The organism is Mycolicibacterium sp. TUM20985, from assembly GCF_030295745.1.
Taxonomy (GTDB): Bacteria; Actinomycetota; Actinomycetes; order Mycobacteriales; family Mycobacteriaceae; genus Mycobacterium.
Map to the genome: position 1 here is coordinate 4831697 of NZ_AP027291.1, position 57671 is coordinate 4889367.

At 66.1% G+C, this 57671-nt stretch carries 46 protein-coding genes (2 of these 46 running past the window's edge); 27 read left to right on the plus strand and 19 right to left on the minus strand.

Going from position 1 to position 57671, the window contains the following annotated elements; genetic code table 11:
• From QUE68_RS23710 to rplJ, 8 genes are all read right to left on the minus strand, one after another.
• Nucleotides 1-721, minus strand: the 5' portion of a protein-coding gene (locus tag QUE68_RS23710) for a type IV toxin-antitoxin system AbiEi family antitoxin domain-containing protein (protein ID WP_284228725.1). Its footprint begins 143 nt before the window's first position; the window shows 721 of its 864 coding nt (coding positions 1-721); its start codon is at nt 719-721; its stop codon lies beyond the left edge, outside the window.
• Between the two features lie 140 nt (nt 722-861).
• Nucleotides 862-4812 (minus strand): DNA-directed RNA polymerase subunit beta', encoded by a 3951-nt coding sequence (locus QUE68_RS23715; RefSeq protein WP_284228726.1) that lies wholly within the window; start codon nt 4810-4812, stop codon nt 862-864.
• Nucleotides 4813-4885: 73 nt separating this feature from the next.
• Nucleotides 4886-8404, minus strand: a complete 3519-nt coding sequence (rpoB, locus tag QUE68_RS23720) for a DNA-directed RNA polymerase subunit beta (RefSeq protein ID WP_284228727.1) — start codon at nt 8402-8404, stop codon at nt 4886-4888.
• Between the two features lie 370 nt (nt 8405-8774).
• Nucleotides 8775-10862: an alpha/beta fold hydrolase gene (locus tag QUE68_RS23725; protein WP_284228728.1), complete on the minus strand. Its 2088-nt coding sequence runs from the start codon at nt 10860-10862 to the stop codon at nt 8775-8777.
• 67 nt (nt 10863-10929) lie between these two features.
• Nucleotides 10930-11679, minus strand: a complete 750-nt coding sequence (locus QUE68_RS23730; RefSeq protein WP_284228729.1) for a methyltransferase domain-containing protein — start codon at nt 11677-11679, stop codon at nt 10930-10932.
• Nucleotides 11676-12773 (minus strand): ABC transporter ATP-binding protein, encoded by a 1098-nt coding sequence (locus tag QUE68_RS23735; RefSeq protein WP_284228730.1) that lies wholly within the window; start codon nt 12771-12773, stop codon nt 11676-11678. The genes QUE68_RS23730 and QUE68_RS23735 overlap by 4 nt, the downstream gene beginning before the upstream one ends.
• Before the next feature lie 206 nt (nt 12774-12979).
• Nucleotides 12980-13366, minus strand: a complete 387-nt coding sequence (gene rplL / locus QUE68_RS23740; protein ID WP_284228731.1) for a 50S ribosomal protein L7/L12 — start codon at nt 13364-13366, stop codon at nt 12980-12982.
• 46 nt (nt 13367-13412) lie between these two features.
• On the minus strand, nt 13413-14027 hold the full coding sequence (gene rplJ, locus QUE68_RS23745; protein ID WP_284228732.1) for a 50S ribosomal protein L10: 615 nt from the start codon (nt 14025-14027) through the stop codon (nt 13413-13415).
• A 469-nt stretch (nt 14028-14496) separates the two neighbouring features.
• Here rplJ and QUE68_RS23750 point away from each other — a divergent pair, with 469 nt between their 5' ends.
• Nucleotides 14497-14907: a hypothetical protein gene (locus QUE68_RS23750; RefSeq protein WP_284228733.1), complete on the plus strand. Its 411-nt coding sequence runs from the start codon at nt 14497-14499 to the stop codon at nt 14905-14907.
• On the opposite strand, the gene QUE68_RS23755 is transcribed toward QUE68_RS23750, so the two are convergent.
• Nucleotides 14904-16547, minus strand: coding sequence for a glycoside hydrolase family 13 protein (locus tag QUE68_RS23755; RefSeq protein ID WP_284228734.1), 1644 nt, complete (start codon nt 16545-16547; stop codon nt 14904-14906). The two genes, QUE68_RS23750 and QUE68_RS23755, sit on opposite strands and share 4 nt — an antisense overlap.
• Before the next feature lie 297 nt (nt 16548-16844).
• Here QUE68_RS23755 and QUE68_RS23760 point away from each other — a divergent pair, with 297 nt between their 5' ends.
• The 5 genes from QUE68_RS23760 to QUE68_RS23780 are packed head-to-tail and all read left to right on the plus strand — an operon-like array spanning nt 16845 to nt 22380.
• Entirely contained in the window at nt 16845-18155 is a 1311-nt protein-coding gene (locus QUE68_RS23760) for an extracellular solute-binding protein (protein ID WP_284228735.1), read from the plus strand.
• Complete coding sequence (locus tag QUE68_RS23765) at nt 18152-19084, plus strand: carbohydrate ABC transporter permease (RefSeq protein WP_284228736.1); 933 nt, start codon at nt 18152-18154, stop codon at nt 19082-19084. The genes QUE68_RS23760 and QUE68_RS23765 overlap by 4 nt, the downstream gene beginning before the upstream one ends.
• A complete protein-coding gene (locus QUE68_RS23770) occupies nt 19081-19914 on the plus strand; it encodes a carbohydrate ABC transporter permease (RefSeq protein ID WP_284228737.1) in 834 nt (277 codons plus the stop codon). The genes QUE68_RS23765 and QUE68_RS23770 overlap by 4 nt, the downstream gene beginning before the upstream one ends.
• A gap of 2 nt (nt 19915-19916) precedes the next feature.
• On the plus strand, nt 19917-21119 hold the full coding sequence (locus QUE68_RS23775; RefSeq protein ID WP_284228738.1) for an ABC transporter ATP-binding protein: 1203 nt from the start codon (nt 19917-19919) through the stop codon (nt 21117-21119).
• Between the two features lie 16 nt (nt 21120-21135).
• Complete coding sequence (locus QUE68_RS23780) at nt 21136-22380, plus strand: DUF4032 domain-containing protein (RefSeq protein ID WP_284228740.1); 1245 nt, start codon at nt 21136-21138, stop codon at nt 22378-22380.
• Between the two features lie 20 nt (nt 22381-22400).
• Here QUE68_RS23780 and QUE68_RS23785 read toward each other — a convergent pair whose 3' ends face one another.
• From QUE68_RS23785 to QUE68_RS23805, 5 genes are all read right to left on the minus strand, one after another.
• Nucleotides 22401-23336 carry an ROK family protein gene (locus tag QUE68_RS23785; RefSeq protein ID WP_284228741.1) on the minus strand — a complete coding sequence of 312 codons (936 nt, stop codon included), beginning with the start codon at nt 23334-23336 and terminating at the stop codon, nt 22401-22403.
• Nucleotides 23336-23947 (minus strand): DUF7158 domain-containing protein, encoded by a 612-nt coding sequence (locus QUE68_RS23790; protein ID WP_284228742.1) that lies wholly within the window; start codon nt 23945-23947, stop codon nt 23336-23338. Before QUE68_RS23790 ends, QUE68_RS23785 begins: the two co-directional genes overlap by 1 nt.
• Nucleotides 23944-28071 carry a glycoside hydrolase family 38 N-terminal domain-containing protein gene (locus QUE68_RS23795; RefSeq protein WP_284228743.1) on the minus strand — a complete coding sequence of 1376 codons (4128 nt, stop codon included), beginning with the start codon at nt 28069-28071 and terminating at the stop codon, nt 23944-23946. Before QUE68_RS23795 ends, QUE68_RS23790 begins: the two co-directional genes overlap by 4 nt.
• A 108-nt stretch (nt 28072-28179) precedes the next feature.
• Nucleotides 28180-29169, minus strand: a complete 990-nt coding sequence (locus QUE68_RS23800; protein ID WP_284228744.1) for a helix-turn-helix transcriptional regulator — start codon at nt 29167-29169, stop codon at nt 28180-28182.
• A 193-nt stretch (nt 29170-29362) separates the two neighbouring features.
• Entirely contained in the window at nt 29363-30634 is a 1272-nt protein-coding gene (locus QUE68_RS23805) for a sensor domain-containing diguanylate cyclase (protein ID WP_286274548.1), read from the minus strand.
• Between the two features lie 193 nt (nt 30635-30827).
• On the opposite strand from QUE68_RS23805, the gene QUE68_RS23810 reads away from it, so the two are divergent.
• Nucleotides 30828-32360, plus strand: a complete 1533-nt coding sequence (locus QUE68_RS23810; protein WP_284228746.1) for a sugar transferase — start codon at nt 30828-30830, stop codon at nt 32358-32360.
• 190 nt (nt 32361-32550) lie between these two features.
• Nucleotides 32551-32736 carry a hypothetical protein gene (locus QUE68_RS23815; protein WP_286274549.1) on the plus strand — a complete coding sequence of 62 codons (186 nt, stop codon included), beginning with the start codon at nt 32551-32553 and terminating at the stop codon, nt 32734-32736.
• A gap of 498 nt (nt 32737-33234) precedes the next feature.
• Here QUE68_RS23815 and QUE68_RS23820 read toward each other — a convergent pair whose 3' ends face one another.
• The gene (locus tag QUE68_RS23820) at nt 33235-33675 is read right to left on the minus strand and encodes a pyridoxamine 5'-phosphate oxidase family protein (protein ID WP_284228747.1); all 441 of its coding nucleotides are present in this window, start codon (nt 33673-33675) and stop codon (nt 33235-33237) included.
• A 125-nt stretch (nt 33676-33800) separates the two neighbouring features.
• Here QUE68_RS23820 and QUE68_RS23825 point away from each other — a divergent pair, with 125 nt between their 5' ends.
• The 5 genes from QUE68_RS23825 to QUE68_RS23845 all read left to right on the plus strand — a co-directional run bounded on the left by QUE68_RS23825 (nt 33801) and on the right by QUE68_RS23845 (nt 36892).
• Nucleotides 33801-34325, plus strand: a complete 525-nt coding sequence (locus QUE68_RS23825) for a DinB family protein (RefSeq protein WP_286274550.1) — start codon at nt 33801-33803, stop codon at nt 34323-34325.
• Between the two features lie 2 nt (nt 34326-34327).
• Complete coding sequence (locus QUE68_RS23830) at nt 34328-34945, plus strand: DinB family protein (protein WP_286274551.1); 618 nt, start codon at nt 34328-34330, stop codon at nt 34943-34945.
• 82 nt (nt 34946-35027) lie between these two features.
• The gene (locus tag QUE68_RS23835) at nt 35028-35477 is read left to right on the plus strand and encodes a hypothetical protein (protein ID WP_284228750.1); all 450 of its coding nucleotides are present in this window, start codon (nt 35028-35030) and stop codon (nt 35475-35477) included.
• Between the two features lie 87 nt (nt 35478-35564).
• Nucleotides 35565-36497: an alpha/beta fold hydrolase gene (locus tag QUE68_RS23840; protein WP_284228751.1), complete on the plus strand. Its 933-nt coding sequence runs from the start codon at nt 35565-35567 to the stop codon at nt 36495-36497.
• 20 nt (nt 36498-36517) lie between these two features.
• Complete coding sequence (locus tag QUE68_RS23845) at nt 36518-36892, plus strand: hypothetical protein (RefSeq protein ID WP_286274552.1); 375 nt, start codon at nt 36518-36520, stop codon at nt 36890-36892.
• 26 nt (nt 36893-36918) lie between these two features.
• Here the strand turns inward: QUE68_RS23845 and QUE68_RS23850 are convergent, their stop codons facing one another.
• Nucleotides 36919-37512, minus strand: coding sequence for a TetR/AcrR family transcriptional regulator (locus QUE68_RS23850; RefSeq protein WP_284228753.1), 594 nt, complete (start codon nt 37510-37512; stop codon nt 36919-36921).
• 91 nt (nt 37513-37603) lie between these two features.
• On the opposite strand from QUE68_RS23850, the gene QUE68_RS23855 reads away from it, so the two are divergent.
• The 8 genes from QUE68_RS23855 (at nt 37604) to QUE68_RS23890 (ending at nt 46872) form a co-directional block, all read left to right on the plus strand.
• On the plus strand, nt 37604-38593 hold the full coding sequence (locus QUE68_RS23855) for an oxygenase MpaB family protein (protein WP_286274553.1): 990 nt from the start codon (nt 37604-37606) through the stop codon (nt 38591-38593).
• A gap of 71 nt (nt 38594-38664) precedes the next feature.
• Nucleotides 38665-40011: an ABC1 kinase family protein gene (locus QUE68_RS23860; RefSeq protein WP_286274554.1), complete on the plus strand. Its 1347-nt coding sequence runs from the start codon at nt 38665-38667 to the stop codon at nt 40009-40011.
• Entirely contained in the window at nt 40011-40913 is a 903-nt protein-coding gene (locus QUE68_RS23865) for an alpha/beta hydrolase (RefSeq protein ID WP_286274555.1), read from the plus strand. Before QUE68_RS23860 ends, QUE68_RS23865 begins: the two co-directional genes overlap by 1 nt.
• Before the next feature lie 147 nt (nt 40914-41060).
• A complete protein-coding gene (locus tag QUE68_RS23870) occupies nt 41061-41939 on the plus strand; it encodes a cyclopropane mycolic acid synthase family methyltransferase (RefSeq protein WP_284228757.1) in 879 nt (292 codons plus the stop codon).
• Nucleotides 41940-41980: 41 nt separating this feature from the next.
• Nucleotides 41981-42883, plus strand: a complete 903-nt coding sequence (locus tag QUE68_RS23875) for a cyclopropane mycolic acid synthase family methyltransferase (RefSeq protein WP_284228758.1) — start codon at nt 41981-41983, stop codon at nt 42881-42883.
• 113 nt (nt 42884-42996) lie between these two features.
• Entirely contained in the window at nt 42997-43896 is a 900-nt protein-coding gene (locus QUE68_RS23880; RefSeq protein WP_284228759.1) for a cyclopropane mycolic acid synthase family methyltransferase, read from the plus strand.
• Between the two features lie 534 nt (nt 43897-44430).
• A complete protein-coding gene (locus QUE68_RS23885; RefSeq protein WP_284228760.1) occupies nt 44431-44913 on the plus strand; it encodes a hypothetical protein in 483 nt (160 codons plus the stop codon).
• Nucleotides 44914-45039: 126 nt separating this feature from the next.
• Nucleotides 45040-46872 carry a DUF4012 domain-containing protein gene (locus QUE68_RS23890; RefSeq protein WP_454786305.1) on the plus strand — a complete coding sequence of 611 codons (1833 nt, stop codon included), beginning with the start codon at nt 45040-45042 and terminating at the stop codon, nt 46870-46872.
• Between the two features lie 30 nt (nt 46873-46902).
• On the opposite strand, the gene QUE68_RS23895 is transcribed toward QUE68_RS23890, so the two are convergent.
• On the minus strand, nt 46903-48261 hold the full coding sequence (locus tag QUE68_RS23895) for a UDP-glucose dehydrogenase family protein (RefSeq protein ID WP_284231319.1): 1359 nt from the start codon (nt 48259-48261) through the stop codon (nt 46903-46905).
• Nucleotides 48262-48776: 515 nt separating this feature from the next.
• Between QUE68_RS23895 and QUE68_RS23900 the strand changes: the two genes are divergently transcribed.
• Entirely contained in the window at nt 48777-49976 is a 1200-nt protein-coding gene (locus QUE68_RS23900; RefSeq protein WP_454786388.1) for an IS30 family transposase, read from the plus strand.
• Between the two features lie 64 nt (nt 49977-50040).
• Here QUE68_RS23900 and QUE68_RS23905 read toward each other — a convergent pair whose 3' ends face one another.
• The gene (locus QUE68_RS23905) at nt 50041-51729 is read right to left on the minus strand and encodes a PE-PPE domain-containing protein (protein WP_284235071.1); all 1689 of its coding nucleotides are present in this window, start codon (nt 51727-51729) and stop codon (nt 50041-50043) included.
• Between the two features lie 183 nt (nt 51730-51912).
• Here QUE68_RS23905 and QUE68_RS23910 point away from each other — a divergent pair, with 183 nt between their 5' ends.
• Together QUE68_RS23910 and QUE68_RS23915 are read left to right on the plus strand one after the other, a co-directional pair.
• Nucleotides 51913-52614 (plus strand): YciI family protein, encoded by a 702-nt coding sequence (locus QUE68_RS23910; protein ID WP_284228762.1) that lies wholly within the window; start codon nt 51913-51915, stop codon nt 52612-52614.
• Nucleotides 52615-52624: 10 nt separating this feature from the next.
• Nucleotides 52625-53839 (plus strand): RNA polymerase sigma factor, encoded by a 1215-nt coding sequence (locus QUE68_RS23915; protein WP_284228763.1) that lies wholly within the window; start codon nt 52625-52627, stop codon nt 53837-53839.
• An 11-nt stretch (nt 53840-53850) separates the two neighbouring features.
• Here the strand turns inward: QUE68_RS23915 and QUE68_RS23920 are convergent, their stop codons facing one another.
• A complete protein-coding gene (locus QUE68_RS23920; RefSeq protein ID WP_284228764.1) occupies nt 53851-54111 on the minus strand; it encodes a hypothetical protein in 261 nt (86 codons plus the stop codon).
• A 700-nt stretch (nt 54112-54811) separates the two neighbouring features.
• Here QUE68_RS23920 and QUE68_RS23925 point away from each other — a divergent pair.
• From QUE68_RS23925 to QUE68_RS23935, 3 genes are all read left to right on the plus strand, one after another.
• Entirely contained in the window at nt 54812-56227 is a 1416-nt protein-coding gene (locus tag QUE68_RS23925) for a tyrosine-protein kinase domain-containing protein (RefSeq protein WP_284228765.1), read from the plus strand.
• Between the two features lie 359 nt (nt 56228-56586).
• A complete protein-coding gene (locus tag QUE68_RS23930) occupies nt 56587-57519 on the plus strand; it encodes a glycosyltransferase family 2 protein (protein ID WP_284228766.1) in 933 nt (310 codons plus the stop codon).
• A gap of 20 nt (nt 57520-57539) precedes the next feature.
• Nucleotides 57540-57671: the start of an acylneuraminate cytidylyltransferase family protein gene (locus tag QUE68_RS23935; protein WP_284228767.1), read on the plus strand. It continues 543 nt past the right edge of the window; 132 of the gene's 675 nt are visible here — the first part of the coding sequence; it begins with the start codon at nt 57540-57542; its stop codon lies beyond the right edge, outside the window.

Here is a 57671-nt window from a genome sequence, read left to right on the forward strand (position 1 = left end):
CATGCCATTCCATGCTGTCGTACTCCGCCACCACCATGCGGTCGGGCCAAGCGAAGTCCACGCGCCACAGATCGCCGCAAAGGTCGACGATCTCGTACTGAAGTTCCGGCTGCGGTAAGCCGTAATCGAGGAACACGAGACGCGCTTCGCTCTCCATCGGCGACTCCGCTCGACCGTCGGCGTGCGGCAACAACTCTCGTACGTGCACGATCCCGCGGCGGCCCGTCTGCTCTCGCGCGGCCGTCTCGAGTTCGGGCATCGTGCACGCACCCACGTGCAGTGCGGCGTCGAGGGTCGCCAACGCCCGAGGGCGTCGCAACGAACATGCGACCTCGACGGCAGTCCAAGCCGGTGCGGTCGTCATGCGTCCGTTCACTCTGCGCAATGGCGCTCCGACCCGTTGATGCACCATGACCCCGCCGGTGGGCCGGACCCGAACACCAGGGTCGAGTACGTGCACCCGCGGACCACGTTCGGTGTCGAAGCCGTGCAGGAGCGCGGCGGTTCCCAGACACGCGACCATTGGCCGTCCGACCATCAGGTCCAGCGCGCGCAGTGTGTCGAGGACGTCGGGCGGCGAGAGCGCGTACACGCCGTGGCACACCCGCACCAGGTCACCGGACCGCACGTGTGTCCTCAGCATCTTCCGCGACATCACGGCCTGTATCTGCTCAGCCGTGATCAAACCGTCCGTGCCGGTGACCAGATCGTGGATGTACACGGCATCGAGGCTGCCGCCCTCGCGAGCGCGCCACCAGACCCCTACGTCGATCTGTGGATAACTCCCCTCGTCACCAGACGCAAAAGGCCCTCAATCCACAGGATTGAGGGCCCTTTGCGTCTGCTCGCGCAGAGGGGTGGCTACCGGTAGTCGCTGAATCCGTAATCGTCCAGCGGCACTGCCTGGCCTGCACCCTGACCGAAGTCCGGGCTGTAGTACTGATCCTCGTAGGACGGGATCGTGTACGCGGCGGCCCGAGCTTCCTCGGTCGGCTGCACCGTGATGTTGCGGTAGCGGCTGATGCCGGTACCGGCCGGGATCAGCTTGCCGATGATCACGTTCTCCTTCAGACCGTTGAGCCGGTCGCTGCGGCAGTTGATCGCCGCATCGGTCAGGACTCGCGTGGTCTCCTGGAACGACGCCGCCGACAACCACGAATCCGTGGCCAGCGATGCCTTCGTGATACCCATCAGCACCGGACGTCCGGCCGCGGGCTCGCCACCCTCGGACACGACGCGACGGTTCGCGGACTCGAACTCAGCACGCTCGGTGAGCGAGCCGGGCAGGAATTCCGTCGAGCCCGAATCGATGATCGTCACGCGACGCAGCATCTGCCGGACGATGACCTCGATGTGCTTGTCGTGGATCGACACACCCTGGGCGCGGTAGACCTCCTGGACCTCCTTGACGAGGTGGATCTGCACCTCGCGGGGACCCTGGACGCGCAGCACCTCGTGCGGGTTGGCCGAGCCCTCCATCAGCTGCTGGCCGACCACGACGTGGTCACCGTCGGTCAGCAGACGCTCGGAGCCGTCCTCGTGCTTGAACACCTTCAGGCGCTGACGACGGGTGAGCTTGTCGTAGACGACTTCCTCGCCACCGTCGTCCGGGACGATCGTCATCTTGTAGAACTTCTCGCCCACTTCGATGTTGACCCGACCGGTGACGTCCGCGATGGGAGCGGTGTTGCGGGGCACGCGGGCCTCGAACAGCTCCTGCACGCGAGGAAGACCACCGGTGATGTCCTCACCGACGCCGCCCTCCTGCTTGAACGTACGCATGGTCAGCTGCGTGCCGGGCTCGCCGATGGACTGCGCGGCGACGATGCCGACCGCCTCACCGATGTCGACCAGCTTGCCGGTGGCCATCGAACGGCCGTAGCACGTGGCGCAGACGCCGGTGCCTGTCATGCAGGTCAGCACGGAGCGGACCTTCACCTCGGTGATGCCCGCGGCGAGCAGCGCATCGATCGCCGGATCACCCAGGTCGTGCCCACGCTCGACGATCACGTTGCCCTTGGCGTCGACCGCGTCCACGGCCAGCGTCCGCGCATACGTCGAGGTCTCGACGTGTGCGTCGCGGGTCAGGGAGCCATCGGCCTCCGGCGCCGCAATCGTGGTCATGATGCCGCGCTCGGTCTGGCAGTCGTGCTCACGAACGATGACGTCCTGAGACACGTCGACCAGACGACGGGTCAGGTAACCCGAGTCCGCCGTACGAAGTGCGGTGTCCGCCAGACCCTTTCGGGCGCTGTGCGTGTTGATGAAGTACTCCAACACGGTCAGGCCCTCACGGAAGGACGACTTGATGGGGCGCGGGATGAACTCACCCTTCGGGTTCGTCACCAGGCCCTTCATGCCGGCCAGCGTGCGCGTCTGGTTGAACGTACCGGTGGCACCTGAGTCGATCAGCTGGATGATCGAGTTCGACGCCGGGTAATGGTCGCGGAGGGCATTGCCCACCTCTTCGGTGGCTTCCTTCCAGATCTTCACCAACGCGTCGGTCCGCTCGATCTTCTCGAGCAGGCCGCGCTGGTACTTCTTCTCGATGGCATCCGCCTGCTGCTCGTAGCCGTCGAGGATCTGTGCCTTGTTCGGCGGCACCAGCACGTCGGCCATGGACACGGTGACACCCGAGCGGGTGGCCCAGTGGAAGCCGGCGTCCTTGAGCTTGTCGACGGTCTGCGCCACGACGATCATCGGGTAGCGCTCGGCGAGATCGTTGATGATCGCCGCCTGGACCTTCTTGTGCATCTGCTTGTTGACGAACGGGTAGCCCCGCGGCAGAAGCTCGTTGAACAGCACGCGGCCCAGCGTGGTCTCCGCCAACCAGGCGTTGCCCATCTTCCAGCCCTCGGGGAACAACGACGCCTCGACGTCGGCCGGCGGACGCTGCGTGGTCAGCCGAACCTTGATCTTCGACCGCACGCTCAGCACGCCGCGATCGACGGCCATCTGCGCCTCGGCCGGCGAACCGTACACACCGGACTCCGGCTGATCCTTGGCGGGAGCCGTGTATTCGCCCGTGTCGCCTTCGATCTCGGTGGTCAGGAAGAACAGGCCCGTCACCATGTCCAGACGCGGCATGGCCAACGGGCGGCCCGACGCGGGAGACAGGATGTTGTTCGACGACAGCATCAGGATGCGCGCCTCGGCCTGCGCCTCGGCGGACAGCGGCAGGTGGACTGCCATCTGGTCACCGTCGAAGTCGGCGTTGAACGCCTCACAGACCAGCGGGTGCAGCTGAATCGCCTTGCCCTCGACCAGCATCGGCTCGAAGGCCTGGATGCCCAACCGGTGCAGCGTTGGTGCACGGTTCAGCAGCACGGGGTGCTCGGAGATGACCTCTTCGAGGACGTCCCACACCTGCGGGCGCTGACGTTCGACCATCCGCTTGGCGCTCTTGATGTTCTGCGCGTGGTTCAGGTCGACCAGACGCTTCATCACGAACGGCTTGAACAGCTCGAGGGCCATCAGCTTCGGCAGACCGCACTGGTGCAGCTTGAGCTGCGGGCCGACGACGATGACCGAACGGCCCGAGTAGTCCACGCGCTTGCCGAGCAGGTTCTGACGGAACCGACCCTGCTTGCCCTTGAGCAGATCGGACAGCGACTTCAGCGGCCGGTTGCCCGGTCCGGTGACGGGGCGGCCACGACGACCGTTGTCGAACAGCGCGTCAACGGACTCCTGAAGCATGCGCTTCTCGTTGTTGACGATGATCTCGGGCGCGCCGAGGTCGATCAGTCGCTTCAACCGGTTGTTGCGGTTGATGACGCGTCGGTACAGATCGTTCAAGTCGGAGGTGGCGAAGCGGCCACCGTCGAGCTGAACCATCGGGCGCAGTTCCGGCGGGATCACCGGAACGGCGTCGAGCACCATGCCCATCGGGGAGTTGCGGTTCATCTGGAACGCCGCGACGACCTTCAGTCGCTTGAGGGCCCGAAGCTTCTTCTGGCCCTTGCCGTTCTTGATGGTGTCGCGCAGGCTCTCGGCCTCGGCGTCGATGTCGAAGTTCTCGATCAGCTTCTTGATCGACTCCGCGCCCATGGCGCCGTTGAAGTACTCGCCGTAGCGGTCGATTAGCTCGCGGTAGAGCACCTCGTCGACGATCAGCTGCTTGGGAGCCAGCTTGACGAACGTCGTCCACACCTCGTCGAGGCGGTCCAGCTCGCGCTGGGCCCGGTCGCGAAGCTGACGCATCTCGCGCTCGCCGCCGTCACGGACCTTGCGACGGACGTCGGACTTGGCGCCGTCCTTCTCGAGCTCGGCCATGTCGGCCTCGAGCTTCTGGCTACGCTCCGCCAGATCGAGATCGCGCTGATCCTCGACCGCCTTCTTCTCGACGACCATCTCGGCCTCGAGCGTGGACTGGTCGTTGTGCCGCTGTTCGGTGTCGACGGCGGTGATCACGTAGGCCGCAAAGTAGATGATCTTCTCGAGATCCTTCGGGGCCAGGTCCAGCAGGTAGCCCAAACGCGAGGGCACGCCCTTGAAGTACCAGATGTGCGTGACGGGTGCGGCCAGTTCGATGTGGCCCATCCGCTCACGACGCACCTTGGCGCGAGTCACCTCGACGCCGCAGCGCTCACAGACGATGCCCTTGAAGCGCACGCGCTTGTACTTGCCGCAGTAGCACTCCCAGTCGCGAGTCGGTCCGAAGATCTTCTCGCAGAACAGGCCGTCCTTCTCTGGCTTGAGCGTGCGGTAGTTGATGGTCTCCGGCTTCTTGACTTCGCCGTAGGACCAATTGCGGATGTCATCCGCAGTGGCGAGGCCAATGCGGAGTTCATCGAAGAAGTTGACGTCGAGCACGTAACTCCCTTTCCCCTTGCGGGACTAGATGACTATCAATCAAAAGCGCGGACCGCGGGGGTCCCCAAAACAGTTAGGCGAGATCCTCGACCGAAGGAGACTCGTTGCGAGACAGGTTGATTCCGAGGTTGGCCGCAGCGCGTTCCAAGTCCTCGTCGTCGCTGTCGCGCATCTCGATGGCGTGGCCCTCAGAGGACAGCACCTCGACGTTCAGGCAGAGCGACTGCAGCTCCTTGAGCAACACCTTGAACGACTCCGGGATACCGGGCTCGGGGATGTTCTCGCCCTTGACGATCGCCTCGTAGACCTTGACCCGGCCGACGGTGTCGTCGGACTTGATGGTCAAGAGCTCCTGCAGCGTGTACGCCGCGCCGTAGGCCTGCATGGCCCAGCACTCCATCTCGCCGAACCGCTGGCCACCGAACTGCGCCTTACCACCGAGCGGCTGCTGGGTGATCATCGAGTACGGGCCGGTGGAACGGGCGTGAATCTTGTCGTCCACCAAGTGGTGCAGCTTCAGGATGTACATGTAGCCGACCGTCACCGGGTACGGGAACGGTTCGCCACTGCGTCCGTCGAACAACTGCGACTTGCCGTCGGCGTTGACCATCACGTCACCGTCGCGGTTGGGCAGCGTCACACCGAGCAGACCCTGCAGCTCGTTCTCGCGCGCGCCGTCGAAGACGGGCGTGGAGACGATGCTGTTGGGCTCCGACGACAGCAGCTCGTCGGGCAGGTTCTCCGCCCAATCCGGCAGTGCGTCGGTGCCGTCGGCGACCTGGATGTTCCAGCCGGCCTTGGCCACCCAGCCCAGGTGCGTCTCGAGGATCTGGCCGATGTTCATCCGTCGCGGCACACCGTGCGTGTTCAGGATGATGTCCACCGGCGTGCCGTCCGGCATGAACGGCATGTCCTCGATCGGCAGGATCTTGCCGATGACGCCCTTGTTGCCGTGGCGTCCGGCGAGCTTGTCACCGTCGGAGATCTTGCGCTTCTGGGCCACGTAGACGCGGACCAACTCGTTGACGCCGGCGGGCAGCTCGTCGTCCTCCTCGCGGGAGAACATCCGAACGCCGATGACCTTGCCGGACTCGCCGTGCGGCACCTTGAGCGACGTGTCGCGGACCTCGCGGGCCTTCTCACCGAAGATGGCACGCAGCAGGCGCTCCTCCGGGGTCAGCTCGGTCTCGCCCTTCGGCGTGACCTTGCCGACCAGGATGTCGCCGTCGCGGACCTCGGCGCCGATGCGGACGATGCCACGCTCGTCGAGATCGGCCAGCACCTCGTCGGAGACGTTCGGGATGTCCCGGGTGATCTCCTCGGCGCCCAGCTTGGTGTCGCGGGCGTCGATTTCGTGCTCTTCGATGTGAATCGAGGTGAGCACGTCCTCTTCGACCAGACGCTGGGACAGGATGATCGCGTCCTCGTAGTTGTGACCCTCCCACGGCATGATCGCGACGAGCAGGTTCTTGCCCAGCGCCATCTCACCGTTCTCGGTGCACGGACCGTCGGCGATGACCTGACCGGCCTCCACCCGCTGGCCGCTGTCCACGATCGGACGCTGGTTGGCGCACGTGCCGTGGTTGGAGCGGGCGAACTTGCGCATCCGGTAGGTGTGCCGGGTGCCGTCGTCGGCCATCACGGTGATGTAGTCGGCGGACACCTCTTCGATGACGCCTGCCTTGCTCGCGATGACGACGTCACCGGCGTCGATCGCGGCACGGAGTTCCATGCCGGTACCGACCAGGGGGGCCTCGCTACGCACCAGCGGAACCGCCTGGCGCTGCATGTTGGCACCCATGAGGGCACGGTTGGCGTCGTCGTGCTCGAGGAACGGGATCATGGCCGTGGCCACCGACACCATCTGGCGCGGCGAGACGTCCATGTAGTCCACGTCCATCGGGGAGACGTTCTCGACCTCGCCACCCTTACGGCGGACGAGGATCTTCTCCTCGGTGAATCGGCTGTTCGCGTCGATCGGCGAGTTGGCCTGCGCCACGACGTGGCGGTCCTCCTCGTCGGCGGTGAGGTGGTGGATCTCGTCGGTGACGACACCCTCGACGACCTTGCGGTACGGCGTCTCGATGAAGCCGAACGGGTTGACCCGCGCGTACACCGACAGCGAGCCGATCAGGCCGATATTCGGGCCTTCCGGGGTCTCGATCGGGCACATGCGGCCGTAGTGGCTGGAGTGGACGTCACGGACTTCGAGGCCGGCGCGCTCACGGGACAGACCGCCGGGGCCCAGCGCCGACAGGCGACGCTTGTGGGTCAGACCCGAGAGCGGGTTGTTCTGGTCCATGAACTGCGACAGCTGGCTGGTGCCGAAGAACTCCTTGATCGCCGCCACGACGGGACGGATGTTGATCAGGGTCTGCGGCGTGATCGCCTCGACGTCCTGGGTGGTCATGCGCTCACGCACGACGCGCTCCATACGCGAGAGGCCGACGCGGATCTGGTTCTGAATCAACTCGCCGACGGTACGCAGACGACGGTTGCCGAAGTGGTCGATGTCGTCGACCTCGACGGGGACCTCGACGCCTCCGGGAGCCGTCATGACCGTCTGGCCCTCGTGCAAACGCACCAGGTACTCGATGGTCGCGACGATGTCCTCTTCGTTCAGCGTCGAGGACGTGATCGGCTGGCCCACGTTCAGGCCGAGCTTCTTGTTGACCTTGTAGCGGCCCACGCGAGCCAGGTCGTAGCGCTTCTCCTTGAAGAACAGGTTCTCCAGCAGGGTCTGCGCGGACTCCTTGGTGGGGGGCTCGCCCGGGCGCAGCTTCCGGTAGATGTCGAGCAGTGCCTCGTCGGGACCGGCGGTGCTGTCCTTCTCGAGGGTGGACATCATGATCTCGGAGAAGCCGAAGCGCTCGGTGATCTTCTCGCTGGTCCAGCCGAGGGCCTTCAGCAGCACGGTGACCGGCTGACGGCGCTTGCGGTCGATGCGCACGCCGACGGTGGCGCGCTTGTCGACGTCGAACTCCAACCAGGCGCCGCGACCGGGGATGACCTTGACGCTCGTCAGGTCGTTCTCGGTGGCCTTGTCCTTGGACTTGTCGAAGTAGACGCCCGGCGAGCGGACGAGCTGGGACACGACGACACGCTCGGTGCCGTTGATGATGAAGGTGCCCTTCTCGGTCATCATGGGGAAGTCGCCCATGAAGACGGTCTGGCTCTTGATCTCGCCGGTGGTGTTGTTGATGAACTCCGCGGTGACGAACAGCGGCGCCGCGTAGGTCTGGTCCTTCTCCTTGCAGTCGTCGACGGGTGCCTTGACCTCGTCGAAGCGCGGATCGGAGAAGCTCAGCGACAGCGTGCCGGCGAAGTCCTCGATCGGCGACAACTCCGTGAGCACCTCTTCGAGGCCACCGACGGGGCTGGGCTCACCGCGTTCGAGAGCCTTCTCGCGCCAGCCGTCGGAACCGATCAGCCACTCGAAGGAATCTGTCTGCACGTCGAGCAGACCGGGAACTTCGAGGGGTTCGCGCAGTTTGGCGAACGAGACTCGGTTAGGTGCTCCAGGAACGGAATTGTTGGGGTTTTCTACTGACTTGCTCTGGCGAGAGACTGCCAAGATGCATCCTTCCAGCACCGGATGCGACGATCGGGAACCGGCCGGAACCGGACCCTTTGCCGCGTTATCTGCATTAGGTTCGGCTGGCGTTCTCAAGCCTGATCTCGGCCCCCACGGCACACGCCTAGTTCACTGAGCAGAGCTCAGGCTAGGACCACGGTGTCAAGGACGGGCGAGGGGTGGGCAGGATGCAGCCAGCGCAACGTCCAACAATAGCGCAGACCGGCGCATTCCTCAACCACGGCATGCGGCGGCGGAGCGCTCACGAGATCGGCGCTGGCTGGCGTCCTCTACCCGTGCACACATGCTGCCCAACAGATTGGCCCGTTTTCGCGTTTCCGTCAAGACTTCACACGCGGTTTGGGGAAGGAAAACTGGCCGGTAACCGCTAGACGGTGACCAGGTTGGACGCCGCGGCGGGTTGGCGGGTCGGGAAGATCCAGCGCTTGACGCCCTTCACCGACGCCCGGCCCAGCAGCTCTTGGTACAGCGCGTCGGGGACCGTACGAGTGCGGCTGAGCAGGAACCCCGTGAGCCCGTTCGCATCGCTGACCACGGCCCAGCTGTAGTCGGGGGCCAGATCGACGATCCAGTAGTTGCCGGGCTCGCTGGCCGACGGCGGCCCGAAGAACGTCACGTTCAACCTGTTGTTGTCGGCGTTCAGCGGCACCGCCGTACCGAAGATGCGGGACTCCGGCCCGTTGTTGAAGAAGTAGTTGCCGGAGTTCTCGACGCCGATCGTTCCGTCGCCGTTGTCGGTGTACACGGCGGTGGTGTTCACCAGCCCGATCGAGAAGAACTGTCGCACGCTGCCCACCTCGTACCAGGTGCCCAGGTACTTCTCGACGTCGACGACCGGTGGCGGTCCGAGCACGACCCCGGCGGCCTGCCCGAAGACGATGTAGTCGTCCGGATCGCCGTAGGTCCCGTAGACACCGTCGGTCGGCCCGAGGCCGGCATACATGTCGTTGATCCAGCCGTTGGCCAGCGTGTACACGGCCTCCGTGTTGCCCGGAGGGGACCGCTTGATCACCAGCTGGCTGACGAAGTCGATGATCGCCGATCCGCCGATCAGCGAATCGACGTGCGAGCCGTCGACCAGAACGTCGCCGACGAACTGATTCGGCCGCAGCGCCACCAGGTCAGTCGTGGTCTGGCCGTTGGCATTCCATGCCTGCGGCGGCGCGGCGATCTGATACACCGGGATCTCCAGTGCGTCCAAGCTGGCCAACGCGCTCGCGAAGGTGCCGTTCGACGAGACGCCGTCATACATGACGACCCCGAGGAGATCGTTGGTCGCGGCCGAGACGGCGTCGACGTAGAACCCACCCGCAGCCGTGGCCAGCCCGCCGCCCGCCGAGTGCCCGGTCAGAACGAACTTGTCCGGCAGCACGCCGTGGTAGCCGGCGGCCAAGGCGCTGGCGGTCAACGACGTCCGACTCGGATCGATGAACAATGCGGCCACGCCCTGCTGCATCGGGACTGCGCTGAGAGTGCAACCGGCGCAGGTGAAGAAGCCGAAGGACGGGATGTTGGGCACCACCACGACGCTGTTGGTGCGCTGTGCCAGGTCCGCCGCGAGGGCCGAGTACCAGAAGTTGGACCCGAGGAAGCCGTGCTGCAGCAGCACCACACCCTGCGCCCGCACCGTGCCGTCGGCCTGGGTCGGGAAGTACCAGTCGGCCGCGCCGGTATAGGTGGACGTGCCGACCGGGATCGCCAGGCTCGAACTGCCGACCTTGACGCCGGTCACCCCGTTGATCAACGACGTGCCGGGCACCGGATCAGCCGGCACACCCACCACGTTGGCCGGCACCGGCGGGAGGGGCGGCAACAAGCCGAACGGCGACAGCAGGCTGATCAAGATGGTGGCGATCGGGCCCGGGGTGGGGCGCACGATTCCCGGCGCGGTGAAGGTGTTGGCCGTGGGGGCCAGGCTGCTGGCCGCGGCGAACGGGATGGCCTCGACGACGGGCTCGGGCGCTACCGCGACCGCGGCCTGCGGCTCGACGATCGGAGCAGCCTCGGCTGGCGGCGTGGATGCCTTGGGCGTGGGGTCGACGGTCTTCTCGACCTCTTGGGCGGCCACCGGTTCGGTCGCGACGGCCTCCGTCTGCGCCGCCGGCTCCGAGTGCTTGGTCGACGTCACCGCGGCCGGCTGGACCTGCTCGACGGGTTCGGCCGTCTCGGTCTCGTCCCGGCGGACCGTCACGGTGGAGGCGCTCACGGTGCTGGTCGGCTTGTCGACGCTCGTCGCGCCGGCACCCGAATCATGGTTGTTGTCAACGTCTTTGGTGCCAACTGGGGCGTCGTCGGTGGCAGTCTGCGAAGTCTGGGACGACTCGGTCGTCGACGGCCCCGGTCCGGCGTCGGGGGTGTCCGACTCGGCGGCGGCGAGCCCGCTCCCGGCCCCGAGCGCGATGCCTGCTCCCGCGACCATGATCCACAACGCGCGCAGCATCTTCTTCGACGTCACCGCCGGACTGTAACCGGCCGCACCGACGAGGCGGCACATTACTGTCGCCAACGTCAGAAATACGACATCAAGTCTTGGCGACCTTGCGTCCGGCGACGGTCTGCGACGCCGCCGATACGTTCCTGGTCACGTCGATCAGACCGGCCGCCCGCATCGCGTCGGTGATCTCGTCGACGTCGAACAGCCGAAGCGGCGCCAGTCGCGACGCCGCCAACTCGGCCCGGCGTAGCGGCGCGGGCCCGCGGGCGCACGTCGTGAGGACGGCGATCCGGCCGCCGGGCTTCAACACGCGGACCATCTCGCGCAGCGATCCGAACGGATCGGCCATGAGATACAGCGCCCCGTAACAACTGATCGCGTCGAACGTGGCGTCGGCGAACGGTAGGTCGACGGCGTCCCCGCGGACGTATCCAACGGGGCTGCCGGGCGTGGTCTCGCGCACGGCCTGCGCCAGCATGGTCGGCGAACTGTCCACCCCGACCGTGAGGCCGTCCGGCCCGACTTGTTCGACGAGCGTGCGGGTGGTGTTCCCCGGACCGCAGGCGACGTCGAGCACGGTGTCCCCTGGACCAACGTCGAGCAACCGCAGCCTGCGTTGGTCCTCCTGGGCCGTGTTGCGCGCCGTGAAACCCCAGAACAGCACGGGGCGCCAGACCCGTTCGTAGATCTTCGGTAGCACGGTCGAACCCATGACTCGCTGACCGGTGGTCTGCGGGACGCGGGCGTCACCCATGACGTCGAAGTACCCGTCCACGACCGTGGCAGGACGGTTGAGCAGAGCGCGCGTTCGCCGGTCGGCTGGACCGGGCAGCGTCACTCCTTGACGAGCGGGATGGACGCCGTCGGGGCTTCTTCTTCGGCAGCATTGCGATGCCGTGCGGTGGCGTCGTCATTGCCGTTGGTGTTGGCCATGCTGGACGTCTTGTGCTGGTTGTGGCCGTCGAGGTCCTTGCGGATGGCGTCCTGCGCGGCCGGCGGCAGGGTGTGCATGATCTCGCGGACCCTGGCCTGGCGACGCTCCACGGCCTTGCGTTCCGGCATCCCGGGGGTCGCGTTGACCTGCGGCGGAACACCTTCGATCTCCTCGGTGCCACCGTCGTGGTGGCCGGCGTCGATCAACGCCTGCTCCTCGGCCATCGTCGACTCGTCCTTTTCCTCGGACATGCCGATGGGGCCGATGCGGCGACCATTGAGGAACTGCTTGACCACCGGCTCGTCAGAGGTCAGGAGCACCTCGCGCGGACCGAACATCACCAGGTGCTTGCGGAACAGCATGCCCATGTTGTCGGGCACCGTGCGGGCGATGTTGATGTTGTGCGTGACGATGAGGATGGTGCAGTCGATCTGGGCGTTGATGTCGATCAGCAGCTGCGAGAGGTACGCCGTACGGACGGGGTCAAGACCGGAGTCGGGCTCGTCGCAGAGGATGATCTGCGGGTCCAGCACCAGCGAGCGGGCCAGCCCGGCGCGCTTGCGCATACCGCCGGAGATCTCGCCGGGGAACTTGGTCTCGTCACCGGTCAGGCCGACCAAATCGAGCTTCTCCATCACGATCTGACGGATCTCGGATTCCTTCTTCTTCGTGTGCTCACGAAGCGGGAACGCCGTGTTGTCGTACAGGCTCATCGACCCGAAGAGCGCGCCGTCCTGGAACATCACGCCGAACAGGGTGCGGATCTCGTAGAGCTCCTTGGCCGAGCACTCGATGATGTTGGTGCCGTCGACGATGATCTTGCCGCGCTCGGGACGCAGGAGACCGATCAGCGATTTCAGGAACACCGACTTACCGGTACCCGACGGGCCCAGCAGCACGCTCACCTCACCGTGTGGGATGTCGAATGTGACGTCTTCCCAAATTCGCTGGGGCCCGAAGGACTTCGTCAGTCCCTCAACCTGAATGCCAATGCCCACGCGCGATCCTTCCGCCAGTGCTTTTGCACGCCAAACAAGCAGACCCGCCTGTGGCTTGAGTCACTGTAGCGCACTAGATATGGGCCCTCTTCTCTTTGGGGCATGTGCGTGCGCAATAAACCTGTTTGCTCGACTCGCCCTTGGGCGCTCGGTCCAGATACGAAAGAGCCCCCGGGAGATCCCGGGGGCTCTTCGCGTGCGAACTCTTACTTGACGGTGACCTTGGCGCCGGCGGCCTCGAGCTTGGCCTTGGCATCCTCGGCGGCGTCCTTGTTGACCTTCTCGAGCAGCGGCTTGGGGGCGCTGTCGACGAGATCCTTGGCCTCCTTGAGGCCCAGGCCCGAGACGATCTCACGGACGACCTTGATGACGCCGATCTTCTTCTCGCCGGCACCTTCGAGGATGACGTCGAATTCCGACTGCTCCTCGGCGGCCTCGGCGGGAGCAGCGGCACCCGGAGCGGCGGCCGCGGCGACCGGGGCTGCCGCGGTGACGTCGAAGGTCTCCTCGAACGCCTTGACGAACTCCGAGAGCTCCAACAGGGTCAGTTCCTTGAACGCGTCGAGCAGGTCTTCAGTGCTCAGCTTGGCCATGATGTGGTCCTTCCTTACTTCTTGCTTGGGTCTTTGGTGGTGGTGATCAGGCGTCGGCCGGGGCCTCGGCCACGGCGTCCGTCGGTGCTTCTACTTCTGGTTCTGCATCTGCGGCGTCGGCTGCCGGAGCGGCGGGAGCGCCTTCGGCGGCCTCCCGCTTCTCCTGCAGTGCGAAGACGAGGCGGGCGACCTGCGCTGCCGGGGCGGCGAACAGCGCCGCAGCCTGGCTGGTCTTGGCCTTCATCGCACCGGCCAGCTTGGCCAGCAGCACCTCGCGCGACTCGAGGTCCGCGATGCGGTTGACCTCGTCCACGGACAGCGCCTTGCCGTCCATGTAGCCGCCCTTGATGATGAGGGCCTTGTTGTCCTTGGCGAACGTCTTGATTGCCTTGGCGGCATCGACGGGCTCACCCTTGATGAACGCGATGGCGGTCGGACCGGTGAACAGTTCGTCGAGACCCGTCACACCTGCCTCGGACGCGGCACGCTTCACCAGGGTGTTCTTGGCGACCGAGTAGGTCGCGGAGCCTCCGAGGGACTTGCGCAGATCCGCAAGGTTGGCCACGGTGAGCCCGCGATACTCGGTGACGACCGTGGCGGTCGACTCCTTGAACTGCTCGGCGATGTCGGCAACGGCGGTGGCCTTTTCAGCTTTGGCCATGCATGCCTCCTATCTAGGAATGGGTCCGTCGGTCGACCCCAGATACGACGAACGCCCCGGCGCAGAGCGGCCGGGGCGTGAAGATCCACTGGCGCATGCCAGCGGTAGTGCCTCGTCCTCCTGCGTGGGCCGCCCGGGATGTCCGGGACCTTCAACCGATTACTCGGTGACCGACGGTCTTCGGTGGAACGTCCCAAGAATAGCGTGCGCGCCGCCGATCAGCCAAAACAGACGCCGTCACGCGCCCCTGGCGACGTCTGAGGCGAGGATGACATCGACGCGTCCCTGGGAGTATGCCGGGGCCGCCGTGAGCTCAGCAACTCACAGCTGATCCGCAGACGGGCATGCCGGCGTCCCCCCGAGCGTCAACTTCTCGGCTTCCGTCGCAGGTGATCGTAATAAGTTCGCCGTTGCGGTTGGGGTTGGCGCCTGCCACTATGAGGAAACTGATTGGGGGATCGGCAAACACATGAGCAGTTCCAGGGGGCGTCGTCGCGACGCGGACGCAGTGGTTCGTCGTACATCTCAGCACTGTCCGGAGCTGCAGAAGCTCATCGAAGCCCAGGCCACGCTCGATCACGCTCGCCAGCACGCCAAGTGGAAGCGCGAGTGCAAGAACCTGCAGTCGGCCTCGCATGCCGTGCAGGTGGCGGCCCTGGCCGCACACGACGCCGGGATCGGGTGGGCCGAGATCGGTGACGTCCTCGGCATCGAACGCGCGATGCCGCAACCCGCGACTCCGACCGTCGCGCTCGAGCCGATTCCTCTGCCCACGCCGGAGCCCACCCCCGCGCTCGACATCCCGCGGAACCGGACGCAGAACGTCGTGACGGCCACCCTTCACCACTTCCCCGAGAACAGGCAGTGGGTCGCCGGCTAGTTCGGCGACGTCACCAGCCACGCCGCGGCATCAGCGGGAAGGTGCGTCTCGGTACCCGACTCCGACGCCAGGATCACCCGCGCCCCGGAAGGTAGGGCCGCGGGCGCCTCGCCCGTGTTGACCCAGCACTGTGAGTCTCCACGTCGGAACGCGACCACCTCCGGCGCGGTCGCGATCCACTCCACGTCGCCGGCGTCCACCCACCGCGTCGGGCGCTCCGCGAGCGCCGCCCGGTAGAGGTTGAGCGTCGAGTCCGGGTCACCATCCTGCGCCTCGGCGGTATGCGAGGACCAGTGCGGCGGCTGCGGCAGCCACGTGTCCACAGCGGCATCGGGTGAGAACCCGTACGGCGCCACGACATTCGACCACGGGAGCGGAACCCGGCAGCCGTCGCGGCCTACGTCGGTGTAACCGGACTGCACCCAGATCGGGTCCTGACGCACCTCGTCCGGAAGATCCTCGACCTCCTCGAGGCCGAGCTCCTCGCCCTGGTAGACGTACGCCGTTCCGGGGAGCGCCAATTGAATGAGCGCCGCCGCCCTGGCCCGGCGGCGGCCCACCTGGTAGTCGGCGGACTCCTCGTCCCACCGCGCCCGCTCCCAGTCGGTCTCGACGAGATGGTCGGGCTGCGAGCGGGAGTAGCGGGTGACGGTCCTGGTGACATCGTGGTTCGACAACACCCACGTCGGCGGAGCTCCAACGGTCGCGGCGACGGTGATGGCGTCGTCGACGACCTGGTGCAGCACGTCCGCCCGCCACGGTGCCCGAAGGAAGTCGAACTGGAACGCGGTGTGCAACTCGTCGGGACGCAGGTATCGGGCCAGTCGATCATTGCTGGGCACCCACGCCTCGGCGATGAAGATGCGTTCTGGTGCATAACGATTCGCGACTGCGCGCCATCCGCGGTAGATCTCGTGCACGCCGTCCTGGTCCCACGCGGGGTGCGCGGCGGTCTGCTGGACCAGCGTCGGCGCGGCGTCGTCTCCGGTGCCGCCGTCCGGCAATCCCTCGGCCTTCACCAACCCGTGCGCGACGTCGATGCGGAAGCCGTCGACGCCCTTGTCGAACCAGAACGCCAGCACGTCCTCGAATTCGGCACGGACGTCGGGGTTGTCCCAATTGAAGTCCGGCTGGCCGGGAGCGAACAGATGCAGGTACCACTGACCGTCGGCGACCCTGGTCCAGGCAGGCCCGCCGAAGACGCTCTGCCAGTCGTTCGGCGGCTGCGCGCCGTCCGTCCCACGGCCGGAACGGAAGTTGTAGCGGTCGCGTGCGCCCGGCTCGTCCGCCAGCGCCGCGATGAACCAGGCGTGATGGTCGGAGCTGTGATTGGGCACGATGTCGAGGATCACGTGGAGGCCCGCCTCGTGCGCTTCGGCGATCAGCCGGTCGGCCTCGGGCAGCGTGCCGTAGACCGGTTCGATGTCCCGGTAGTCCGAGACGTCGTATCCGGCGTCGGCCATCGGCGACGGGTACCAGGGATTGATCCAGATGGCGTCGACGCCAAGGCGGGCCAGGTACGGCAGCCGGTCGCGCAGGCCGGCCACGTCGCCGACGCCGTCACCGTTGCCGTCGGCGAAGCTGCGGATGTAGACCTGGTAGACGACGGCGGTCTGCCACCAGGAATCGACGGGCGCCACGGCTCTCCTCGGATCGGTTCATCACGTTTGGGGACACAGACTTCCCATGCGGGCGCAGTGCTGTCAAACGCATCTACCCGTTCCACGCAGCGCCAATACGGTGTGCCGCGTCACTGGCGGAAACCGGAGCTCCGCAACGGCTTCCGAGGGGCCGATGATCAGCGGGCGCGAAGGGGGCGTCGAGATTCGAGTCGAGCCACTGGACGAAACCGCATGTGAGGTGTGCCACACTCGGGGGCAGGTCGAATGGGTGCTGACGGCTCCCGGGAGCTCACGGATCGCACAGACGAGGGACGCATGAAACGAATTCAGTTCGCCCGGTCGCGACGGAGTCGGGCAATCGCGCTGGCCAGCGCGCCACTGGTGGCCGCCACGTTGTTGACCGGCTGCGGCAGTGAAGGCGGTCCCCCGACGTTGACGTGGTACATCCTGCCCGACAACGGCGGCTCGGCGACGCGCGCGCAGGAGTGTGCGGACGGCTCCGGCGGCGCGTATCAGGTGCGCATCGAATCGCTGCCGAGCACCGCCACCGCGCAACGCGAGCAGATGGTCCGACGTCTGGCGGCGGGTGACACCTCGATCGACGTCGTGAGCCTGGACGTGGTGTTCACCGCCGAGTTCTCCAACGCCGGCTTCCTGCGCCCTTACACCGCCGAGGAGACCGCGCGCCTCACGGCCGGGATGCTGCCCGCGCCGGTGGAGACCGGGATGTGGGACGACAAGCTCTTCGGCGCGCCGTACAAGTCCAACGCGCAGCTGCTCTGGTACCGCAAGTCGCTGGCCGCGGCGGCCGGAATCGATCCCACCAGCGACACCTTCACGTGGGACGAGATGCTGAAAGCCGCTGTGCAGCAAGGCAAGAAGATCTCGGTTCAGGGTCAGCGGTATGAGGGCTACATGGTCTGGATCAACGCGCTGGTGCTGTCGGGTGGCGGTGAGGTACTCCAAGACGTCGAAGCCGGCCGCAACGCCAAGCCGGCGCTGGCCAGCCCCGCCGGCGACAAGGCCGCCGAGATCGTCGGCAACCTGGCCCGCTCCACCGCCGCGGCACCCGACCTGTCCAACGCCGCGGAGGAACAGGCCCGTGCCACGTTCCAGTCCGAGCAGGGCATGTTCATGCTGAACTGGCCCTACGTGCTTGCGGCCGCGCGCAGCGCCGCAGAGGAGGGCACGCTCGCCCAGGAAGTGGTCGACGACATCGGCTGGGCCCGCTACCCCAGGGTCTCCCCCGACCGGCCCAGCGCCCCGCCGCTCGGTGGAGCCAACCTCGGTGTCGGCGCCTACTCCAAGCACCCCGAGCAGGCGGTCGCCCTCGTCGAGTGCATCAACGCCGAGGCGAAGGCCACCAAGTACATGCTCGACGAAAGCGAGCCTTCGCCGTACGCCGCGTCCTACGACGACCCAGAGATCCGTTCGGAGTACGCCAACGCCGATCTGATCAGGGAATCCATCGCCGAGGGCGGTCCCCGTCCGCTGACGCCGTTCTACACCGACGTCGCGGGCGCGGTCACGCAGACGTGGCACCCGCCGGCATCGGTCACCAACGAAACCCCCGAGAGGACAGACCAATTCATGGCTGACGTGCTGGCGGGGAGGCGACTGCTGTGACCGCGGTGCAGACTCCACCCGTCGAGAAGCAACCGGAGAAGGCGGCCGTCAGTGCCCGGGTCCGCGGCGAGCGTCGGCTCGGTCTCTACCTGACCCTGCCGTCGTACATCGTGATGCTGCTCGTCACCGCCTACCCCCTGGGTTACGCACTGGTGTTGTCGCTGTACAACTTCCGGTTGACCGACCCCGACGGACGCAGTTTCGTCGGGCTGACCAACTTCGGCGTCATCCTGACCGACCCGGTGTGGTGGAACGACTTCGTGACCACCTTGGCGATCACCATCGCCACCGTCGCAGTCGAACTCGTCCTCGGCTTCTGGTTCGCGTTCGTGATGCTGCGCATCATCCGCGGCCGCGGTCCGCTGCGTACCGCGATCCTGATTCCCTACGGGATCGTGACGGTGGTGTCGGCGTTCATCTGGCGCTACGCATTCGCCATCGACTCGGGGTTCGTCAACCAGTGGATCAACCTCGTGGACTTCGACTGGTTCGGCGGTCGTTGGTCGGCGATCTTCGTGATCTGCCTGTCCGAGATATGGAAGACGACGCCGTTCATCTCGCTGCTCCTGCTCGCCGGTCTTGTCCAGGTTCCCGAGGAGATGCAGGAGGCGGCCAAGGTCGACGGGGCGACGGCATGGCAGCGCTTGCGCAAGATCACGCTGCCGAACATGAAGGCCGCCATCATGGTGGCGCTGCTGTTCCGCACGCTCGACGCCTGGCGCATCTTCGACAACCCCTACGTGATGACGGCCGGTGCCAACAACACCGAGACCATCTCCTTCCTGGCCTACCGGCAGAACGTCACGCTGGTGAATCTCGGGATGGGGTCGGCGGTTTCGGTGCTGCTATTCCTCACCGTGGTGGCCATCGCGTGGATCTTCATCAAGGTGTTCAAGACCAACCTGTCACAAGTCAGGGGTGACCAGTGAACAGCGCCAAGAGCACCCGCCGGTGGACCATCGCCGGCATCGTCATCGTCCTCTACAGCTTCTTCCCGCTGTTGTGGATGATCAGCCTGGCCTTCAAGCCGCCGTCGGACATCGTCTCGGGCACTCCGCAGTTCCTGCCGAGCACGTTCACGCTGGACAACTTCGCCCAGATCTTCAGCAACCCGCTATTCACCCGCGCCCTGATCAACTCGATCGGCATCGCGGTGATCGCCACGCTCATCTCGGTCGTCATTGCGATGTTCGCGGCGTATGCCATTGCGCGACTGGAGTTCCGGGGCAAGAAGCTGTTGTTGTCGCTGGCGTTGGGCATCGCGATGTTCCCGCAGGCGGCCCTGGTCGGCCCCCTGTTCGACATGTGGCGCGGACTAGGCATCTACGACACCTGGCTCGGGTTGATCATCCCCTACCTGACCTTCGCCCTGCCGCTGTCGATCTGGACCATGTCGGCGTTCTTCCGGCAGATCCCGTGGGAGATGGAACACGCCGCCCAGGTCGACGGCGCTACCGCATGGCAGGCGTTCCGCAAGGTGATCGTGCCGTTGGCGGCGCCAGGGGTGTTCACCACCGCGATCTTGACGTTCTTCTTCTGCTGGAACGACTTCCTGTTCGCCATCTCGCTGACGTCGACCGACAGCGCACGTACCGTGCCTGCGGCGTTGGCGTTCTTCCAGGGCGCCTCGTACTTCGAGTCACCGGTGCCCTACATCATGGCCGCGTCGGTGATCGTCACCATCCCGGTCGTCATCCTCGTCCTCGTCTTCCAACGCCGCATCGTCGCCGGGCTCACCTCCGGCGCAGTGAAGGGATAACCATGGCAGCAATCACCATGCGCAACATCGTCAAGAAGTACGACGACGGCTTCCCCGCCGTCAACGACGTCAGCATCGACGTCGCCGACGGCGAGTTCATGATCCTCGTCGGCCCGTCGGGCTGCGGGAAGTCCACCCTGCTGCGGATGATCGTCGGGCTGGAGGACATCACCTCCGGCGACATGATCATCGGCGACACCCGGGTCAACGACAAGGCCCCTCGCGACCGCAACCTGGCGATGGTGTTCCAGAACTATGCCCTCTACCCACACCTGACGGTCTTCGAGAACATCGCCTTTCCACTTCGGCTGTCCGGCAAGTACTCCGATGAGGAGATCCGCAAACTCGTCACCGACGCCGCCGACACGCTCGAGCTGGGTGAACACCTCGATCGCAAGCCGGCCAACCTCTCCGGCGGGCAGCGTCAGCGGGTGGCGATGGGCCGCGCGATCGTGCGCCAAGCCGACGCGTTCCTCTTCGATGAGCCGTTGAGCAACCTCGATGCCAAGCTGCGCGGTCAGATGCGCACCGAGATCCTGCGGCTGCAGCGCCGCCTCGGGGTCACCACCGTCTACGTCACCCACGACCAGACCGAAGCCATGACGCTCGGTGATCGGGTCGCGGTGCTGAAGAAGGGCGTGCTGCAACAGATTGCGAGCCCGCGGGAGCTCTACGACCAGCCGGTCAACCTGTTCGTCGCCGGCTTCATCGGGTCACCGCCGATGAACTTCGTGCCCGCGCACGTCAATGGCAACGAGGTCGAGCTCCCGTTCGCCACGATCCCGCTGCGCGACGAGTGGCGCGAGTCGCTCGAGGACGACAAGGTCTACATCGCGGGTATCCGGCCCGGCGCCTTCGAGGACGCCGAGTTCGTGGACGAGAGCAAAAAGTCCCGCGGCGTCACCTTCGACGTCACGATCGACGTGATGGAATGGCTGGGCAACGAGCAGTACGCCTTCGTTCCGTTCGAGGCAACCGCCGAGATCAGTTCGCAGCTGGCCGAACTCGCCAGCGAGCTCGACAGCGAGCACATGCGGACGCAGATCTGCGTCGAGCTGGATCCGCTGAGCCGCGTACGTGCGGGGGATCAGGCAACGCTGTGGCTCGACGCCGAACGAATCCATCTGTTCGACCCGGCGTCCGGTGACAACCTCACCCGGGTGAGCGACACGTCCGGGCGGCACGCCGCCCCCGCCGCGGGCTAGCCGGGCGGCCGCCGAGGTGGCCGCACCGGAGCTGCGGCTGCGCGCGCCCGCTCCCGGACTGCTGTCCCTGCCGTGGGAGCGGCCGCTCGCCGAGTGGCTGGCGCCCGAACAGCCGTTGCGGGACATGGCCGTTGGGCCCAGCAGGCACCTAGTCAAGTTCGTCGAGTGCGATGGTGCGCTGTGGGCGCTCAAGGAACTGCCGCCCCGCATCGCCACCAGGGAGTACGACGTCCTGCGCCAGCTCGAGGGCATGCGGCTCAACGCCGTTCGGCCGGCAGGGGTGGTGCGCCAACCCGACTTCGACACCTCGATCCTCCTGACGCGGTACCTCGTCGGCTCCTGGCAGTACCGGCGACTGTTCCTGCGGTTGCCGCCCGATGCGCCCAAGCAGCGCGCCCGGCTGCTCGACGGCATGGCGTCGCTGTTGGTCGAACTGCACCGCCACGGCGTCTTCTGGGGCGACTGCTCGCTGGCCAACACGTTGTTCACCCGGGACGGTCAGGTGTTGCAGGCCTCCCTGGTAGACGCCGAGACCAGCGAGGTTCATCCCCACCTGTCAAGCGGTCAGCGGGAGCTCGACGTGGACGTGACGGTGGAGAACGTGGCGGCCGGGCTGATGGACGTCGCGGCCCGCATCGACGGGGGAACGTCGTTGCGCGATCAGCTGATTGGTGAGGCGCTCAGCCTGCGGGCCCGCTACGAGGGGCTGTGGGAACTGCTGCACGCGGAGCCGGTGTTCGGCTATGCGGATCGCTACCGGGTCGAGGGCCGAATCCGCAAGCTCAACGAGCTGGGCTTCGCGGTCGACGAGGTGTCGCTGCAGCCGACCGATGCCGGCGCGGACCAGCTCCGGTTGCACGTCGCGGTCGGTGACCGTCGCTTCCACGCCACCCGGTTGCGCGAGCTCGCCGGTCTGGACGTCGGCGAGGGACAGGCCACGCATCTGTTGGGCGATCTGCACGCATACCAGGTGCAGCTGTGCCGCGACGCCGGGCACGACGTCGACGAGCGCACCGCCGCGCAACTGTGGGTGATGGAGCTCGTCAGACCGACGATGCACCGGGCCCATGCGGCGGTCGGGCACACCGGCACCGCGATCCAGGCGTACTGCGATCTCCTAGAGGTGCGCTGGCTGTTGTCGGAGCAGGCCGGTCACGACGTGGGCACCGAGCGGGCGCTGATCGCGTTGGCGGGCAACGTCTTACCCCCGGACTCCGCGGCGCAGTTGCTGGTGGTGGAGACGCCCGACGGCGACGACTAACCTCGCGCGATTTCGGCGCGCTAACCGTCGCTGAGCGAACGTTTGCGCGCCGAAATCGCGTTGTTGAAGAGCGCCGCCGCGCCCACCAGACCGGCGTTGCCACCGAGTTCGGCGGGCACCACGCGCAGGTCCCTGATGAAGTCGAGCCCCGCATAGTGTGCGAGCGCCTCGCGCAGCGGGTCGAACAGCAGCGCACCGGACTTAGCGACGCCCCCGCCGATGACCACCAGGTCCAGATCGCACACCGCCGCCACCGACGCAATCATCCTCGCGAGCGCGTACCCAGCACGATAGAAGGCGCGAAGCGCAGTGACGTCACCCGCGTTGGCCGCGTCGGCGAGTTCCTTGGCATCGGCTCCTGGCGGTGCGGCCCAACCGTTCTCGCGCGCCCAGCGGGCCAAGTGCGGGCCCGACGCGACGGTCTCGACGCAGCCGTGCCCGCCGCAGGTGCACAGCGCACCGTCGAGCTCGACGACGACGTGGCCGACGTGCCCGGCGTTACCGGTCCGCCCGTCATACGGTGCGCCGTCGAGGACCAACCCGCCACCGATGCCGGTGGACACCACCATGCCAAGCATGAACTGCGCATCGCGGCCCGCGCCCCGCCACCGTTCACCCATCGCCATGCACAGGCCGTCCCCGCCGAGCCGTACGGGCAGGCCGGTTGCCGCAGCGACCCGGTCGACGATCGGAAAGCGTTGCCACGCCGTGATGTTGATGGGGCTGATCGTGCCGCTCGGCAGGTCGATGGGTCCGGCGGATGAAATCCCCACACCCGTCACCGCACCCCCGGCGGCCGCCATCGCCTCGGCGAGCAACCGTTCGACGACCGCCCAGATGGCCTCGGCGTCCTCGCGGGGTGTCGGCAGCTGCGCATGGTGGAGCAGGTTCCCGTCGGGGTCGACGAGTCCGACGGCGATCTTGGTGCCACCGATGTCCAACGCCAGGGTGCTCATCAGTGCTTGTGGGTGTTGTCGGGTTGCCGCGGGTCACCCGGATGTTCGTACCCCGGCGCCAGGTGCACCAGCTCCGCGCGGCGCGCGTCGAGCCACCGGCGGAACTCCCGCCGCCGGGCCGCGGCCAGCAGGTGGTCGGTGATGTCGTCCCGAACGTCCTCGAGGGCGGCCTCGAGGCGACGGCCGCGCCAGCCGCCGCTACCGGGTGCGCGTCCGCCGAAGCGAAAGGGGTTGCGGCGGTGGTACTCCGCGATCTCGTCGTCGCTGACCCGGACGGCCGACGTGACGTGGACGAACAGGGCCCTGGCGAGTGCGTCCTCGAGGGCCGATGCCGCCACGCTGCCGATCTCGAGCCGGGCCGCGGCGTCGGGCAGCAGCGCGTCCTCGGTCGGAGCACCGTCGGCCACCACACTCGCGGCCACGGACTCGGCGGCCACCACCCGCGTCGTGACCAGCACCTGGGTGAGCCAGCGCCGCAGCTGACGTCCCTCGCTGGTACCCGGTTGCGGCAGGGCACTGGCCAGCCGGCTGGCCCGCAGCCGGTCCTCGTTCGCGTCGACCTCGCTGGCGAGCACCTCCGCGCCACCGACCGTCGCCACCACGCGGCTCATCGCACGACCACCTTCACCGCCGGTGAGTAGACGAGGTCCCCGGCGCAGGCCGCCCGGATCAGCGCCCACCACTCGCCGGGTGGCAGCCACGCGGGTGGGGTGACGTCGAACACCAGGTCGACCGTGCCGCGGGCCGGCAGTTCGGCGCCGATGATGTTGGGACCCATCCACTCCCACGTCCCCCACGGGCTGATGAGATGCGCCTCGACGGTCAGGGCGGCGTACGCGTCGGTGGCGACGGTGATGCCTATCGTCGCGGTCTCACCGGCCGCCAGCTCGACCGGCTCCGGGTCGGTGATCAGCCGGAGCACCCGGTCGTCGGTGGCGCCGACTCCGATGATGCAGACGTCCTCGACGACCTGGCGCCAGGACGCGGGCAGTGCGCTGCCGGTCACGCCGAGCTCGGCGCGCAACGGGTAGAGACCCGCCGCGGTATCGGGCGGCATCGTCACGTCGACGATCGACTCGAGGAAGTCCCCCGGCGGCAGCATGAACGACAGATCGTCCGTCTCCACCGTCCACCCCGGCGGGCAGACGAGCCGCACCTTGCCGTGCAGCGGTACGTCTGTGACGTCGCTGACGGCGGTCAGCGCAAGCTGCACGGGGGCGTCGGGGTCGACGGCCAGTTGATGCGGGTGCAGGTGCGCGACCGCAGGCAGACCGCCCAGGGGCGCGGGTCCGCGATTGTGCAGCCAGTATCTGGCGTAGAGCGGTTGCGCCGGTTCGGCATCCGGGGCGAGTGTCGTGTCGGTGGCCTCGAGGACCCGCGGCAGGTTGAGCTGCAGGCCGAACGTGGCAATCTCGTAGCCGTGCAGGGTCAGGCCGCCCCGTTGGTCGGCGAGCGGCTGCTCGATCAGGTCGAGCCGCTGGGGATCGGAGACGGTGCGCAGACCCGATCGGATCACGACGTCGGCTGCGCCGCCCCGGGTTTCGACCAGTCGCAGCGCGATCCCGTCGTTCGCGTCCACGCGTCGACCACTGCCGCCCGCGGTCGGGTTGCCCAGGGCCTTCAGCGCGCCGAGGGCCACCACGCGAGCGGGTTCGATCTCCAGGAGGGCGCCCCACGGGGGCAGGCCGCCAGTCGAGGGGTCGTGCTCGGCGGCGACCACCAGGAGCGGATGGTTGAATTCGGCGCTGCGCGAGGGGATGTCCGCGTCGCGCCAGTCTCCGTTGCCGCAAGCGAGCGCGTAGTCGAAGGTGTGCGTCCAGTGCTGCAGCTGGAAGTTCGAGCCGTCAGGCGCGGTGCGTCGCGGCGGGTCGATCCAGGTGCCGGACGGCCAGCCCGTGCACGACCGCATGAGCGACGTGTGCAGGGTGCCATCACCGTCGACGGCGAAGCTCGGCACGCCGCGATTGACCACGGCGACGGTGCGATCCTCGAAGTCCTCGAGATCGTCTGGTGCCGCCTGGTCGACGTGGATCTCGGCGCCGGCGAGATCCTCGATCAGCGCGGCCACGGCGGCCACGTCGACGACCAACACCGGGAGGGCGTCGACGGCGCGCAGGTCCGCCCCGGGGACCCACACCTCCTTGAGCGAGCGGGCCGCCGGAATCCACGTGCGCTCAGCGGGTTCGGTGACCTCCCCCAGAACGGCTGCGCTGAAGGCATTGACCTCGGGGCCGCCGACGGAGATCCGGACGTCGGGCAGATTCGAGTCGACGCTGAGGTCGCCGTAGCGGGCCGACTCCGCGGTGGTGCAGGTGGCGGTTACGCCCGCCCGCGCGAGGGCGACCATCAGCTCGCGGACCAACGGGTCGGTCTCCCCGCCGGGTGACACCACCTCGGCGACCGAGATCGCCCGGGCCTGCCCGCCGGAGCCGGTGAACCGCACCCGCACCATCGATGACAGCCCGAACCAGCCGTACGCGGGATTGTCCAACGTCGAGGGGTACTTCTCCGCGTCGACCGCCCGGGTCGATCCGCGGTCGTGGGTCAGCCCGAATCCTCGGCCGATCACGGCGTCGCCCACCTCGCTGACGGGCATGGCGCCCGGCACGGGACAGGGCCACCGCAGCCGCAGCAGCCGGTCCGCGCCGGTGAAGCCGTCGATGGTGGTACGGCAGTCCACCCGGTCGAGCCCACTCCACAACGTGACAGTCTGCTTGTAGGTCAACAGGTTTCGGATGCGACCGGTGACGACGATGCGTTCACCGAGCGCGCTGCGGTAGCGCTGCATCGAGGTGGCCCGCTCACTGGCCGACGTCGTGACGGGGCCCTTGGGCAGGAGGTGCCACGGCCCCTCCCCCGCCTTCGGATGCGCCGAATACTCGTCGTAGACGGCGAGTTCGTTGCCCACGCGGCCGTCCGCGATCAGCTCGCGACCGTCGGCGATCAGCGAGGACACTCCGCCGCCGCGGGCCCGGTCGACGCGCAGGCGATGGTGCTCGTTGGCTATCCCGTCACCCGGCATCGGCTCCCACCGCGAGGCCGCCTCGCCGCCGACGAACCGGTAGGACCGCCAGCCCAGTGACGGGACGTCCCGCGCCAGCCAGCTGATCGAATGCCCGTCGTCCTCGCTGAGCACGGGTACCGCTTCACCGTCCGAGTCGACGACTGCCCCGTCGAACGGCACCTCGAACCTCATCGTCACGATGTCGGTCCGGTTGTGCGCCAGCGGGTTCCACACCACCGCCGAGCCGTCTACCGCCGAGGACAGCAGGCGCAGCGCGGTGTCACGGGCCTCGCGTCCGAGTTCCCACGCGTCGCGCCAACCGGTCAGCAGGTCGAGGTACACCTGATCGGACTCCGACCCGGTGATGGCGTCGTGGTGTGCGCCGTAGGCCAGCTGCACCCACGCCTTGGCCAGCGCGGCCTCGGGGTATGTCGCGCCGGTGAGCACGCCGGCGAACACGGCGAAGCGCTCGGCCTCCAGCACGGCGTTCTCCGCCGCGCGGTTGGCCTGCTTCGTGTCGATGTAGGACACGTCCTTGCCGGTGTAGATGGGATTCATGTCGCGGGTCTGGGGTGACGGTGCCGCACCACGCTCGTCGAGCTCGGCCCGCACCGCGGTGAAGAACTCGCTCGGCAGCGCGCACACGAATCGCGGCCAGGTGTAGCGCGCGTTCCAGTCGCGGTGGATCTCGGTGACCCACTTGTTCGGTGGCGTGTAGTCGGTCCCGACGGGCAGCAGCACGTTGCGGGTCAGTGCGACCTTCTTCATCTTCGCGAACAGCTCGTAGGTCGCACGTTCGGCGTCCTCGAGCGAGGCCGACGAGTCCATCCACCAGCCGGCGGCGTAGTGGGCGGGCATGTAGTGCGTCAGCAGACCCCGCCCCGACGGTGCCATCCACTCGAACTCGCTGGCGAACTGCATGCGTTCGGGGTCGCCGTCACCGGCCATCGGGCCCCACTGATGATGGGGACCGCGGGCCCACGAACTCGACGTCAGCCCCGCATCGGCGGCCATGCCGGGGAACTGCGGGTCGTGGCCGAAGACGTCGAGCTGCCAGGCCGTGGCCGGGTCGGCGCCCATCACGTCGCGCTGAAAGCCGATGCCGTGCACGAAGTTCCGAATCGCCGTCTCGGGACTGGTGAGGTTGGTGTTGGGCTCGTTGTAGGTACCGCCCATCACCTCCACGCGGCCTTGCGCGATCAGCCGACGCAGATCCTCGCGGTCCTCGGGGTTGGTGTCCCAGTACGGTTTCAGATAGTCGACCTCGGCCAGGACGAACTTGTATTCCGCTTCCCGTCTTGCCATTTCGAGGTGGGCGTTGACGAGCTCGAACCCGTTGGTCTGCCTGCACGCGCCCGGCGGGTCCTCGGTCCAGACGCTGGTGTACGCCGCCTGGGTGTTCCACCACACGGGGTCGTAATGGAAGTGGCTGACCATGTGCATCGTCCACCCGGGTTCGGCGACGACGAAGTCGAACTCGGAGGTGCTTCGACCGACGACCAACTCGGCGCGCCGTCGCTCGCCGACGACGGGCTCGGATACGCGCACCGGGACTTCGACGACGCGGCCGCGGGGGGTCGCGATGACCTCGCCGACCGTGTGCAGTCCCGGCCCCTCGATGCGTACCGGCGTGGGGTGGGAGCAGAAGCGGTAGGACACCCGAACCACTTGGAGCGGTTGGTCGGCGGGTCCGGTGAAGAGCTCCGTCGACTCCGCCGAGGTGACGTGCATCCCGCCACCCTACGTGCGGACCCCACCTCCCCGTGAGCAGACGCAAAAGGCCCTCCTCCTCCCCCGCGAGCAGACGCAAAGGGCCCTCAATCGGCACAAACGAGGGCCTTATGCGTCTGCTCGCGGTAGGGCGCGGAGGAGGCGCTCGGCCACCTCCCGCACTGCGGCGACGACCTCGGGCGGCTCGAGCACCTCGAACTCGACGCCGGGCAGCGCCAGCCAGGGCACGATCCGGACCGGGTCGTCGGCGCCCGCGGTGACGATGCACGCGTGCGGGCCGTCCGCCTCGATGTCGGCGGACGCGTCCGAGAACGATTGCGCGACAACTTCCTTGGAGGCCTGATACCGGACCCGCGCGACGTAGCGGTAGGGGGAGGCGGTGATGGCCCGCCGCACGTAGCGGGCGGCGTCGGGTGCCTCCCGCGGTCTGAACGTGGACCCGCGCGCCACCACGTCGGCCATCCGGTCCAGCCGCAGACTGCGCCAATCCTCGCGGTCGCGGTCGAAGCAGAGCAGGTACCACCGCCTGCCGGTGGTGACCAGCTGGTAGGGCTCGAGCCGCCGTTGCGTGGTGTTCCCGTCGCGGTCGACGTAACCGGCGCTGACGTGTTCGTGATCGCGGCTGGCCCGCGCCAGCGTCATCAGGACGTCGGGGTCGACCAGTTCGTCCGATTGGCCCGTCGTGAGCGTGGTGGTCGCGTCGTGGACGGCGGCGACCTGCGACCGCAGCCGCGAGGGCATCACCTGATCCAGTTTGGTCAGGGCCCGCAGCGCGGACTCGCCGACGCCCGCCACGCTGCCACCGGCCGCCACCCGTAGACACACCGCCATCGCGACGGCCTCGTCGGGGTCGAGCAGCAGCGGGGGCAGGGCCGCTCCAGCGCCCAGCTGGTAGCCGCCACCATGCCCCTTGCTCGCATGCACCGGGTAGCCGAGATCGCGAAGGCGTTCCACGTCGCGCCGCACACTGCGCCCCGTCACGCCGAGTCGGGCGGCGAGCTCGTCGCCCGACCACACCCGCCGTGACTGCAATAGGCCCAGGAGTTGCAGCACGCGACCGGTGGTCGTGGGTTCTCGATTCCCGTAACCTCCGGTCATCGTCTGACCCGTACGAACTTGAGCTTGCTCATCTCGCTGTCATGGATTCTTTCTCATTCGCGTGTCATTTCCTCGGGAACTCTAGAGTGGCGCCTTTGAATTCGTCACGGTGAGTAGATGCCGGGCTGCTGAGCTATTCCCTGGCCGTCGGCGCCGATTGAGGTAGATGAGGTGCTGCACCCACCGAAGGCCGTCAGGGGGAGGAAACGACTTGGTTGCGGCCGCCGGACTTGGCCGAATACATGGCGGCGTCGATGCGCCCGACGAAAGCCGCGATGCTCTCGCCGGGGCGCCATTGGCCGACACCAAAGGAGATCGTCACCGGATGTGATGCCATCCGAGGGCTGCTCTCAACGGAGGTACGGACCCGGTCGGCGAGGGGCAGGGCATCCTCGAGCGGGGTGTTCGGCAGGAGGATGAGGAACTCCTCACCACCCCAGCGAATGGCAGTGTCGCTGCTTCTCATGCCGCGGCGAAGCGTCGCGGCCACGGATTGCAGGACATCGTCCCCTACTGCGTGCCCAAGATGGTCGTTGATCCGCTTGAAGTGGTCGATATCGCCCAAGGCCACACTGACCGGCGCGTTGGACTCCGCTGCCTGCTGGATTTCGATATCGAGGGCGACCTGTCCGGAGCGTCGGTTCAGCAGTCCGGTCAGCGCATCGATATCGGCCATTTCCTGCAAGGCCATCTGTTGCTCGACCATGTGGGTGATGTTCGGCGCGATCGCCACATAATGACCGTTGGGGTCGTGATGCCCGATGAGGCTGGAGATGCTGAGGTCTACGTGCAGCCGTTGCCCCGTGGCCAGTTCGAAGGACACCACGCCGTGATAGGGGTTGCCCTGCCTAAGAACTCGTCGGATGTGGGGCTCCGCCCAACCATCGGCGGTTCGCGGCCGCAACTCGAACGCTGACCGCCCGAGAAGGTCTTTTACGGGGCGTCCAAGTTCGCGACCGAAGGCGCTGTTGGCGAAGACGATCACGAAGTCCTTGTCCGTGACGATCACCGGATCGGTCGCCGCGTTCAGGGCCTCTGCGAGCAGGCTGCGCTCGCGTTCTGCGGCAAAGCGCGCCGTGATGTCCTGCTGGATCGAGACGTAGGACACGATCGAGCCGTCGACACCGGAAACGGGTGAAATGTTCCACTGGACAACGTAGGCCGAGCCGTCCTTGCGGTAGTTGACCGTGCTGCCCTCGAAGAACTCCCCCGCCCGGATCTTGCGACTTAGATCATCAATGACTCGCCGATCGGTGTCGGGCCCCTGCAGGATGCGCGGAGACTTGCCTATCAACTCATCTTCCGGATACCCCGTCATCGCGCAGAAGGCCGGGTTGCCCCGCTGGATGAAGGGCCCGCCGTCGAAGTCGGCGTCGGTAATGACCATCGCATTGTAAAGATGCTCGAAGGCAGCCTCGAGCAACTCTTCTGCATGGCGATTCGGCTCCGCGGCTTCCCGTCTCATGACGCCCTCCTGCCAGGAGGCTAGGCGCAGACCTGCCGTCGCGGCGGCAAATCGGCGACAGCAGCCAGGACCGTCTGATGCCTGGCCTGGCCTCCAGCGAGAAGCGTCCACGCCGCTGCGACGGTCATGCTCTTCGACATCGCCGCGGTCCGCTCAATGCCCCTCGTGGGTCGCTTCAGCGAGTTAGCCGCCGATGAGTGTTCTGCTCGCTAACGTGTACCCTGCGGCAACCGGGGAGGCGATGAAAATGGCGATACGGGCCTTGAAGGACGAACGGCCCAGCGACCCCGTCACTGAATCCGCAATCACACGAGGCGTTCTCGCCCCGTTCGCCAACCGCATGGGTTCACTGGGCATTCTCATAATGTTCTGTGCCGACGTGGTCGCCGCTTCGATCGCGTCGACCGTGGGTTTGATGTGGGCCCGCGACAGCGGACTGCCGATGCCGCCAGTTTGGATGATGGCGTGTTATGCGCCGTTGGTGATCGTATTGTTCGCCATGCGCTCGACCTATCGGCGGTCGATTCAAAAGACCCTGATCGATGAGTTCGTTGCGGTACAAACGACGGCCGCCCTGGCGGCCATGCTGTTGCTCGGCGGAATGGAACTCACCGGAGTACGAGGGGACCTCGGCGCCACGGTCGCCAATGTATGGATGGTTAGCGCCGTGTTGTTACCCGTTGGCAGATTCGCTGCGATTCTCGGTAAACGCGCGCTGCGTCGGCGCCATTTGCTGCAATCGCGGACCTTGATTCTTGGCAACGGGGAAGTCGCCAGGCACCTTGCCAGGCGTTTCATCGAGAACCCGGAGTACGGGGTCCTGCCGGTCGGTTTCGTCGACGCCAACCCCCCGTGGACTCGCACGGACGAGCCCGACGGGCCCATTCCCGCTGTGGGCACACCGGCGACGATGGCCGACGCAATTCGCGACACCCGAGCAGAAGCGGTCGTGGTCGCCTTCTCCACGACACGTGACCACGATTTGGTTCCGGCCATAAGGACTGCCGAACTCGCCGGACTCACGGTGTGGGTGGTGCCGCGCATGTTCGACGGCGTCTGCAAACGCTCCCGTGTTGACTACGTGGGTGGGCTGCCGGTGTTGGTGCTGTCCAACACTCACCCGAATGGCTGGGAATTCGCGGCCAAACACCTCCTCGATCGCATCCTCGCGACCGCCCTACTCGGCGCGATCGCACCGGTCTTCTGTCTGATTGCCGTTGCGGTCAAAGTGTCTTCGCCCGGGTCAGTCTTCTTTCGCCAGCCGCGGGTCGGCCGCGATGGCGTTGTATTCGACTGCCTGAAGTTTCGTTCCATGCGGCCACCGCGAGACTCGGATGCTCGACTCTCGCTTGATCGGGGCAGCGCCCCGGGCGGTGTCGAGGGGACCGACCGGCGTACGTGGATTGGCAAGTTCATCCGCTCGAGTTCGCTAGACGAGCTCCCACAGCTCATCAACGTCATCGAGGGCCAGATGAGCCTGGTCGGCCCGCGCCCCGAGCGTCCCGAGTTCGTCGACGTCTTCAATGCCCAAATCCGGCGCTACGGCGAGCGGCACCGGGTGAAGGCCGGAATGACCGGCTGGGCGCAGGTCCATGGCCTGCGTGGACAGACCTCGATCGCCGACCGCGCCGAATGGGACAACTTCTACATCGAGAATTGGTCGCTATGGCTGGATGTTCAGATCCTCGCGATGACCATCCCCGCGGTGTTGCGCCGCGCCGAGTAGGAGCCGCGTTGCTCATCTCCAACGACTGCATCCATGGAGCAGTCCGGCGACTTCCCTACGCTTGGCTCAGCCACCGCCCGAGTTGCGTTGCGTCCGTGGGGGATTAGCGTGGTGGTGGTCGAGCCTGCGCAGACTGATACAGATCTTTGACGCAAGGCCGATGACATGGTGATTCAAGAAGACCATCCCCATGTCCAGGCGTCTCGCCGTCGCGACGGCCAAGGTGTCTTCGGTAGTCGAACAAGCCGTTACCACCAAGCGTCCCCGTGCGCGCTACGTCGTCGGCGTAGGCCCGAAGCGTCAAGGAAGACTGATGACGAACCTGCCGACTCGCGTGCGTGAGATCGTGCTGCGGAAGGTGTCCGGCCAGCCGTAGCTAGAGTTTGAGCATGGGGATTCGGTTGGCCTTAGCGGCATCCGCAGCGGCACTTGCGCTGGTCAGTTGCGCGAGCGAGTCCAAGCCCGTCGTGAGCGCCAGCGCCACGGTCTCGAAAGCGGAGTGGCAGGACTCGACGAACCGTGGCTTTTGGCCGTTTACCGTCGACGACGGTGTGCTGACATGCCACGCCCCCGACTTGGTCACGTTCACCGCCAATGGAACGGAGTACGCGCTGAGCGCCAACGCCAGGTGGGTTGGCCGCTTCCCGAGCGTTGCGCCAATCTTGGTGCAGGGTTACGTCGAGATCAGCGACGAACGGCAGCCCGTCCCAACTCCTTTCAATTCTCTGACTGACCGGGGTCGAGAGCTTTGTCCGTAAGCCCTGGGCGGCCGCGGTCGGTCGGTTGTCGTGCATTTGATCTTGGAACTAGCGCCGAGATCGTCGCGTCCTGTCAGCCACTGGCTGCACCGTCCGCGCGAAAGAACAGGGCGAAGCTAAGCCTGGTCCGACGTTGAGCTTGCGTAATCCCAAGACAACGTTCTCACGGGTGTCACGCGGATGTAGGCGGCGCCCGGTCTGGGTGCGGTGGGCCAATCGGTCTCCGGCACGCCCCGTGCCCGGGCACCTTCTCGCGCGAGCTGGAGTGCTTCGCTTGGTTCGCGGACGACGCGGGCATGACCTTGAAACATCACTCCCCGGATATCTGCCATGCTCGAGCCGTCTTCGAGCAAGATGCTCACGTTCGGATTGCCTTCGACGTTGACGATCTTGCGTGTCCGGTCTCGTACACCCATGACGACGTCGCGGCCAAGGCGAAAGTATCCCAGGGGTACCGAGTGCGGGAATCCATCCTTGTCGATGGTGCTCAGTATCGCCCAGCCGGGGCGGCTATCGAGATACGCCTCAATTTGTTCGTCGCTGAATCCTTGTGGCATGGAACGAGGTTAACAAGATCGAGATAGTGGTCGGAGTTGGCAACCAACGGTCGTTTCGGACATGTCCAAAATCTGCCGCAGCCTTAGGACCGAAACTGTCCTAAGGCTCTGCCAGGCTCATACCCATGGACCCGACACCTCGACTCGCCGAGCAACTCGACTCGCACTGGCAACAGCAGCTCCGCCCCCGCTTGGACGGCCTGACAGACGACGAGTACTTCTGGCAACCGGTGCCGAACTGCTGGACGGTGCACGCGGACGGCGGGATCGACTTCGCGCACCCCGCACCGGAGCCCGCGCCGGTCACCACCATTGCGTGGCGGCTGGCCCACGTGATCGTCGGCGTGCTGGCGGTACGCGCGCACTCCCATTTCGGCGGCCCGCCCGCCGCCTACGAGACGTGGGGCTACGCGACGGATGCCGCGACCGCTCTGCGTCAGCTCGACGAGGCGTACGAGGGCTGGATGTCCGGTGTCCGACGGCTGACGGCCGCCGAACTCGAGCGTCCCATCGGACCGGCCGAGGGGCCGTGGGCGGAGCGGCCGATGTTCGATCTGGTCCTGCACATCAACCGCGAGGTGATCCACCACGGCGCCGAGGTGGCGCTCCTGCGTGACCTGTACGTCCACACCACCCCGAAGGAGAACTGACGATGCCCGCCATGCCGCCACCCGTTGCCGACGAACGTCAAGCGTTGCGCGACTACCTCTTTCAACAGCAGTACGCGTTCCACGCGATGGCGTACGGGCTCACCGACGACCAGGCCAGGGCGACGCCGACCGTCAGCGCTCTGTCGATCGGGGCGCTGATCAAGCACGCCACGGGATGCCAGCGCAGCTGGATGCAGCGGGTGGAGTCGGCGCCCGACGCGCCGCCCGCCGACGACCGCCCCATGGCGGAGCGCCAGGCGGAGTACCTCGACGAGTTCACGATGCGCGAGGACCAGACACTCGCGGAGATCCTCGAGCGCTTCGCGGCCCAGAGCGCGGCCACGCTGCGGCTGGTCGAGACGGTCGACCTCGACGCGGCGGTGCCCGTGCCGCGCGACGCGCCGTGGTTCCCGAAGGACGTCGATGCGTGGTCGGTGCGGTGGGTGTGGTTCCACATGCTCGAGGAGTTGGCCCGCCACGCCGGACAGGGTGACGTCATCCGCGAGAGCATCGACGGCGCCACGATGTACGAGCTGCTGGCCGGGCTCGAAGGCTGGCCGGCGACGGACTGGCTGACGCCGTTCACGCCGCCGGTACGGGACGAAGTCACGGGAGCTTGATTGACGACGGGTGTGGGTGGGTAAAGACGCCATCGAGGTTTTAGAAGCGGAAATCCCCACAACACAGAATCGAGTTCGCCATATGATTGCCGATCGCAGTTCCCTTCGCTTCCGTGTCGCCACCGGAATCGCCGCCGCGTTCGCGGTGAGCACGCTTGCCGTGGCCTGCGGCGGTAGCGACAGTGGTTCGGAGTCCAGCACCAGCGAGACCACGTCGACCACGACGTCCACCACGACCACCGCACCGTCGACCGAGACCACGATGGCGCCTGCGCCGACGGGTACCGAGTCGGGCACCCCGGGCACGTCCGGCGCTCCCGGCGCGGGTGCAGGCCCCGGCGGGGCGACGGCCGAGGTCCCGGGCGGCACCGGCGCAGGTGCTGGCCCCGGTGGCGCGACGGCGAGCGTGCCCGGCGGCGGCGCGGGCGCCGGCCCCGGTGGCGCGACGGCAGGCGTGCCCGGAGCGGGCGCGGGTGCCGGCCCCGGTGGCGCTGAGGCGTGCGCCGGCGGCGTGTGCGTCGGCACCGGATAGGCACTGCGTCAGCAGACCAACCTCTGCGGGACTCGATATCGCCCAGCGATATCGGGTCCCGCAGTGCGTTACCGGTAGAACTGACTGATGCGCAAGCGCACCGGGCGGGCACGATGCGGTGACCCGTCGCAGCCCGTCGAACTGTTCTACGAGGACCTCGGCGACCGCAAGGCCCCGCCGGTGCTGCTGATCATGGGCGTGGGCGCGCAGTTGCCCCTATGGCCCGACGGGTTCTGCAAGCTGCTGATCAAGCGCGGCTACCGAGTGATCCGCTACGACCACCGCGACATCGGCCTGTCGACCAAGATGTCCGGCCAGCGCGCCGCCGGTTCGGTGGTCCCCCGCGTCGGGCGCTATCTGCTCGGCCGGACCAGCCCGGTGCCCTACACGCTGATCGACCTGGCCGAGGACGCTCGAGGGCTGCTCGACCACCTTCGCATCGACCGCGCACACGTCGTCGGCGCGTCGATGGGCGGCATGATCGCCCAGATCCTGGCGGGCAGTCATCCCGAGCGGGTGGCATCGCTGGCACTGCTGATGACCAGCGCGGGCAAGCCGTTGTCGGCATTGCCGAAGTGGCAGGTGATGAAGCTGGCCATCAACCCTCCCGGAACGGATGCGCCGCGCGCCGCCAAGGTCGCCTACGAGATGCGCAACATCGCCGTCATCAACGGCCCCAACTTCCTGCCGACCGACGAGCAGCTGCGCCGCCGCGTCGAGACGCTCACCGCGCGCAGTGACTATCCGCAGGGCGGGTTGCGGCAGTTCGACGCGATTCTGGGGACGGGCAGCCTGCTGCGCTTCACCCAACGCATCACCGCGCCGACCGTCGTCGTGCACGGGTCGCATGACCCGATGATGCGAATCCGCAACGGCCGCAACCTGGCTCGCGCCATCGACGGGGCGAGGTTCATCGTCGTCGACGGGATGGGACACGACCTCCCCGAGCCGGTGTGGCGGCCGGTGGTCGACACGTTGGTGGAGAACTTTCCCCCGGGCGAGCACTCGCCCCGCAAGTAGCGGCGCCGACGCTCACCGGCGTGACCAGTCCGGTTTCCGTTGATAACCGCACCGCGGCCTGCCATCATGGCGTTACTGATTGGGGGATCGGCAAACACATGGGCAGTTCCGGCAGACACCGTCGAGTCGTCGTCGAAACCGAGCAGGAACCATCGTCGTACAGCGTCGAGATGGAGCGTCTCGCCGAAGCGCGGTCAGCGCTTCAATCCGCGAGGGAACGCTCTGGTCAACGATCCTGGAAGCAGCGCAGGCGCGCGGCGGCGGAGGTCGAGTCCGCCGCGCATGAGGTGCAGGTCGCGGCGGAGGCGGCGCACGCAGCTGGCGCGACCTGGACCCAAATCGGCGATGCGCTCGGCATCAACCGCGCGAACGTGGCGTCCGAGCCCCGCCGCTGAGCCGAATCAATCGGCAACGGCTGCAACTACTCCCGCACCACCAGGGTCAGGGCGTGGTCGACGACGGCGTCGACGTCGGTCCCGAGGTTGCCCGCCAGCCACTGCTGGGCGAGCTCGACCATCGCGCCGGTGTACATCGCCGCGCCGACGCGGGCCGCCACGGGGTCGGGTATCTGGCGACCGCCTTCGGCGACCACCATCTCGAACAGCAGGTTCTGCGTGGCCAACCGGCGCTCGGCGAGCACGGGGTTGGTGCGGGCGTCGGTGAACAGGATGCGTCCCCGCCGCGGGTCCTCCGAGCTGAACCGCAGGACCGCGACCATGCCCGCTCGGGTCCGGTTCGGGCTGGCCTCATCGGCCTCCTCGATCGCCGCCTGGACAGCCGCCGCGAGGTGGAGGTTCACGTCGTCGTAGAGCGCACCGAGCAAGTGGTCGACGGTGTCGAAGCTCTCGTAGAAGTACCGAGTGTTGAGCTCGCACTCACGGCATACGGAACGCACCGACACCGCCGCTTCGCCGCCCTCCCCGAACAGCGTGAACGCCGCGGCGATGAGCAGACCGCGCCGTTCCGTGCGGCGATCCGTCAGCGGCACACCTGCCCACCTTGTCGGACTCGACACCGCCCAAGCGTACGTCTCGCACTTCTGGTCACGGTCGTAACCACAGTAGTAGAGTGACAACGACCGTAGCCAAAGTTCTGAGGGGCCTGCCATGTTGATGCCGCACCAGATCGTCGAGCAACGCCTGCACAGGACGTTCGACGAGAACATCCGCAAGAACTACTTCCGCGGTATGGAGTTCGCCGGGCCCGTCGGCGACCCCGGCTGGTTCGGGCCGGGCAGCGCGGTGTGGCACGTGCACTCCCATATGGAGTCGCTGGTGTTCGGCTTGCAGTGCGCGGCGTACCTCGAGCGACTGGATCCGTCGATCTACTGGATGGGCATGCATCACTCGCGGCTCGTCGAACGCGATGCGAGCGGCACGGCCACCGCGCGCATCGACGCGAAGGGCGCCTTCGTCCGCCTCGGGCATTCGATCGCGTTCTTCATCGGCACCGCATACGGCTCGACGGCGACCGCTGAACGACTGGCCCAGACCGTGCGCGCGATGCACCACACCATCAAGGGAGTCCGCCCCGACGGCGCGGCCTACGACGCCGACGACCCCGACTGGCTGCGGTGGAACTACGCGACCGTCGTCTGGGGGCTGGCCACCGCACACGAGATGTACCACCCACAACCGTTGCGCAGCAAGAAGATCGACCGCTACTACGAGGAGTTCGTGCGCGTCGGCCACGCTTTGGGCGGCACCGACCTCCCCGCCACGAAGGCGGAGACCCTGGAGTGCCTGAAGTCCTATCTGCCGCGGTTGGCGCTCACCCACGGCGCGGCGATGGGAACGGGTCCCAACGTGCCGATGCCGCAGAGCGCGCTCGACTGGGCCATCCGCGACACCATGCCGACGTGGGCCAAGCAGTTGATTCAGCACCAGTCGCCCAACGTCGTCGAGCGCACCGCTCGCCGGGCCGCGGTGTGGTCGGTCATCAACGGACTGCACGCCGTGGCGGGTCCCATCCCTGAGTTTCAGCAGGCCATGGCGCGGGTCACCGAGGGGACGACCTCGCCGCACACCCTGCCGACCCACGTGCCGGGCAGCGACCCGCTGCGCACCCGCGACGAGGTGGAGTTCACCTTCGCCTGAGCACCACCCCGACTGTGACCGCAGCCACACGACATTTCCGCCCGACCGGCCCTCTTTGAGACACTGCAGGTATGTCAACCACCAAGCACCGCGAGGTAGCCCGGCTGGACCGGGTGCCGCTGCCGGTCGAAGCTGCCCGCATCGGCGTGACGGGATGGCAGATCACCCGCACCGGCGCGCGGGTCGTCAGCAATCTCGCCAGCCGCGGCTCGCTGCAGCAGAAGATCCTCAAGCAGATCCCGCAGACCTTCGCCGACCTCGGCCCCACCTACGTGAAGTTCGGCCAGATCATCGCCTCCAGCCCGGGCGCGTTCGGGGAGTCGATGAGCCGCGAGTTCCGCAGCCTGCTCGACCGGGTGCCCCCCGCCAACACCGAGGCCGTCCACGCGCTCTTCAAGGAAGATCTCGGCGACGACCCGGCCAACCTGTTCGCCAGCTTCGACGAGCAGCCGTTCGCCTCGGCGTCCATCGCCCAGGTGCACTACGCGACGCTGCACACCGGCGAGGAGGTCGTCGTCAAGATTCAGCGACCCGGCATCCGCCGACGCGTCGCCGCCGACCTGCAGATCCTCAAGCGCGGCGCGCGCCTCGTGGAGTTCGCGAAACTCGGACAGCGCCTGAGCGCACAGGACGTCGTCGCCGACTTCGCCGACAACCTCGCCGAGGAGCTCGACTTCCGGCTCGAGGCGCAGTCGATGGACGCCTGGGTGGCGCACATGCACGCGTCCCCTCTCGGCAAGAACATCCGTGTGCCGCAAGTGTTTTGGAACCTCACCAGCGAGCGCGTGCTCACAATGGAGCGCATTCAGGGCGTCCGCATCGACGACGTGGCCGCCATCCGCAAGCAGGGCTTCGACGGCACCGAGCTGGTGAAGGCGTTGCTGTTCAGCGTCTTCGAGGGCGGGCTGCGGCACGGCCTGTTCCACGGCGACCTGCACGCGGGCAACCTGTACGTCGACCCCGACGGCAAGATCGTGTTCTTCGACTTCGGCATCATGGGTCGCGTCGACCCGCGCACGCGCTGGCTGTTGCGCGAACTGGTGTACGCCCTGCTGGTGAAGAAGGACCACGCTGCGGCGGGCAAGATCGTCGTGCTGATGGGCGCCGTCGGCAACGTCAAGCCCGAGGGTGAGGCGGCCAGGGACCTCGCGGCGTTCGCCACTCCCCTGACGATGACGTCGCTGGGCGACCTGTCCTACGCCGAGATCGGCAAGCAGCTCTCCACGCTGGCCGAGGCCTACGACGTGAAGTTGCCACGGGAGCTCGTGCTGATCGGCAAGCAGTTCCTCTACGTCGAGCGGTACATGAAGCTGCTCGCACCCAAGTGGCAGATGATGTCCGACCCGCAGCTGACGGGCTACTTCGCCAACTTCATGGTCGAGGTCAGTCGGGAGCATTCCGACGAGCTGGACGCCTGATGGACATCCGCACCGGCACCGCCAAGTCGGGCGACCTCGACATCGCCTATGAGGACATGGGCGATGAGAACCATCCCGCCGTGCTGATGATCATGGGCCTCGGTGCGCAAATGACGTTCTGGCGCAACGGTTTCTGCGAGAAGCTGGTCGACCAGGGGTTGCGCGTCGTCCGCTACGACAACCGCGACGTCGGCCTCTCGAGCAAGGTCCAGGGCACCCATACCGGGGCGCCCCTGCTGAAGCGGATGGCGCGGTCGCAGTTGGGTCTGCGCAACGCCGCCGTCTACACCCTCGAGCACATGGCCGACGACGCCGCCGCGCTGCTGGATCACCTCCGCATCGAGAAGGCTCACGTCATGGGCGCATCGATGGGCGGGATGATCGCCCAGATCTTCGCCGCGCGCTATCAGCACCGCACCAAGACGCTGGCCGTCATCTTCTCGAGCAACAACCAGGCGATGCTCCCCCCGCCGGGGCCCAAGCAGCTGCGGGCGATCACGACGCGGCCGAAGGACACCTCCCGCGAGGGCGTCATCGCCAACGCGGTCCGCGTCGGCAAGATCATCGGCAGCCCGGGCTACCGGACGTCGGATGAACAACTGCTGGCCGACGCCGTCGAGAGCTACGAGCGGTGCTACTACCCGGCGGGCGTGGGCCGGCACCTGGGCGCGGTCCTCGGCACCGGCAGCCTGGTCGCCTACGACAAGCAGATCACCGCACCCACCGTCGTGATCCATGGGCGGGCGGACAAGTTGATGCGTCCATCCGGCGGCCGCGCCATCGCCAAGGCGATCCGTCGGTCCCGGCTGGTGTTGTTCGACGGCATGGCTCACGACCTGCCCGAACCGCTGTGGGATGACATCGTCGGTGAACTGAAGACGACGTTCTCCGAGGTGCCCTGACCGCGGCGAGAGTTGCCGCGGCCGGTCGTAGCCGATTCGGCCGCCCAAGGGCATCGGCGTAGAGTGCGCGGTTGAGCGCATTGGAGCTTGGCGAGTCATCGGCGACTTCGCCGGGCCACTGATCAGCCAAGAGAGGTACTTTCCCCCATGGCGACTACCCGTAAGAAGGGCGGCCTCAAGCCGCACTTCGAGGACGTCCAGGCCCACTACGACCTGTCGGACGAGTTCTTCAGTCTCTTCCTCGACCCCACCCAGACCTACAGTTGCGCCTACTTCGAGCGCGACGACATGACGCTGGAGGAAGCCCAGCTCGCCAAGGTCGACCTCGCGTTGGGCAAGCTGGGCCTCGAGCCGGGAATGACGCTGCTCGACGTCGGCTGCGGCTGGGGTTCGACCATGCTGCGGGCCATCGAGAAGTACGACGTGAACGTCGTCGGCCTGACGCTCAGCGAGAACCAGAAGGCCCACGTCGAAAGCGAATTCGCCAAGAACGACAGCCCTCGCTCCAAGCGCGTGCTCCTCAACGGCTGGGAGCAGTTCGACGAGCCCGTCGACCGGATCGTGTCGATCGGTGCCTTCGAGCACTTCGGCAAGGACCGCTGGGACGACTTCTTCGCGATGGCCTACAAGGCGTTGCCGGACGACGGCGTCATGCTGCTGCACACCATCACGGCGCTCACGCTGCCCCAGATGACCGCGGCCGGTCTGCCCCTGACGATCTCGATCGCGAAGTTCGTGAAGTTCATCCTCACCGAGATCTTCCCGGGCGGATACCTGCCGACCACCGAAATGGCCGCTGAGTACGCGACCCGAGGCGGATTCGAGCTGACGCGCACGCAGTCGCTGCAGAAGCACTACGCCAGGACGCTGGACACCTGGTCGGCTGCGCTGGAGGCGCATCGGGACGAGGCCATCGCCGTGCAGTCCGAAGAGGTCTACGACCGCTACATGCACTACCTCACCGGCTGCGCCAAGGGCTTCCACGAGGGCTACATCGACGTCTGTCAGTTCACGCTCGAGAAGTAAGCGATTCGGCCCGCGGATGCCGCCCCCGTAGCATTCGCTGCATGGCCGACCTCGTTCCCCACTTCGACGACGTGCAGTCGCACTACGACTTGTCCGACGACTTCTATCGCCTGTTCCTCGATCCGACGCAGACGTACAGCTGCGCGTACTTCGAACGCGACGACATGACGCTCGAAGAGGCGCAGATCGCGAAGATGGATCTGGCGCTGGGCAAGCTCGGTTTGCTGCCGGGGATGACGCTGCTCGACATCGGCTGCGGCTGGGGTTCGACCATGCTGCGGGCCATCGAGAAGTACGACGTCAACGTCATCGGCCTGACGCTGAGCGAGAACCAGCACGCGTACGTCGAGAAGCTGTTCGCCGAGCACGACAGCCCCCGTTCCAAGCGCGTGCTGCTCAACGGGTGGGAGCAGTTCGACGAGCCGGTCGACCGGATCGTCTCGATCGGCGCCTTCGAGCACTTCGGCTACGACCGCTACGACGACTTCTTCGCGATGGCGTACCGCGTGCTGCCCGACGACGGCGTCATGCTGCTGCACACCATCTGCGGGATGTCGATGGATTACGCCAGGGCCAACGACGTGCCGCTCACGATGGAGCTCTTCCGCTTCATCAAGTTCATCATGGCCGAGATCTTCCCGGGCGGTCAGCTGTGCAAGGCCGACATGATCGGCCCGATGGGCGAGAAGGCTGGCTTCACTCTCACGCGGACCCAGGAGCTTCGGCCGCATTACGCCCGCACGTTGAGCCTGTGGGCCGACGCCCTGAGCGCCCGCCGGGACGAGGCCATCGCCCTGCAGTCCGAAGAGGTCTACGACCGCTACATGCACTACCTGACGGGTTGTTCCAAGCTCTTCGCCCAGAGGCAGGCCTTCGTCAACCAGTTCACGTTCACCAAGGCGCCAGGCAAATTGGAGTCGAACACCCGCGAAACGCTAGGGTGAACGCCTAGTTGCCCATTTTGCGGGCTATGGCCACGTAGGGTGCGATCACAAGAGGTCTCGATACTTGATCGGCTACGTCGGCGTCTTGACGAGAAAGGCCAAGCAGAGAAAACATGTCTGACAATTCCACCGGCACGAAGGATATGACTCCTCACTTCGAGGACATCCAAGCCCACTACGACCTGTCGGACGACTTCTTCGGCGTCTTCCAGGATCCGACGCGGAAGTACAGTTGTGCCTTCTTCACCGGCCCGGACGCGACACTGTCCGAGGCGCAGATCGCCAACGTCGACCAGCACCTGGAACGCCTGGACCTCAAGCCCGGCATGACGCTGCTCGAGGTGGGCTGCGGTTGGGGTCTGACGCTGCAGCGCGCGATGGAGAAGTACGACGTCAACGTCATCGGCCTGACGCTGAGCAAGAATCAGCAGGCCTACTGCGAGCAGCTGCTCGGCAAGCTCGACTCGGGGCGTACGTTCGACGTCCGGCTCGAGGGCTGGGAGCAGTTCACCGGCTCGGTCGACCGCATCGTGAGCATCGAGGCGTTCGAGCACTTCGGCTTCGAGCGCTACGACGAGTTCTTCAAGATGTGTTACGAGTCCATGCCCGACGACGGCCGCATGACGATCCAAAGCAGCGTCGGCTACCACCCGTACGAGTTGGCCGAGCGCGGCAAGAAGCTGACGTTCGACCTGGCCCGGTTCGTGAAGTTCATGATCACCGAGATCTTCCCCGGCGGCCGGATTCCCAGCACGTCGATGATGGTCGAGCGTGGCGAGCAGGCAGGCTTCGTGGTCCCCGAGACGCTGTCGCTGCGCAACCACTACATCAAGACCCTCGGCATCTGGGCGAGCCGACTCGAAGCCAGCAAGGACGAGGCGATCGCGGCCACCGACGAGGAGAACTACCACCGGTACATGAAATACCTCACCGGCTGCCAGTACTACTTCATCGACGAGACCATCGACGTCAGCCTGGTCACCTACCTGAAGCCCGGCGCCGTCGCCGCGTAACGGCTAGCCCCGAAGGAACGCCCCGGCACTCTCGAGTGCCGGGGCGTTCTGCTGGGGGGTCAGGCTGCCTTCTGCTCCGAAACCCCAGCGTCCGTTCTACTTTCGGTGGTGGTCGTCATGCCCGCGTCGGCGCCCTTGCCGTCGCTGCCGGGGGCCCCGGCGTCCTTGGCGTTCTGGGTGCTTCCTTGGCCTTGTCCGCCGCAGCAGCCTGCGCCAGCGGCGTCCTTCTCCGCAGCCGCCTTCTCGGCACCCGCCGTGTCCGCGGCGGCTCGTTCCGCAGCGGCCTTCTAGCCAATTGGCCATTTCCCCACCCCGGCGGCGACAGCTAACAAAATTATTGACTGCCGCGATAGCGCTCTCCAAAACATTGCACATTTTGGTTTGCAGAGATGCCACTTTTATCGACGCAATCTGGGGCCGCCCTCGCTGATTGTGTCCACCATCGTCCCACCTCAGCCTGCGTTTCCTGTTGACAAGAGGCGCACAGTCTGGGATGTTTATCGGGATTAGCTTGGTCAAACAGCTGGGGGAGAAATGTCGACCGTTGCCACTCGTTTCACAAAATTCCAGGTAGGTGCCGCCGCAGCGGCTCTCACCGCCGCCACCGTACTCACGCCCGTCGCGATCTCGCCGACGATGGCCTATGCAGCTCCGAGCATCTCTTCGTTCACGGAGGGCGTCGGCGCAGGGGTTACGTCGCTTGTCAGTCCAGTCGTCACACTCGCCGCACCGGCCGCCGCTGCGGACCCGTGCGCTGGCGTGGACTTCTCCGTGGGGTGCTACGCGGTAGCAGGATTTGCCGCCGGAACCCAAGCCATCGTCAGGGGCGCGGTCGTCTTCATCGGAACCGCCGCCTACGTCGTGGCCCAGGGCACAGGTCAGATCTTCAAGGTAATCGGCAGCTTCATCCCGGGACCGGTCGGCGCCTTCTTCACGAGCGTGGGCGACGGGGTAAGCGCCTTCGCCAACACTATCGCCATAACCTTCCAGGTCGGGCCCTACCAAACCGCTCAGTAGAACGAGGACTTGGACGCAACTCGTCAGTCAATGCCAGCAGGCATCTGGCGAGTTGTTTTCATTGGCCAACTTTTTGTAGCTGTTCTACTGGTGCAGACTGCAACTGGAGCATGGGGAATGTACTGAGTGGGCCTGTTTTCACGGCGTCGGTCTAACGACGATTCGATCGTCGAAGACGATCATGAGGGGCGGCACTGGATCAGGCGCCGCCCAGTTGCTTGGGCAGGGCTCGCGGTACTGGTCGTCGTGATCGCTTTCGCCTGCTGGCTCGGGTTCCGGGCGCAAGCAGCCAAGACCAATCTCGAACAAGCGCGCGCCAGCGCGCAGCAGACCAAAGATGCTCTTTTGCAAGGCAATACGGCTGACGCAACGCGCTTTGCAGGTGATGCGCAGTCGCACGCGCAGGCGGCGCGGGACGCAACGCACAGCCTGCCGTGGAACATCGCTTCCGTCGTGCCATGGTTGGGCAGCCCCTTCAAGACCGGGCAACAAATATCCGACGTCGTGCTCGGCCTGGCCGCCGAGGTGTTGAAGCCCACTGCATACGCCGGTGCAACTGTCGCGCCGAGCCAGCTGCTGGCTGACGGCCGGCTGGATGTGGAGGCGCTGCGCCGAGAAGAGCCGGCGCTGAGCACGATCGCAGCAGCCGCTGCCCGGCTCGACGCTGACGCCCAGGCGATTTCGGATCCGCGGTATCTCTCGGTGCTCGGCGAAGCCCGATCACGATTACAAGCCCAGACATCGGACATCGCGCACCTGCTGGGCGGCACGGCGCTTGCCGCCCGGCTCGCGCCGTCGATGATGGGCGCCGACGGCCCACGCACCTATTTCATCGGCTTTCAGACCAACGCCGAAGCACGAGGCACCGGGGGCTTGCTCGGGGGATTCGGAATCCTACGATTCGACGACGGCGAGCCCAGTGTGGACACGCTAGGGCAAAACACCGAGTTTTTCGACAAGTCATTCACACCCATCAGCCTCGACCAAGATTTCGACCAGCAGTACGGGTTCACCAAACCGACAACTGACATCAAGAACAGCAATCAGAGCGCACACTTCCCATACGCGGCACAAATCTGGAAGTCGATGTGGGCCCAACAGTCAGGGATGGACGTCGACGGAGTCATCGCCATCGACCCGGTCGCCTTGAGCTACATCCTTGGCGCTACCGGACCCGTGGTGATGCCAGATGGCGAGACGGTGACGGAGAGCAATGTCGTCGAACTCACCGAGTCGACTGTCTATAACCGGTTCCCCACAGACCAATCCGCGCGGAAGCAGTATCTGCAGGATGTTGCCAGCGAGGTGGTCAAGAAGATTAGCGGCCCGGTGAAGTCTCCTCGCACGTTGTTCGACGCCTTGGGTCGAGCGGTCAGCGAGCGCCGAATCGCGGTCTGGAGCTCCTCGCCGGCCGAGCAGCAGCTTCTGGAGGAAACTCCGCTGGCCCACGTGATCCCCGACGATCCGGCGCCATACGCCGAAGTCGTCATCAACAATCTCGGCGGCAACAAGATGGACTACTACTTGGACCGGCAGATCGAGTATGTCGCCGACGGATGCGATGGCGATACACGACTTTCGACAGTCACGGTTCGGTTGACCAACACACTCTCAGATGCGACTTCATTGTCGGATTACGTCGCAGGGAAAATGGGATTCTTCACTGGACTCGCGGACAATATTCCAAAAGGCGCAATGCTGACTTCGGTCCGCCTTCTCGCAACCAAGGGTGCACAAGTTATTGGTGTCCTTGCCAATGACACAAGGATTCGTGTCTTTGGAGCCGCAGAGCGCGGCCACCCGAGCTATGAAGCTCAAGTGGCGATACCGCCCGGAAAGACGGCCGTTCTGACGTTCCGGCTCTCCGAGCCGACAGCTCCGGGTGAGGCGCGGGTGCCGGTTCAGCCATTGATCGACAATGTGACTCCAACGGTTTTGGTGCCAACGTGCATGGGTTAGTGCGCAGAACGCCGCGGATTGTCGGGCCCGTCAATCCTCTTGCGTAAGTCGTCTGTCTGAACTGTTGGTCGTCCCGGCATTCAGAGCGCCCCGCCCCAGCGCATACACCTGCCAGCCGGCCTGCGACCAGTAGTCGTAGTCGACTGCGTTTCGGGCGTCGAGCAGACGAGGTCCTCGCACCATGGTCCGCAAGTGATGCGGATCGACGTTGCGGTACTCGTCCCATTCCGTGGCGAGGACGATGAGGTCGGTGTTGCGACACGCGTCTTCGATGTCGTGGCAGTACGTCAGGGTAGGGAACTGCTGGCGCGCGTTGGGGATGGCCTGAGGGTCGTGCACCCGGACGGCAGCGCCCTTGAGGTGCATTGCAGCGGCGACGTTGAGGGCCGGTGAGTCCCGCACGTCGTCACTGTTCGGTTTGAATGCTGCCCCCAGCACGGCGATGTTCTTGCTCAGGAAGTTACCGCCGAGCATGCCGACGGCGACGGCGACGACCTTGTCGCGTCGGCGCATGTTGATCTTGTCGATCTCGCGGAGGAACGTCAGCGCATCCGACGCACCCAATTCGCCCGCGCGAGCGCTGAAGGCACGAATGTCCTTGGGCAGGCAGCCGCCGCCGAACCCCAGCCCGGCCTTGAGGAAGCGGGGGCCGATCCGCTCGTCGTAGCCCAGCGCTTGGCTGAGGGTGACGACGTCGGCATTGGCTACCTCGCATATCTCGGCCATCGCGTTGATGAACGAGATCTTGGTGGCAAGAAAGGAGTTCGCGGCAACCTTGACCATCTCAGCCGTCGCCAGGTCCGTGGTGATGTGCGGCGTGCCGTCGCCGATGATCTTTCCGTACACCTCCAACAGGGCCTTCTCGGCGTGCTCCGAGGTCACCCCGAAGACGAGCCGGTCGGGATGCAGGGTGTCCTGCACTGCGAAGCCCTCGCGCAGAAACTCTGGATTCCAGGCCAGTTCGAGCCGAGTACCGTCGCCCGCCAGCTGGTCGGCCAGTCGCTGCGCCGTCCCGACCGGCACGGTCGACTTGCCGATGATCAGCCCGTCGCAATCGGCCACGTCGGCAACCGTTCGGACTGCCGCGTCGACGTAGCGCATGTCGGCCGCATCGGAGCCCAGTTCTTGGGGCGTGCCCACACAGATGAAGTGCAGACGCGCACCACGAATGGCCTCATCGGCGCTGCTGGTGAACCGCAAATGTCCTGTCGCGAGCGCAGATACCAGGATGTCCGCGAACTCGGGTTCGAAGAAGGGCGAAACCCCGCTCGAGAGCAAACCGACCTTCGCCGCGTCGGTGTCGTATCCGACGACGTCGTGTCCCAGGGTCGCCATGCACGCGGCGTGCACGGCCCCGAGATAGCCGGTTCCGATGACACTGATCCGCATCGACACGCCCCTCGCTCCTGACGACTCGGCGAGCCGGCGATTGCGTATTACCCGCGAATGGCGGTCTCACTCGTCGGTGTCAGCGGGCAGACGCAAAACGCCCCGGCACCCATGGGCGGGTTCACACGGTCGTCGCAACACTCTCGATGTGAGAGGTTGCGGCGATCGTGTCGTTTTCGGAGGACTGTGGTGAGTTTGGGGATCGGCTAGCAAAGCTCGTTGATGCTGGTGTGCCGGTCGTGGATGCGGCGGGCGCGCTGGGGATCTCGCGGCAGCGGTGTTATGCGATTCTGCGTGCAACGGGCCGGCCGATGGGGCCGCCGCGGAGTCGGCCGACGGTGGATCCGCAGCAGCTGGTGGCGGTGTTCACGGCGACCGCGTCGGTCAATGCAGCGGCGAAGTCGTGCGGTGTCTCGCATTCCCTGGCCAGGCGCCTGCTGGTGGCCGAGGGCCTGGTAGGCGATGTGCGTCAGCCGGTGGGCAAGCCCGATGCCAAGAGCCGGTTCTTCGAGCTGCTGTCGACGGGCTGGTCAGCCAGTAGGGCTGCGCGCGAGGTCGGGGTCAACGAGCGCACGGCCCGCGATTGGCGCGATGGGATCCGCCGAGTGGGCAAGACACGTGTTCATCCCGATGGCACGGTCACCGATTACGCGACCGGCACGCGGTACACACGGCCGGTGAATAGCACCATGTCCCGCAGGATGGGCGAGGCCCACGCACCTGAAGTCGACGACCGGTACCTGTCGTTGCAGGACCGTCTCGCGATCGCCGACGGTCTCCAGGCCGCCCTGACGCTGACGGTGATCGCTGCCGGGATCGGCAAGCACACTTCGACGGTGTCGCGTGAAGTTCGTGGACGCAGCATCGGCGGGTTGTATCTGCCGTATCGAGCGCATAACGCCGCCGCGGTCGACCGGGCCCGACCCAAGCAGTCCAAACTGGTCACCAACCAGAAGCTGCGCCAGGCGGTGGACGATGGGCTCTCGCTGCGCCACTCGCCCGAGCAGATCTCCCACCGCCTCGTCAAGGACTTCCCGGACGACGAAAGCATGCGGGTGAGCCACGAAACGATCTACCAAGCGTTGTACTTCCAAGCCCGCGGTGGTCTGAAACGTGAAGTGGCTCAGGCACTTCGATCAGGCCGCACACGTCGCAAACCGCACCGCGCACCGGGTGCGCGTACCCACCGGTTCACCGACCCGATGATCATGATCTCCGAGCGGCCGGCCGAGATCGCCGACCGCGCCGTGCCGGGGCATTGGGAGGGAGATCTCATCGTCGGTGAACTGAACAAGACCGCGATCGCCACCCTCGTCGAGCGAGCGACTCGCTACACGCTGCTGGTGCACCTGCCCGACGGCCACGATGCCGAAGCCGTCCGCGACGGCCTGATCGCCACCATCTCGACGCTGCCAGCACATCTTCGAGGATCGCTGACCTGGGACCAGGGCGCAGAGATGGCTCGGCACAAGCAGTTCTCGATGGCCACCGACATGGCGGTCTACTTCTGTGATCCGGCCAGTCCCTGGCAGCGCGGTACCAACGAGAACACCAACGGCCTGCTGCGTCAGTACTTCCCCAAGGGCACCGACTTGAGCGTGTTCGGGCCCGAGGACCTCGAACACGTCAGCCAGCAACTCAACGGCCGCCCACGCAAAACGCTCGGCTGGGATACTCCAGCCGAGCGTCTGCGTGATCTACTAATGACCACTTAACCAGCAGTGTTGCGACGACCCCTAGAAAACGCCATGTGTATGAGTGCCGTGGCGTTCTGGTGCGTCAGGCCGCCTTCTGCTCCGTGTCTCCGGTGCCCGTCTCGGTTTCGGTGGTCGACGTCGTGCCTGCGTCGGCACCCTTGTCGCCACTGCCGGCGGCCCCGGCATCCTTGGCGTTCTCTGCGGCTTCCTTGGCCTTGTCCGCCGCAGCCTGCGTAGCGGCGTCCTTCTCCTTGTCGGCGGCGGCCTTCTCGGCAGCGGCCTTTTCAGTAGCTTCCTTCTCAGCAGCCACCTTGTCGGCCGCGGCCTTGGCGGCAGCCTCCTTGTCAGCGGCTTCCTTCTCGCCAGCGGCCTTGTCAGCGGCCTCCTTCTCCGCAGCAGCCGCCTTGTCCGCCGCCGCTTGTTCCGCAGCCTGCGCTGCGGTGCCGTCGTTCGTCGCGTGATCGCCGGCGCCTTGCGGCACGTCCGCGGTTGTGCCGACGGGTGCATCCAAGGCGACCGGCGTCGTGGTGCCCTCCGCGACTGAGTCGGTGCTCTCCGCGCTGACGCTGCGCGCGGCGAAGGTCGACGCGACCAGCGGCTGGACGACCGGCGCCTGGAGGGTCGCCGGTCCCCCGTTGGTGGCGTCCTGGATGCCCTGCACGATGGCCTGAACGAACTTGATCGAGAAGTCGATCGGATTGAACGTGAACGGGTCGAACGGAAGGACCGACAGCGGCGTGGGCACGCTGGGATCACCGCTGTAGTTGTAGCCCAGATCGATGAGGAGTCGGGTGACGGGCGTCAGCAGGTTGACCAGGGGCTGCAGCACCGTCTTCAGCGGCCCCGGGGCGATGCCGAGGAGCAGGTTGTAGATCGGCAACGTCAGCGCGGGAATCGTGATGTAGGTGTTTCCGCTGCCGTAGCGGCAGTTCGACGGGCTCTGCGTGCAGTTGATCGCCGTTGCCAACGTCTCGTCGGTGTATCCGAAGGGCAGCGTGTCCGTGGGCGCGTTGCCGTTGGGCGGCAGGTAGTAGCCGTGCACGTTCTCGAACGCGGCGAGGGCGTTCAGCAGCGCGAAGGGGTTGCCCCAGTACCGGGGTGCGTTGACCACCGGGTCGTACTCGAACCCGTAGCTGGTGTAGTTGACCCCGGGCGAGGTCATCGGCGGGTTGAAGCTGATGTTGAGGATCGGGATGTACCGCAGGAACGCGAGGCGCTGCCAGAACCCACCGTCGGGGTTCTCGATGCCGCCGATCGTGACGACCTCGACGCGGGCCTTGTCCGCGTCGGACAGGTTTCGGATGTAGCCATTCAGGGAGTCGGCGACGACCGCGCCACCCTGCGAATAGCCGAAGACGACGACGTCCTGGCCACCGTTGCCTGCCCCGTGCAGCGCGGTGTCGATAGCGGCGTTGAGGGCGGCCGTACCCTGGCCGACCGAGTCGTCCCAGGTGTTGCAGCGCTGAAGCGTGCACCAGTTATTGAAGATGAACAGCGGGAAGAAGGTCGCGGGGTAGTTGATGCCCTGCAGGTCGCTGCCTTGGCACTGAAGTCCGCCCTTCGGGCCGCAGGCCGTGGTGGTCAGGTAGCGGTCGCGCGCTTGCTGCGTGTAGCCCGGAACGATGTTCGCGTTCGGGGTGCCGGTACCGGGCACGATCAGCGCGACGGCGCCGAAGGCCAGCGCGGCGGAGAACGCCGAGGCGATCGCCAGTCCGACGACACCGAGCATCGCGACGAAGAGAACGCCAATGGAACGAATGATGCGACGCATGCCGACCTCCACTTACCGCGTCTTCGAGTCACGCGAGCGCTGACCCCTTGGGCATGCTCGCACGAGGGTTAGCACCGCCGGGGCCAATTGACTCCGACGACGGTGTCGGATCGGGGACGCGCCGTTCGTCGAAGGGGTAGAGAGTGGGACGGAGGGTTCTGCTCGCTAACCGGAGGTATCCCGATGCACTACTTCGCCCTGCTGCTCAGCCCCGAGAGCACCTACCCCGCCGACCCTGCCGACCAGGCTGCCGAGATGGCGGCTTATCAGGACTTCCATGCCACCGCGGAACGCTCCATTCGTGGCGGTGACGCACTGCTGCCGTCGGCGACCGGCGTGCGCATCACCGGCGGACGCGACCAGCCGAGCGTGACGGACGGCCCGTTCGCCGAGGGCGCCGAGGTGGCCGGCGGCTACTACGTCTTCGAGGCCGACGATCTCGACCAGGCGCTCGGGCTCGCCGCGCAGATTCCGGCCGCCAAGTACGGCGCCGTCGAGGTCTGGCCGATGGCCGGTGACGGTGCGACGTCTCCCCTGGAGGGCACCAACTGGCTGGCGCTTCTGCTCGAGCCACCGGCGGTGCCGTCGGCTCCAGGCAGCGAGCATTGGCAGCAGCTCGTCGCACAGCACGGCGAGTTCCATGCCGCGGCCGGCGAACACGTCAAGGGTGGCGCCGGGTTGCATCCGCCCAGCACCACGACGACGGTCACCGTGCGCGACGGCAAGGCGTCGTTCACCGACGGCCCGTTCGCCGAGGGCGCCGAAGTCGCCAACGGTTTCTACGTGCTGTCGGCCACCGATCGTGACGAGGCCGTCAAGATCGCCTCGATGATCCCGGCGACGTCAGTCGAACTCCGACAGCTCGCCGGTATCTCGGGGCTGTAGCCGTCGCTGAATGCCCAACCTGGACGGCGTGTTTCGACGCGAGTGGGGTCCGGCCGTCGCGGCGCTGGCCCGCTGGTCGGGCGACCTGACCGTCGCCGAGGACGCCGTCCAGGAGGCCTTCGCCGACGCCTTGCGGACGTGGCCGCGGGACGGCGTGCCGGACAACCCCGGCGGCTGGGTCGTGGCGGTCGCCCGCAACCGGGCTCTCGATCGGCTCCGCCGCGAATCGAGCCGACCGGGAAGGGAACTCGCCGCCGTGATGGACAACGCGTGGGCCCGCGTCGACGGCGTGCCGGTGCATCCCGTGCGCGATGACGAGCTGCGGATGATGTTCACGTGCGCCCACCCTGCCTTGGACGGGGCGTCGCAGCTCGCGTTGACGCTGCGCCTGATCTCGGGGCTGACGGTGCCCGAGATCGCGCGGGCGCTGTTGCAGTCCGAGGCGGCGGTGGGGCAGCGAATCACGCGGGCCAAGGCCAAGATTCGCGGCGCGAACATTCCGCTGCGGGTGCCGCCCGCCGAGCTGCTATCCGACCGCGTCCCGCACGTGCTGGCGTGCATCTACTCGGTGTTCACCGAGGGCTACTGGTCCACGGCTGGCCCGTCGGCGATCCGCGACGAGCTGTGCGACGAAGGCATCCGCCTGGCCGGCGAGATGTGCGCGTTGATGCCCAACGAGCGCGACGCCCAGGCGTTGGCGGCGCTGATGCAGCTGCACGATTCGCGGCGCGCGACGCGAGTCGACGATGCTGGGGCGCTGGTGCCGCTGGACGAACAGGACCGGTCGGCATGGGACCGTGGAAAGATCACCCGCGGACTCGAGCGGCTGCGGCTGGCCGAGGGGTCGACGGGCGCCTATCTGCCGCAGGCGGTGATTGCGGCGGCGCATGCGACGGCGCCCTCCTTCTCGGAGACCGACTGGCCGCTGATCTGTTTGGCCTACGACCGAGTGATCTCCTTGACCAACTCCCCCGTCGCGACGGCCAACAGGGCGCTGGCGGTCGGGTTCCGGGACGGTTTCGACGCCGGTCTGCGCGCGCTGGACGAGGTGGCCGACGATCCGCGCTTGGCGCGGTCGGGCACGGTGGCGTCGATCCGGGCGGATCTGCTGCGCCGGGCGGGCCAGTTGACGGAGGCTGCGCAGTGGTACCGGTTAGCGTTGGAGCGCAACGGGTCCGAGCCGGCGCGAGTATTTCTGCGGCGGCGGCTGGTGGAGATGGGGTGACGAAGCGAGTTTCAGGCTGCGGCCTGCTCCAAGCTGACCGACATTTGCGTGTCAACCGGCTCGACGCTCGTCAGCTTGTGCTCGGCCACCGGCGGCACTACGTGACCACCGAGGCTCTGGACCGCTCGGAGCGCCTTGACGGGTACGACGAGGACGACGACCTGAAGGGCCGCAACCGCCAGGAGTGGCCAGATCAGGCCGGAGAACACCGTTAGCGCAGTGACTGCGCTAAGACCCATGCCGTGAGACGCCCGGCGCCTGAACGCGATCACCCCGATGACCATAAACGCCGGTATGAACCCCACCAAATAAAATAGAAGCCAACTGGCCATATCCAACCCCCCCGGCTGACCCAGCCCCCCGGCTGGGTATAGATAGGACCAATACTGACCCCGACGGCAAAAATTCGCAAGATCTTGGCCGGATCGGCTTGCATAGCCGTTGGAACTCGACCGGTCCCGAGCGGTGTTCGTGCCCAGCGGCGTCGGCAACGCCTCTCAGAGGCTGGTACCCCACGCGGCGGCGTACGCGTACTGGTCGAGAGCACTACTCCCGATGCTCCCTACACGTTCCGGACCCTGGCCGACGAGACGGTGGCGATCGATTGTCCATACCGGTAGTACGCGGCACGGAACTCGGCCATCCCGCGTTCGAATTCAGATAGCCACACCGCCGGTAAATCCGGGGAACGGGCGGTCCACCTAATCGAGACGGCGGTTCCGGGAGAGCCACGCGTCACGTTGCAACCACTGGTTGGCGACCTCGTTCCCGTGGCCTCGAAACCTGCATGCATTGGATGATTCGTGAACGCTTGCGAGTGGACAAATCCGATTGCGACCATCGCGATGCGTTGGGCGCTAAAGGAGCGTCGCCAACGATGTGAGCGGTATGGTTGCCCAAGCCGTGACTTCGGACAACGGAGCTGAGGGGCCAAGGGGGCTGGGTAACCAGTGGTGAGGGGCAGAAACCGATATGGATGTACGGGGCTTCGTAAGGTTGCTGCGTTCCCGTTGGCTCATAGTCTGCGTGACGGTGCTCGTTGCGGTACTCGGAGCAGTGACCGTCACGCTTCTCACAACGCCTTTGTATCAGGCGTCCACCAGGCTTTTTGTGTCGACAACATCCGGTGCCTCAGTGAACGAGCTGTACCAAGGGAATTTGTTCTCGCAGCAGCGCGTGCTCTCCTACACGGAGTTGCTCCGAGGCGAAACCTTGGCGCAGCGCACCATCGATAAATTGGGACTAAACACGACCGCGGAATCGCTGAGCGCCAACGTCGAGGCTACTGCGAAACCCGATACGGTTTTGATCGAGGTGAAGGTCCACGACGAATCGCCCGTTCGAGCGCGTGACATCGCAAATACGCTGTCCGACGAATTCGTCGGAATGTCACGCGAACTGGAAACGCCGGGTGACGGATCGATCCCCGACGCGCGCGTGATTGTCGAACAGCGTGCAACTGTTCCTGCAGAACCTGTGGTTCCGAACACGAAGCGCAACCTTCTCGCCGGACTTGGCATTGGTTTGCTGCTTGGCGTGGGCCTTGCAGTGATCCGAGACCGACTGGACAACACCGTGAAGGACCAAGAAACCCTTGAGGAGATCACCAAGACTGGTCTCGTAGGCACGATTCCGCTGGATAAGGAACGTCGGGAACATCCGTCGATCTCCTTTGAGAACGACAATTCTGCAATCGCTGAGTCCTTTCGCAAACTTCGCACCAATCTCCAGTTTCTCGCCGTTGACAACCCGCCGCGTTTGATCGTCGTTACGAGTTCTCTGCCGGGCGAAGGTAAGTCAACGACCGCCATCAACATTGCTCTCGCGTTGGCGGAGGGTGAACACAACGTGGTGCTCGTCGACGGCGACATGCGGCGTCCCATGCTGGCCAAGTATCTCGACGTAGTCGGCACCGTCGGATTAAGCACAGTACTGAGCGGGGCCGCCACGTTATCGGAAGTGCTTCAGAAGACGAGTACACCGGGGCTGACCGTTCTCGCCTCAGGACCGACCCCACCAAATCCGAGCGAGTTGCTCGGATCCTTGGCGGCGCAGAAGATTTTGAGTGAACTGCGCTCGCAATTCGACTACGTCATCGTGGATTCTTCACCTCTTCTTGCAGTCACCGATGCCGCCATTCTTGCGACCAGTGCCGATGGTGTCCTTATGATGGCCCGATACGGGCAGACCAAACGAGAGCAACTCGCGCATGCGGTCAGGAACCTAGAGGGTGTGGGCGTTTCACCTCTCGGCACGGTATTCACGATGACGCCTCACCGCGGAAACGACTACTACAGCTACAGCTACAGCTACTACAGCGAAGCCACACCAAAGCAGGCCGCTGGCACCAGCGGCAAACGTGGCCGCCGGCGCCGTAGCGACACGTAATGCCCGTTGAGCTCCACCGTGTCGCCTTCAATTTCCGCAAGAGTCAGCGAAGTCGTCGCTCGACGAGATGGAGGGCGACAAGTTCTGACTCGAGCGACGGCAAGCTCTCCAAAACGTCCATCTCCGCGCAGTCGAAAGGCCGGACTGACAGCCGTTGCCGCCCATAGTTATTGGGGATCGCACATCCGCTTCGCGATAGTCGAGGGGGTTGCAACGCACAGCAAGCTAGCCTCTAGTATTCTGCGACTTGGGGGTGGCAATGGGGATCAGTACTTCAGGACTAACGACCTTGAGCATCTGCGGAAGTAAAGCAGAGTGTTTCCAACGTCGAAATGAGTGACGTGGCCCAACCGCGGCGCGTGTCGGCAGTCATCCGAGCCTTGAACGAAGGCCAGCACATCGGTCGTCTGTTGAGGGGTTTGGACCAACAAACCGTCAAGCTTGACGAGATCATTCTCGTCGACTCCGGGTCGACCGATGACACCGTCGCGATTGCCGAGGCGGCAGGCTGCACTGTCGTGCGCATTGCCAAGAACGAGTTCTCGTTCGGGCGAGCACTCAACAGAGGGTGCGCTGCAGCGACCGGCGACATTCTCCTCTTCGCGTCCGCACACGTTTACCCCGTGTACGACACATACGTAGAACATCTCGTCAGTGCCTTCGATCGTCCGGGCGTAGCCATCGCCTATGGACGTCAGATTGGCGATGAGCGGACGAAGTACTCCGAATCGCGCGTGATGCTCAAATGGTTTCCGACCGAGAACATCTGGGACCAGGGCCATCCATTCAGCAATAATGCCAATGCCGCAATCCGCAGGTCAGTTTGGCAGGCATCGCCCTACGACGAGACTCTAACCGGGCTTGAGGACCTTGATTTTGCGCGAAAGGCCATTGCGAGCGCCCATAAGATCGCCTACGTCGCCGATGCGCCGGTAGTTCACGTGCATGAGGAGACTTGGGGCGTCATTCGCAACCGGTATCGGCGCGAGGCGATCGCATACGCGCGCATCGTCGAGGGGTCGAAGATGTCTCTGCCACGAGCTGTCGCCCTCGCGTTGACGAACATCACCGGTGATTATCTCGGCGCCGCTAGAGCCAACCGCCTCCACAACAATGTGATCGGCATTCCGTTGTTCAGGCTGGCACAGTTCATCGGCACCTGGGAAGGCTTCCGTCAGCCAGACCACGTGTCAGAGCGGCTCCTGGAGCGGTTCTACTATCCCGCCAACTCACAGCAACAAGTCCCCACTGCCGCACCCGGTCGGAAGATCGAGTACTCCGAAGGCACATAGACAAACCCCCGTGGAGAGCAATGAACTGCACCGTCGCCGTCGTCCCAATGCGCCACAACAGTGAGCGCGTCCCGGGCAAGAATTACCGCCACCTCGGTGGAGTTCCGCTGTACCACCATGTAGTCCGTACGTTGAGCGAGGTAGCCGAGATC

Excerpts from the sequence above, each read along its gene's own strand:
- QUE68_RS23805 (WP_286274548.1), bottom strand. The coding sequence starts at position 30,634 with ATGAGACGGGAAGCCGCGGAGCCGAATCGCCATGCAGAAGAGTTGCTC.
- QUE68_RS23840 (WP_284228751.1), top strand. The coding sequence starts at position 35,565 with ATGCGCAAGCGCACCGGGCGGGCACGATGCGGTGACCCGTCGCAGCCC.
- QUE68_RS23870 (WP_284228757.1), top strand. The coding sequence starts at position 41,061 with ATGGCGACTACCCGTAAGAAGGGCGGCCTCAAGCCGCACTTCGAGGAC.
- QUE68_RS23855 (WP_286274553.1), top strand. The coding sequence starts at position 37,604 with ATGTTGATGCCGCACCAGATCGTCGAGCAACGCCTGCACAGGACGTTC.
- QUE68_RS23905 (WP_284235071.1), bottom strand. The coding sequence starts at position 51,729 with ATGCGTCGCATCATTCGTTCCATTGGCGTTCTCTTCGTCGCGATGCTC.
- rplL (WP_284228731.1), bottom strand. The coding sequence starts at position 13,366 with ATGGCCAAGCTGAGCACTGAAGACCTGCTCGACGCGTTCAAGGAACTG.
- QUE68_RS23750 (WP_284228733.1), top strand. The coding sequence starts at position 14,497 with ATGAGCAGTTCCAGGGGGCGTCGTCGCGACGCGGACGCAGTGGTTCGT.
- QUE68_RS23825 (WP_286274550.1), top strand. The coding sequence starts at position 33,801 with ATGGACCCGACACCTCGACTCGCCGAGCAACTCGACTCGCACTGGCAA.
- QUE68_RS23835 (WP_284228750.1), top strand. The coding sequence starts at position 35,028 with ATGATTGCCGATCGCAGTTCCCTTCGCTTCCGTGTCGCCACCGGAATC.
- QUE68_RS23925 (WP_284228765.1), top strand. The coding sequence starts at position 54,812 with ATGGATGTACGGGGCTTCGTAAGGTTGCTGCGTTCCCGTTGGCTCATA.
- QUE68_RS23775 (WP_284228738.1), top strand. The coding sequence starts at position 19,917 with ATGGCAGCAATCACCATGCGCAACATCGTCAAGAAGTACGACGACGGC.
- QUE68_RS23830 (WP_286274551.1), top strand. The coding sequence starts at position 34,328 with ATGCCCGCCATGCCGCCACCCGTTGCCGACGAACGTCAAGCGTTGCGC.
- QUE68_RS23810 (WP_284228746.1), top strand. The coding sequence starts at position 30,828 with ATGAGTGTTCTGCTCGCTAACGTGTACCCTGCGGCAACCGGGGAGGCG.
- QUE68_RS23795 (WP_284228743.1), bottom strand. The coding sequence starts at position 28,071 with ATGCACGTCACCTCGGCGGAGTCGACGGAGCTCTTCACCGGACCCGCC.
- QUE68_RS23820 (WP_284228747.1), bottom strand. The coding sequence starts at position 33,675 with ATGCCACAAGGATTCAGCGACGAACAAATTGAGGCGTATCTCGATAGC.
- QUE68_RS23915 (WP_284228763.1), top strand. The coding sequence starts at position 52,625 with ATGCCCAACCTGGACGGCGTGTTTCGACGCGAGTGGGGTCCGGCCGTC.
- QUE68_RS23880 (WP_284228759.1), top strand. The coding sequence starts at position 42,997 with ATGTCTGACAATTCCACCGGCACGAAGGATATGACTCCTCACTTCGAG.
- QUE68_RS23785 (WP_284228741.1), bottom strand. The coding sequence starts at position 23,336 with ATGAGCACCCTGGCGTTGGACATCGGTGGCACCAAGATCGCCGTCGGA.
- QUE68_RS23885 (WP_284228760.1), top strand. The coding sequence starts at position 44,431 with ATGTCGACCGTTGCCACTCGTTTCACAAAATTCCAGGTAGGTGCCGCC.
- QUE68_RS23760 (WP_284228735.1), top strand. The coding sequence starts at position 16,845 with ATGAAACGAATTCAGTTCGCCCGGTCGCGACGGAGTCGGGCAATCGCG.
- QUE68_RS23860 (WP_286274554.1), top strand. The coding sequence starts at position 38,665 with ATGTCAACCACCAAGCACCGCGAGGTAGCCCGGCTGGACCGGGTGCCG.
- QUE68_RS23875 (WP_284228758.1), top strand. The coding sequence starts at position 41,981 with ATGGCCGACCTCGTTCCCCACTTCGACGACGTGCAGTCGCACTACGAC.
- rplJ (WP_284228732.1), bottom strand. The coding sequence starts at position 14,027 with ATGGCCAAAGCTGAAAAGGCCACCGCCGTTGCCGACATCGCCGAGCAG.
- QUE68_RS23790 (WP_284228742.1), bottom strand. The coding sequence starts at position 23,947 with ATGAGCCGCGTGGTGGCGACGGTCGGTGGCGCGGAGGTGCTCGCCAGC.
- QUE68_RS23815 (WP_286274549.1), top strand. The coding sequence starts at position 32,551 with ATGTCCAGGCGTCTCGCCGTCGCGACGGCCAAGGTGTCTTCGGTAGTC.
- QUE68_RS23895 (WP_284231319.1), bottom strand. The coding sequence starts at position 48,261 with ATGCGGATCAGTGTCATCGGAACCGGCTATCTCGGGGCCGTGCACGCC.
- QUE68_RS23865 (WP_286274555.1), top strand. The coding sequence starts at position 40,011 with ATGGACATCCGCACCGGCACCGCCAAGTCGGGCGACCTCGACATCGCC.
- QUE68_RS23800 (WP_284228744.1), bottom strand. The coding sequence starts at position 29,169 with ATGACCGGAGGTTACGGGAATCGAGAACCCACGACCACCGGTCGCGTG.
- QUE68_RS23910 (WP_284228762.1), top strand. The coding sequence starts at position 51,913 with ATGCACTACTTCGCCCTGCTGCTCAGCCCCGAGAGCACCTACCCCGCC.